The sequence below is a fragment of the Crossiella sp. NPDC003009 genome (genome assembly GCF_053591555.1).
This window is the reverse complement of the sequence record NZ_JBSFUA010000015.1, coordinates 112,777-154,647: the sequence shown is the minus strand read 5'-3', so window position 1 is coordinate 154,647 and position 41,871 is coordinate 112,777. Positions and strand designations below refer to the sequence as shown.

Genomic DNA, 41,871 nt, shown 5'->3' with positions numbered 1-41,871 from the left:
GGTTTTTTTTTTTTTTTTGGGGGGTTTTTTTTATCACAACCCACAACAGAGTGTGGGGGGGGGGGGGGGGGCCCCCCCCCCCCCCCCCCACGACTCAGGAGCGAAAAAATCCCGCGCGCGGAGCGCGCCAATGTGACAGCCCAAAGCAACAGAGCCCGGCGTCACATGCCGGACGCCGGGCTCTGTTGTGCGGGACGGTCCGCGCCCGGGGCAAATCGTGACATCCGCCCGCTCGGGTCGCGCCGTCCCACCCTGTGGTTGTCAGCGACGGAAACGCCTGTGCCGGCCCTGCACCGGCGGTGGCGTCCCGCTGACGACCTGTGGCTCATCCCCCATGAAGAACTACGAACGATCACACCCTGCCTGAACTGTGAACTGGCTCACACCCCCACGGGCGGCGCGGGGGTAGACACAGTAGCGACATACTCACAGACGGTAACAACCTTGATCAGTGGGGCCGCCATGAGCACCACGTCACCGAACATCCTGTCCTTCTCCGCCCATGACTGGGGGCAGTGCGCGCTGCTGCGTCCCGAACTGGTCCGCCTTGCCGCCCGCCGCGGCGCGGGGGACGACGCCGAGGATCTCGTGCACGAGGCCTTCATCCGCACCGCCAGGCACCCCGACCTGGATCGCAGCCGGTTGCGGCAGTTCCTGATGACCGTGGTCAAACGCCTGTGCGTGGACCACCTCCGCAAGCAGTCGGTGGCCAACCGGGTGTTCGACCACCCGATGCTGGCCCCGGTGCAGACCAGCGGTCCCGCCGAGGTGGTGGTGGACCGGCTGCACGCGGTCTGGGTGCTCGACCAGCAGGACCTGGTGGACGAGGCGGACCGCGTCCTGCTCCTGCTGCTGGCCGAGGGCCGCTCCTTCCGCGAGGTCGGGCAGCGACTGCGGCTCAGCGAAGCCGCGGTGGAGGCGGCGGCCAAGGCGGGCAGGCGGCGGATCCGGCGCAGGCTCGGCCGGCGGGGCTCGGCGCAGGCATGACCGGGCCCAGCCCGCTCCGGCTGATCACCTGGAGCCGTCGCCACCTGGCGGTGGTGCAGCCGATGGGCCGGCTCGACCTGTCCACCCACCACAGGCTGCTCGACGGGCTGCTCAAGGTGGCCGCGGAGGAACCGGGTGCGCTGGTGGTCAACCTGGCCCGTCTTGAGGTTGGTCCGGCGCACGGCGTCGGCGTGTTCTACCGGGTCTGGCAGCGGGTCAACGAGTGGCCGGGCATCCCGATGGCCCTGGTCGCCCCGGAGCCGGAGCTGCGGGAGGTGCTGCTCCGCGGCGTGCTGCCCAAGGTGATGCCGGTGTGCGCGACGCTGGCCGAGGCGGTGCGGGTCTGCCGGTCGCCCCCAGCGGTCCGGCAGCGGGAGGTGCACCTGCCGGGCGGGGACATCAGCGCGCTGCGCGCCCGGCTGTTCGTCACCGACGCCTGCCTGGACTGGGGCGCGCACCAGGTGCTCGGCGACGCGCTGCTGGTCATCGACGAGCTGGTGGCGGGCGCGGTGGCCGCGGGCAGTCCGGAGCTGTGGGTGCGGGTGCGGCTGCGCGGGGCCCGGCTCAGCCTGTCCGTGCGGGACCGGGTGCCGGGCACGACTCCCCCGCCGCCGCCCGCGGTCGGCCAGCTCGCGCTCTCCCACGGCGGCACCCCCAGCGTCGGCGGCAAGATCTGCTGGGCCGTGCTCGGCTTGCGGTGACCTAGAATCGGCAGGTGGTCGCCACGCCTGCCCAGCACCTCGTCCTGGACGAGGCGGACTGGCACGCACAGCGCGCCACCTACCTGGAGCGCATCCGCCCGTGGACCGAGGGGCACCGCGCCCGCAAGGCCAGCGGCGAGAAGCACCCGGTGCTGGACTTCATGTTCACCTACTACAGCTTCAAGCCCGCGCAGCTGGAGCGGTGGCACCCGGGGCCGGGGGTGACCCTGGCCGGGGACTCGGCGCTGGAGTATTTGCGCTGGCCCGCCTACACGCGCACGGCCGAGGGCGTCACGCTGGACCCGGCGGCGTTCCCGCCGGCGCGGCGGCGCACCGCGGAGTTCGTGGTGGCCCTGCTCAGCGCGACCGCGAGCAGGCCGCCGCGGCTGGGCTGCTTCGGACTACACGAATGGGCGATGGTCTACCGGACCTCGCCGGAGCAGGTCCGGCACGTGGGCTGGCCGCTGCGGCTGGGGCACGAGGGCACCGACCGGCTGGTGGAGAACAGCCAGGTGCGCTGCTCGCACTTCGACGCCTTCCGGTTCTTCACCGAGCCCGCGCGGCCGCTGAACACTCTGCAACCTACCCGCGAGGGCCAGCTGGAGCTGGAGCAGCCGGGCTGCCTGCACGCCACCATGGACCTGTTCCGGTGGGGCTACAAACTCGCGCCGCACACGCCGTCGGCACTGATCGCGGACTGTTTCGAGTTGGCCTTGGCGGTGCGCGAACTCGACATGCGGGCCAGCCCCTACGATCTCGCGGCGCTGGGTTATCCGCCGGTCCGGATCGAAACAGGGGAAGGCCGGGCGGAGTACGTCAAAATGCAAAGTGCATTTTCGCGCCAGGCCGAGCCGCTGCGCGCGGCGCTGGTCGAGTTGTGCCGCACGCTGCTCGGATGGCCGGCGCCCCCGGCCGAGGGCGAGCCGGACTACGATCACAACAAGTTTCCGCAAACCTCAGCCGCTATCCACTCTCCGTGACATATCTTGACGCTCTTCTGTCACCTGTTAGCGTGACACGCTGACGGTTCATGGCTGTTGATTACCAACGGTTTGATGGTGATCCCGGTACGGAAATGCCGGGCGATCACGCAGGGCTGAAGGGGATGTCGGATGGCTCGACACCGCGCGGCTGGGGAAGGCACCCGGCGCGGGATGGCTCGATGGCCCTTCGTGGTCGTCGGCGTGGTCGCGTTGGTCGTCCTCGGCTACCTCAGCTGGACCTGGCTGGGCGGCATCCTGGACCGCAGGGCGGCCGCGCAGGCCGGGGAGTGCAGGCAGGGCGAGCTGACCATGCGGGTGGTGGTCACCCCCAGCGTGTTCGAACCGCTGAACAGCGCGGCGATCGCCTGGAACGGCCAGCGCCCGGTGATCGACGACTACTGCCTGCGCGCCGACGTGCAGGCGCTGGACTCCGCCAGCGTGCTCACCGCGCTCACCCAGGGCTGGGACACCAGCAAGCTGGGCCAGCCGCCCTCGGCCTGGCTGCCGGAGTCCTCGCTGTGGGTGAACCAGCTGCGCGCGCAGAACAAGTCGCTGCTGGGCGCGGCCGCGGAGTCCATCGGCAACTCCCCCGTGGTGCTCGCGGTGCCCGAGGCCGCGGCGCAGCCACTGCGCTCCGGCCGGGGCTTCCGCTGGAGCGAGATCCCCGAGCTGCTCTCCGCCCCCGACGGCTGGAAACGCTTCGGCGTCAGCGACTGGGGCCGGTTCACCATGGGCGTGCCGGACCTGGTGCGCAACCCGGCCAGCGCGCTGGCCCTGCAGTGCGCGCTGGCCTGGGCGGGCAAGAAGGAACGCGGCCCGGTCACCATGGACATGCTCAACCAGCCCGCGGTGCGCGCCACGCTGAACCAGGTGGCCAAGGCCAAGGTCGCCAACGTGCCGCCGACCACCCAGGACGCGCTGGTCGAGCTGAGCAAGACACCCGACCTGGCCACCTCGCCCTACGACGCGGTGCCGGTGCTGGAGATCGACCTGTTCCGCCGCAACCTGGGCAAGGACGGCGGCCCCAAACCGGAACGCCCGCTCTACGGCATCCCGGCCGCGGGCCCCGCGCCCGCCGCGGACTTCCCGCTGCTGCCGCTGTCCGGGGAGTGGATCAACGACGCGCAGGTGCGCGCGGCGCAGAAGTTCAGCGACTACCTGCGCGAGCCCAACCAGGAGAAGGTGCTCGCCCAGGAGTCCGGGGTGCGGGTGCGCAGCACCAACGACCGCCCGCGCACCTCCCCCGGCATCACCTGGCTGGCCAACGACGAGCTGCTGGCCCCCGCGGATGAGAACACCACCCAGCAGCTGGCCGCGTCCTGGGCGAGCTCGGTGGACAACGGCCAGACGGTGACCGTGCTGGTGGACGTCTCCGGCTCGATGAACGCCGACGGCGGTGGTGGCAAGTCGCGGATGGACTGGCTGAAAGCCGCGCTGCGCGGGCAGGTCGACCGCTCCGTCTCCGGTTCTATGGGTATGTGGGAGTTCTCCCGGTCGCTGGACGGGAAGAAGCCCTACCGGCAACTGGTGCCCACCAAGGGGATTGAGCAGCAGCGGAACGCCTTGCGCAACGCTGTTGACGGCTTGAAGCCGGTCAGTGCCACGCAGCTGTACTCAAGCCTGGCTGTGGTTTACCGCTCCGCTGTGGAGAATTACGAGCAAGGGCGGACGAACCGGATCGTGGTGCTCACCGACGGCCCCAACGACGGCGGTCTGAACCTGCAGCAGTTGCAGGCCGAGCTGGACAAGGTGCGGAACCCGAACAAGAAGGTCGCGATCAGCTTCATCACGATCGGCCCCGACCCGGAACGCGCCCCACTCACCAAGATCGCCCAGTCCACGGGCGGCTCGGTGTCCGTCGCCGAGGACGGCGCGGCCATCGACCCGGCACTGGGGCAACTGCTGTCCGCAGGCTGACTCCGCCGAGGAACTGTCGAAGTGACGGTGGCCGCGCGGGCTTCAGGCACCTCCGGCCACGAATGGAGTGGGTATGACACCTGACCGCCCTGCGTCTCCGTGGCGCAAGAGCAGCTACAGCAGCGGCAACGGGGAGAACTGCGTTGAGGTCGCCTTCGCCCCGGACGCGGTGGCGGTACGCGACTCCAAGAATCCGGACGGGCCTCGGTTGTTGTTCACCGCTGGGGCGTTCGCGGAGTTTCTGCGCGGGCTGGGCGACTAGCTTTCACGTCCACTGTGGACGGTGCCGCGCGGGGCTGGAATTGATGCAGGGCCACGCAATTGGGGTTTGTCGCGGCTTGCGTCGGGGGTTGGTTGCGGGCGGCGGGGGTGCGTTGCTGAGGTGCACGAGCTACAGGCGTCCTCGCCGGACGGGCAGAGATCAAAGCATGGGGGGAAGGTCAAAGGCAGAGACGCAGGCAGGTCTTGAGGTTCCCCATGCCCGTCAACCTTCCGAAATCGAACCACATGCCCGCGAGCAGCCGCCGTCACGTTGCGCTTTGTTGGCGGCGGTTGCTGTGAGCGTCTGCTCGCGGGGATGTGGTGCGATGTCTCCAGGTTGACGGGCATGGGGAACCTCAAGACTTCGGACAGGTTTTGAAAAGCCAGCCCCTCGCTAGTGCGCGGGCTTCGCCCTGCGGTCGCGGCGGTCAACACCCGGTACGACAACGGCCAACTCGCCGGGGGTTTCCCCTCCGCGCGCGTTGGCCGTTGTTGTACCGGGTGTCTTGCCGATCAGGACTCCGGCTTCGGGTCTTCCTTGCGGGTGACCGGGTCCGCGGGAGCCTTGTCCGGGGTGGCGTCGGCGGGGACGGTGGCTTCGGCCGGCTTGTCCTCGGGCCTGGGGCCGAGGCCTGCTGGGGGTTCCTCGCCGTCAGCGACCGGCTTGGTGGGGTCGTCTTCGGGTTCGGGGTCCTTGCGCCAGTCGGCTGGGTCCTCGCGCTTGCCCCGGACCAGCAGGAGGTAGGCGATGGCGCCCAGGAAGACGACGGCGCTGGTGATCACGTTGATGCGGACGCCGAACACCAGGGTGGCGGTGTCGGTGCGCATGATCTCGATCCAGAAGCGGCCCAGGGTGTAGCCCGCTACGTACAGGGCGAAGACCCGGCCGTGGCCCATGCGGAACTTGCGGTCGGCCAGGACCAGCAGGAGGGCGACGCCCAGGTTCCAGACGAGCTCGTAGAGGAACGTGGGGTGGACCACCGCGATGGGGACGTGGTTCTCCGCGACGCCGCCGAGGGCGTCGGGCAGGCCGGTCTCCGGGTCGATGCGGCGGTAGATTTCCAGGCCCCACGGGAGGTCGGTGGGGCCGCCGAAGAGTTCCTGGTTGAACCAGTTGCCGAGGCGGCCGACCGCCTGGGCGACCACGATGCCCGGGGCCACCGCGTCGGCGAAGACCCGCAGCGGGACGCCGCGTTTGCGGCAGCCGATCAGCGCGCCGACCGCGCCCAGGGCGATGGCGCCCCAGATGCCCAGGCCGCCGTTCCAGATGTAGAGGGCCTCGATCGGGTTGCCGTCGGGGCCGAAGTACTTGGGCCAGTCCGTGGCCACGTGGTACAGCCGGCCACCGATGAGCCCGAAGGGCACCGCGTACACCGCGACGTCGACCACGGTGCCGGACTCGCCGCCGCGAGCCATGAGGCGGCGTTCGCCCCACCAGATCGCGATGACGATGCCCGCGATGATGCACAGGGCGTAGGCGCGCAGCGGGAACGGCCCGAGCTGCCACACGCCGCGGTCAGGGCTGGGGATGGTCGCCAGGAAGGCCGTGGAATCGGCCATCAGTGCGGTCAGCGTGCCAGTCACAGGCCACACCGTAGCCCCCTCGCGTCAGCTCACGGTGTGGCGGGCGGGCAACTGGCGGTCACACGCCGGTCACAACCGACGATCGGACCCCCTTGGCCAGTTCCCCTGCCAGGTCACGCACGCCCTGCTCGCCGCGGGCGGTGGCCGAGACGAAGGCCGAACCCACGATGACCGCGTCCGCGAAGGCCGCCACCTCGGCCGCCTGCGCGCCGGAGCGGACACCCAGGCCGACGCCCACCGGGATGTCGGTGTGCTGCCGGACCCGTGCGACCAGCTCCGGGGCCATGCTGCTGACCGTGTCGCGGGCGCCGGTGACGCCCATGGTGGAGGCGGCGTACAGGAAGCCCTTGCTGGCCTTGGCGGCCAGCGCCAGGCGTTCGTCGGTGGAGGCGGGGGCGACCAGGAAGATCCGGTCCAGGTCATGCGCCTCGGCCGCGGCCAGCCAGTCGTCGGCCTCGTCCGGGATCAGGTCCGGGGTGATCACGCCGAGGCCACCGGCGGCGGCCAGGTCGCGGGCGAAGGCGTCCACGCCATAGCGGTGCACCGGGTTCCAGTAGGTCATTACCACCGCGCGACCGCCCTTGGCGGCCAGCGCCTCGACCGTGGGGAACAGGTCGCGCACCCGGAAGCCGTTGCGCAGCGCCTGGTGCGCGGCGGCCTCGACGGTGGGGCCGTCCATCACCGGGTCGGAGTGCGGCAGGCCGACCTCGACCAGGTCGCAGCCGCCGTCCAGCATCGCCGAGAGCAGCGCGGTGCCCTCGGCGACCGTGGGGTAGCCCGCGGGCAGGTAGCCGACCAGGGCCGCGCGCTGCTCGGCGCGGCAGGTCTCGAACAGCGGGGCGAGCCGCGACATCAGGCGTCCTCTCCGACCAGGCCGAACCACTTCGACGCCGTGTGCACGTCCTTGTCCCCGCGCCCGGACAGGCACACCAGGATGCTGCCGTCGGGGCCGAGCTCCTGGCCGAGCTTGAGCGCCCCGGCCAGCGCGTGCGCGGACTCGATCGCCGGGATGATGCCCTCGGTCCGGCACAGCAGCTGGAAGGCCGCCATCGCCTCCGCGTCGGTGACCGGCCGGTACTCCGCCCGCCCGATGTCCTTGAGCCAGGAGTGCTCCGGCCCGACCCCCGGGTAGTCCAGCCCGGCCGAGATCGAGTGCGCCTCGGTGATCTGCCCGTCCTCGTCCTGCAGCAGGTAGGAGCGGGTGCCGTGCAGCACGCCGGGAGTACCCGCAGACAGCGTCGCGCCGTGCCGGCCGCTGTCCAGGCCCTCGCCGCCGGGCTCCAGCCCGAGCAGCCGGACGCCGGGGTCGTCGATGAAGCCGTGGAAGATGCCGATCGCGTTCGAGCCGCCGCCCACGCAGGCCGCCACCACGTCCGGCAGCTTCCCGGTGCGCTCCAGCACCTGGGCGCGGGCCTCCTCGCCGATGACCTTGTGCAGGTTGCGCACCAGCACCGGGAACGGGTGCGGACCGGCCGCGGTGCCCAGCAGGTAGTGCGTGCGGTCGACGTTGGCCACCCAGTCCCGCAGCGCCTCGTTGATCGCGTCCTTGAGCGTGCGCGAACCGGTCTTCACCGGGATGACCTCGGCGCCCAGCAGCCGCATCCTGGCCACGTTGAGCGCCTGCCGCTCGGTGTCCACCTCGCCCATGTAGACCACGCACTCGAGCCCGAGCAGCGCGCAGGCGGTGGCCGTGGCCACCCCGTGCTGCCCGGCCCCGGTCTCCGCGATCACCCGGGTCTTGCCCATCCGCTTGGTCAGCAACGCCTGACCCAGCACGTTGTTGATCTTGTGCGAGCCGGTGTGGTTGAGGTCCTCGCGCTTGAGCATGATCCGCGCCCCGCCCGCGTGCTCGGCGAAACGCGGCGCGTCGGTCAGCGGCGACGGGCGGCCCGCGTAGTCCTTGAGCAGCCGGTCCAGCTCGCCGGTGAACTCCGGGTCCACTCTGGCCGACTCGTAGGCCGCGGACAGCTCGTCCAGCGCGGCGACCAGCGCCTCCGGCATGTACCGCCCGCCGTAGGGGCCGAAGTGGCCCCTGGCGTCCGGGCCGTGCTGGGCGAGCGGTTCGGACTGGTCAACACTCATGAAAGCGCAGTTCTCCTTGCCAGGTTCAGCGACTCGGTCGCGGGCACGCGGGGTGTGAGCCCGCGGTCACCAGCTGGGTCACCGCGGCTCGCGGGTCACCGCTGGTCACCAGGCCCTCGCCGACCAGCACCGCGTCCGCGCCGACCCCGGCGTAGGCCATCAGGTCGCCCGGCCCGCGCACCCCGGACTCGGCGATCTTGAGCACCTCCCAGGGCAGGCCGGGCGCGATCCGCCCGAACACGTCCCGGTCGACCTCCAGGTTGTGCAGGTTGCGCGCGTTGATGCCGATCACCTTGGCCCCGGCCTCCAGCGCGCGGTCGGCCTCCTCCGCGGTGTGCACCTCGACCAGCGCGGTCATGCCGAGGGACTCGACCCGGTCCAGCAGCGACTCCAGCGCGAACTGCTCCAGCGCCGCCACGATCAGCAGCACCATGTCCGCGCCGTAGGCCCGCGCCTCGTGCACCTGGTACGGGGTGACGATGAAGTCCTTGCGCAGCAACGGAACATCGACCACCGCCCGCACCGCGGCCAGGTCGGCCAGCGAGCCGCCGAAGCGACGGCCCTCGGTCAGCACGCTGATCACCCGGGCGCCACCGGCCGCGTAGTCCTTGGCCAGCTCCGCCGGTTCCGGGATATCGGCCAGGTCGCCCTTGGACGGACTGCGCCGCTTCACCTCCGCGATCACGCCGACGCCGGGCGCGCGCAACGCGGCCAGCACGTCCTTGGCCGCTGGGGCCAACTGGGCGCGTTCCTTGATCAGCTCGAAGGGAACCTCCGCCTCGCGGAGGGCCAGATCCGCACGCGCACCCTCGACGATCTGCTCCAGGACGCTCACGTGCACTCCCCGTTTTGCCTCAGCCCGCTCGCAAGCTTCCGCACTTGAAACCCCTTCCCGCCGCGCCGAAGCGCCGAAAGGATGCTAACCCCGCCGCCGGTCGGCTTCTGGCATCGGGTCGGCAGATCCGCCCTGGGTAGCAAGGTCGTTCGTCGATTCGGCGGTGTCGCCGAGGGTGGGGTCGGCCCCCGAGTCGAGGCTGTCCCACAGGCGACGATCAGCGTCAACCGATCGGCGGACCTCGCTGGAGGCGGCATATTTTCCCCCCATCCGCGGCATCCGGTGGCCCCTTGCCAAGACCAGGATCCCACCACAGGCCAGTGCCAGCAGGCCGAACACCGCGAGTGCCGAACCAGCCACGGAGTGCAAGGAAATTCCGTCCCACAACAACACTCCGCCGCCGATGGCGACCAGCAGCACCAGCCCGCCGAGCACCCGCCGGAACCAGCCGCCCGCGGCCAGCACACCCGCGATCGCGGCCAGCGCGAAGGCGGCCAGCCCGGTGGCCGTGCCGAGCGCGACGGTGACCTCGGCCGCGCCCCACAGCGCGCCCGCCGCGGCAAGCGAGAGCAGCACGACAGTCCACAGTGGACCGCTACCGGACCGCCGCGCGCGCTCCGGCTCAGCCGCGCGCTCCGGCTCCGGCGCGCGGTCGGGCTCCGGCACGCGCTCCGGCTCCGGTGCTCGCTGCGACTCAGGCGCGCGCTGGGGCTCAGTCGGCCCCTGGGGCTTCCGGCCTTGCTCCGGCTCAGCGCTCACTGGCCAGCTCCAGCGTCTCCGCGGTGGCGATCGCGGCCAGCACCGCGCGCGCCTTGTTCAGGCACTCGGTGTCCTCGGCCGCCGGATCCGAGTCGGCCACCACGCCGGCCCCGGCCTGCACGTAGGCCCGTCCCTGCTTCATCAGCGCGGTGCGGATGGCGATCGCGGTGTCGGCGTCCCCGGCGAAGTCCAGGTAGCCGACCACGCCGCCGTAGAGCGCGCGGCGGCTGGGCTCCAGCTCCTCGATCAGCTCCATCGCCCTCGGCTTGGGCGCGCCGGAGAGGGTGCCGGCCGGGAAGCACGCGGTGACCGCGTCAAAAGCGGTGCGGCCGGGGGCCAGCTCGCCGGTGACCGCGGAGACGATGTGCATGACGTGGCTGTAGCGCTCCACGCTGAAGAAGTCGACCACGTGCACCGAGCCCGGCGTGCACACCCGGCCCAGGTCGTTGCGAGCCAGGTCGACCAGCATCAGGTGCTCGGCGCGTTCCTTCTCGTCGGCGAGCAGGTCCTTGGCGAGCAGCGCGTCCTCCTCGTCATCGGCCCCTCGCCACCGGGTGCCCGCGATCGGGTGCGTGGTCACCTTGCCGTCCCGGACTGTGACCAATGCCTCCGGGCTGGATCCCACGATGTCGAACCCGTCCAGCCGCAGCAGGTACATGTACGGGCTCGGGTTGGTGGTGCGCAGCACCCGGTAGACGTCCAGCGCGTCGGCCTCGGTGTCCACTTCGAACCGTTGCGAGACGACGATCTGGAAGGCCTCCCCGGCCCGGATCGCCTCCTTCGCGGTCTCCACCGCGGCCCGGTAGTCCGCGCTGGTGCGCTGCCGGTCGAAACGCGGCTGCGGGCGCTGGAACACCGCGGCGGTGGGCGCGGCCGCGGTGCACAGGTTCGCGGTCATCTCCTCCAGCCGGGCCACCGCGTCGTCGTAGGCGGCGTCCACCCGCTCGTCGGTGTCGTCCCAGTTCACCGCGTTGGCGATGAGGGTGATGACGCCCTCGTGGTGGTCCAGCGCGGCCAGGTCGGTGGCCAGCAGCATGACCAGCTCGGGGATGTCCAGGTCGGCGGCGGCCAGCGAGGGCAGCCGCTCCAGGCGGCGCACCGTGTCGTAGCCGAGGTAGCCGACCATGCCGCCGGTCAGCGGCGGCAGGCCGGGCAGCGGGTCGGTGTGCAGCGCCTGCACGGTCTCCCGCAGCGCGACCAGGGGGTCGCCGCCGCTGGGCATGCCGACCGGCGGGGTGCCGGTCCACACCGCCTCGCCGTCGGCCACGGTGAGCGCGGCCGGGCTGCGCACGCCCACGAAGGACCAGCGGGACCAGGAGCGCCCGTTCTCCGCGGACTCGAACAGGAAGGTGCCGGGGCGGCTGGCGGCCAGCTTGCGGTAGACGCCCAGCGGGGTCTCGCCGTCGGCCAGCAGCCTGCGCACCACCGGGATCACCCTGCGGTCGCGGGCGAGCTCGCGGAACTCCTCGCGGGTGGGGCTGAGCTCGCCCATCGGCGTGCCGCCGGGGCGGGAGCTGGTGACTGTGGGGCTGACCGCGCTGACCATGGACGACATTGTGCCGGGTCGATGGGAGATGATGTGCCGGTGGCCGAGAGCACCGCACCCAGACGGCGTGGGCGCCGACCCGCCGGTGAGGACACCAAGGGCGCGCTGCTCAGCGCTGCCCGCGCGGTGTTCACCGAGCAGGGCTACGACGGCGCGACCGTGCGGATGATCGCGGCCAGGGCGCAGGTGGACCCGGCGATGGTCAACCACTGGTTCGGCGGCAAGGAGAGCCTGTTCGCCGCGGCCGTGCAGTTGCCGATCACCCCGCAGCAGATCCTGGAGACGGTGCTGGCCGGACCGGTGGAGGGACTGGGCGAGCGGATCGTGCGCCGGTTCCTCTCGGTGTGGGACGAGACCGGCGGCGGCCCGTTCGTGGCGCTGATGCGCAGCGCCTCCAGCCACGACGACGCCGCGGGGATGCTGCGCGAGTTCGTCACGCACGCGCTCTTCGGCAAGATCGCGCGGGCGATCGAGGCCGACCAGCCGGACCTGCGTGCCTCGCTGGTGGGCGCGCAGGTGGCCGGGCTGGGCATGATGCGGTACGTGATCAAGCTGGAGCCGCTGGCCTCAGCCGACCACGACACCCTGGCGGCCTCGGTGGCGCCCACCCTGCAGCGGTACCTGACCGGAGACCTGGCGTGACACCTCGGCCACAAACCGGGGAATTCGTACAAATCCGCACGGCGGGATCTCCAGAAATATGGTAATGCCCCGTTAACCACTCCAGGTAACCCAGTGCGGTTGACGCCGCTCGCACCCTCCTTTAGCGTGGAAATGATTCTCGCTAATCAGCGATCACTTTCCATGGCTATCGCACGGGAGGAGCTACTGTGATAGTCGAGAAAGACGATCCGCCGGACCCGCTGGAATGGTGGCGACGGCAACCGGGCAACCGAATCGAAACAGTGGCGATCGGCTCATTGCTACCCGCCGACTCGCCCAGGCTGGCCGGGGAGGTCGGCGAGCACGCGCACGTGCTGGCCGAGACCGGCGCGACCTTGCCGCCGATCATCGTGCACAGGCCGACCATGCGGGTCATCGATGGGATGCACCGGCTGCAGGCGGCCCGGCTGCGCGGCGAACGGCGGATCAGGGTGCGCTTCTACGACGGGGACGCGGAGAACGCGTTCATCCTGGCCGTGCACGCCAACATCGCGCACGGCATGCCGCTGTCGCTGGCCGATCGCACCGCCGCCGCGGAGCGCATCCTGGTGTCCCGGCCGCAGTGGTCGGACCGGATGATCGCCGCGGCGACCGGGCTGGCGCCGCGCACCGTCGGCGCGGTCCGGCGGCGTTCGAGTGCGCAGGCTGGCTGGTCGAACACCCGGCTGGGCCGGGACGGGCGGGTGCGGCCGGTGAGCAGCGCGGCCGGGCGGCGGCTGGCCGGGACGCTGCTCGCGGACAACCCCAGCGCCTCGCTGCGGGAGATCGCCAAAGCGGCCGGACTGGCGCCCTCGACAGTCCGGGACGTGCGGCGACGCCTGCACTCCGGCCTGGACCCGGTGCCCAGCGGCCAACGCGAGCCGCCCTCGCCCGACCAGCCGCCCATCCCACCTGACCAGGGCGCGGACCTGCGCGCCGCCCTGCGCACGCTCCAGCGCGACCCCGCGCTGCGGTTCACCGAGTCCGGCCGGAAGCTGCTGCGCTGGCTGGACACCCACCTCATCGACACCGACGACTGGCCCCGGCTGGTCGACTGTGTCCCCGCGCACTGCACCGGAATGGTAGTTGCGCTCGCACGCACCAATGCGGCGGCCTGGCAGGACTTCGCCGAACGCCTCGACGGACGCAGGCGCACCACCGCATAGCTGATGGTTACCGCCACCGGTCGGCCTATTCGCCGGCCGGTGGCGCCTATTCCGTTTCCGTTTCAGTTCACTTGCCATCGGTAGGGTCATGAATGCGACAAAGCAGGCTGACGCGCCGCGCGCGCGTACACTTTCACAGTATTTCGAGCGAACCGCTCTTCGAATTCCGGACACCCCGGCGGTGGTGTGCGGCCCGGTCACGCTGACCTACCGGGAGCTGGACCGCGCGGCCAACCGGCTGGCGCACCGGCTGCGCGGACGGGGCATCGGCCGGGGTGACCCGGTGGGCATCCGGCTGCCCGATCGGGTGGCCGAGTACGTGGCGCTGCTGGGCGTGCTCAAGGCCGGCGCGGCCTACCTGCCGCTGCCGCAGGACTGCCCGGCCACCGGTCTCCGGCTGTCCGCCCTGGTCAGTGAGCCGGGCGCGGCGGCGGACGCGCCGCTGGTCGAGCTGCCCGCGACCGGCCCGGCGCACAGCCCCTCGGCGGATCTGGACCCCGCCGCGCCCTGCTACCTGTGCCGCCCGCGCGGCCTGGCCGGGATCCCGGCCACACACGCCTTCACCCACCAGGACGTGCTCACCTTCGTCCGGGTGGCCGCGCCGGGGCTGGGCGTGCTGGCCGGGGACCGGGTCTTCCAGGGCACCCCGATCAGCCAGGAGTTCCACCTGCACGAGCTGTGGCCGTGCTTCGTGGCCGGAGCCACCGTGGTGGCGCCCGCCGAGGGCGACCTGCCCGGACTGCTCGCCTCGGCGCGGGTGACCGTGTTCTGCGGCACCGGCGCGCAGCTGAGCGCGCTGCGCCCGGCCCCGGCCTCGGTGCGCGGCGTGCTGCTGCACGGCAGGCCGCTGCCCGCCGAGCTGGTCCTCGACCTGCCGGGCAGCCGGGTTTTCAGCTGTTCCGGCCCCATCCGCGCCGCCAGTTGGGGGCGCGCCCGCAGTGGACCCAAGGAGACATCGTGACCAGCACCGGCCTGACCGACCTCCACCTCGCCACCGGACCACTGGTGCGCGGTGAGCTGCCCGGCCCGCGCTCGGCCGACCTGCTGGCCCGCCAGCGCCAGCGGGAGTCCAACGCGCGGACCTACCCGCGCAGGCTGCCGATCGCCCCGGTCGAGGGGCACGGCAGCTTCGTGCGCGACGCCGACGGCAACGTCTTCCTGGACTTCCTGGCCGGGGCCGGGGTGCTCTCCCTCGGGCACAACCACCCCGAGCTGGTGGCCGCGATGACCGAGCAGGCCGGGCGGCTCACCCACGGGCTGGACTTCCCCACCCCGGCCAAGGACGAGTTCCTCACCGCCCAGCTGTCCATGCTGCCGCCTGACCTGCGCGAGCGGATGAAGACGCACTTCTGCGGCCCGACCGGGGCCAACGCGGTGGAGGCCGCGATCAAGCTGTGCAAGACCGCGACCGGCCGCGCCCAGGTGGTCTCCTTCCAGGGCGGCTACCACGGGTGCAGCCACGCGGCGATGGCGCTCTCCGGCGACGTGGCGCAGAAGGCCCCGGTGCCCGGCGGCATGCCCGAGGTGCACTTCTTCCCCTACTCCTACTGCTCGCGCTGCCCGCTGGGCCTGTCCCCGGTCACCTGCGAGACCAACTGCGCCGGATACCTGGAACGCGCGCTGCTGGACCACAACGGCGGCATCCCGCGACCGGCCGCGGTGCTGCTGGAGCTGGTGCAGGGCGAGGGCGGGGTGGTGCCGGCCACGCCGGAGTTCGTGCACCGGGTGCGCGCGCTGACCCGCGAGCTGGACGTGCCGCTGGTGGTGGACGAGGTGCAGACCGGCTGCGGGCGCACCGGGACCTGGTTCGCCTTCGAGCAGTACGGCATCGAGCCGGATGTGATCATCGCGTCCAAGGCGCTCAGCGGGGTGGGCGCGCCGGTGTCGCTGATCATCTACGACCGGCGGCTGGACGTCTGGCAGCCGGGCGCGCACACCGGCACCTTCCGCGGCAACCAGCTGGCCTTCGCCGCGGGCACGGCGGCGGTGCGGATCGTGCGCAGGGACGACGTACTCGGCAACGTGCGGGCGCGCGGGCGGCAGCTGGCGGCCCGGCTGTCCGAACTGGACGGTCATCCGTGGGTGCGCGAGGTGCGCGGCCGGGGCCTGATGTGGGGCGTCGAGCTGGCCGATCCGGTCACCGGGCGCCCGGCCAGTGCGGAGGCCGCGGCGGCACAGGCGGACGCGCTGCGCGAGGGGCTGATCATCGAGCTGGGCGGCCGGGCGGACGCGGTGCTGCGGCTGCTGCCGCCGCTGAACGTGACCGCCGAGGTCATCGACATCGCCGCGGACATCCTGCTCGGGGCGATCCTGCGTGCTTTACCCAGCCGGGGCCCGGCATGCTGACCGAACCGGCGCTGATCGGCTCCGCGCACCCGGGGGAACCGCGCTGGCAGCCGGGGGAACGGCTGGAGCTGCTGTTCGAGCAGCAGTGCGACCGGCTGCGCCAGTCCGGCCGGGCCGGGCAGCTCGCGGTGGACACCGGCGAGACCACGCTGACCTACGACGAGCTGGACACCCAGGCCAACCGGCTGGCCCGCCGCCTGCGCGCGCTGGGCGCGGGACCGGGCGAGCGGATCGCGCTGCTGGTGGACCGGCCGCTACCCGCCTACGCCGGGATGCTCGCGGTGCTCAAGCTCGGGGCCGCCTACGTGCCGCTGGACGTGGCCTTCCCGGCCGACCGGCTGGCCTTCATCCTGGCCGACGCCGGGGCGACCTGGGCGCTCACGCTGTCCACCACCCACGACCTACTGTCCGATGTGGACGGTGTCGAGGTGGTCTGCGTCGATGAGCTGGACCTGGCCGGGGAGGACGGCGCGCGGCTGAGCCCGGCCGAGCGCGGCGACCCGGTGGACGACCTCTGCTACCTGATCTACACCTCGGGCACCACCGGGTGGCCCAAGGGAGTGGCCATCGAGCACGCCAGCATCTGCAACTTCGTCCGGGTGGCCGCCGGGCTGTACGGGCTGACCCCGGCGGACCGGGTGTACCAGGGCATGACGCTGGCCTTCGACTTCTCGGTGGAGGAGATCTGGGTGCCCTGGCTGGCCGGCGCGACCCTGGTGCCCAAACCGGCAGGTGGCAGCCTGCTCGGCGCGGAGCTGTGGCGGTTCCTGCACGGCCGCTCGGTGACCGCGCTGTGCTGCGTGCCCACCCTGCTGTCCACAGTGGACGAAGACCTGCCGGGGCTGCGGTTCCTGCTGGTCTCCGGCGAGGCCTGCCCGTCGGAGCTGATCGAGCGCTGGCACCGGCCGGGCCGCCGGTTCCTCAACGTGTATGGACCCACCGAGGCGACGGTCACCGCGACCTGGTCGGTGGTGCACCCGGAGCGCCCGGTGACCCTGGGCGTGCCGCTGCCGACCTACTCGGTGGTGATCCTGGACCCGGAGCAGCCGCGCGCGCTGCCGCAGGGCGAGGCGGGTGAGATCGGCATCGCCGGGATCGGCCTCGCCCGCTGCTACCTGAACCGGCCGGAGCTGACCGCGCGGGCGTTCATCCCGGACTTCCTCGGCCTGCCGGGCAACCCGTCCGGCCGGATCTACCGGACCGGGGACCTGGGCCGGATCAACGCCAACGGCGAGATCGAGTACCACGGGCGGATCGACACCCAGGTCAAGATCCGCGGCTACCGGATCGAGCTGGCCGAGATCGAGTCGGTGCTGGCACGGGCGCCCGGGGTGGCCCAGGCGGTGGTGGACACCTACCGGCCGGAACCCGGCGTGGTGGAGCTGGTGGGCTACTACCGCCCGCGCGCCGACGCGGAAACCGTGGACCAGCAAGCGGTCCGGGCGCACCTGCGCGACCGCCTGCCCGCCTACATGGTCCCGGCCTACCTGGAACAGCTGGACACCATCCCGATGACCGCCAGCGACAAGGCCGACCGCCGCAACCTGCCGCCGCCCAGCGGCCCGCGCGCACTGGCCGCCACCGGCGAGCACGTGGCTCCGGCCACGCCCACCGAAGAGCTGCTCGCCGACACCCTCGCCGAGGTGCTGCGAGTGGAGAAGGTCTCGACGACACACCACTTCTTCGACGACCTGGGCGCGGACTCGCTGCTGCTGGCCCGCTTCCGCGGCCGCCTGCCCGAACTGGCCGCGGTGTCCATGCGCGAGGTCTACCTGCACCCCACCGTGTCCGCGCTGGCCGCACTCCTGGACGCCGCCGGCCCCACCCCGGCCGCCGCACCGGAGCCGGTGACCGCGCCCAAGGGCAGCTCGCTGCGGCACGCGCTGTGCGGCTTCGCCCAGCTGCTGTTCTTCCTGGCCTACACCTACCTGAACGCGCTGGTGCTGAGCACCGGCCTGGACGTGGTCGCCGAGGGCGGGACCCTGGCCGAGACCTACCTGCGCGCGGTGGCGGTCACCGGCGGCGGTTTCCTGGCCCTGAGCCTGCTGCCGATCGTGGCGAAGTGGGTGCTGGCCGGACGCTACCGGCCGGGTGAGTTCCCGTTGTGGGGCCTGGGTTATCTGCGGTTCTGGGTGGTGAAGACGTTGCTGCGGGCCAACCCGCTGGTGCTCTTCGCCGGTTCGCCGGTGTACTCGCTGTACCTGCGGCTGCTCGGCGCCCGGATCGGCAGGCGGGTGGCGGTCTTCTCCCGCAACGTGCCGGCCTGCCCCGACCTGCTCACCGTCGGCGAGGGCACGGTGATCCGCAAGGACTCCTTCTTCACCTGCCACCGGGCCCGCGCGGGCATGATCGAGACCGGCCCGGTGACCATCGGCGCGGACGCGGTGGTCAGCGAGGGCACCGTGCTGGACATCGGCTCCACCATGGGCGACCGCGCCCAGCTCGGCCACGCTTCCTCCCTGCACACCGGCCAGTCGATCCCCGACGACGAGCACTGGCACGGCTCCCCGGCCGAACCGTCCACAGTGGACTACCTCGCGGTCGCGCCTGCCCGCTGCGGCCGCGTCCGCCGCACGCTCTACGGCCTGGCCCAGCTGCTGAGCATGCTGGCGCTGACCCTCCCGCTGACCCTGCTGGTGCTGGACCTGTGGCTGCCCGCGCTGCTGCCCTCCACCGACGCGCCGCTGGGCAGCACCGCGTTCCTGCTCGGTCACCTGGGCACCGCCTCCGCGGTGTTCTTCGGCGGCGCGCTGGCCGGGCTGCTGCTGGTGACCACCCTCCCCCGCCTGCTGCACCGCATGATCAAGCCCGGCACGGTCTACCCGCTGTACGGACTCCGCTATTCCTTGCAGCGCACCGTGTCCCGCCTGACCAACCTGCGCTTCTACCACACCCTCTTCGGCGACAGCTCCTACATCACGACCTACCTGCGCGCCCTGGGCTACGACCTGGGCCGGGTGATCCAGTCCGGCTCGAACTTCGGCGTCATGCAGAAACACGAGTCGCCGTACCTGACCACGATCGGCCGCGGCACCATGGTCTCCGACGGCCTGTCCACCATGAACGCCGAGTTCTCCAGCAGCTCGTTCACCACGGCCCGCGCCACCCTCGGCGAACACAACTTCCTGGGCAACGTGATCTTCTACCCTTGGCGCAGCCGCACCGGCGACAACTGCCTGCTGGCCACCAAGGTCCTGGTCCCGGTGGACGGCCCGGTCCGCGAGAACACCGGCCTGCTCGGCTCCCCGCCGTTCGAGATCCCGCGTTCGGTCGACCGCGACCGCCAGTTCGACCACCTGCGCACCGAGGAGGAACTGAACCGCCGCCTCCCCCGCAAGAACCGCCACAACCTGCTCACCATGGCCCTGTACCTGCTGACAGTGTGGTGCCACTTCGTCCTGGTCAGCCTGCTCGGTGTGCTCGGCGTCGAACTCCGCCCGGTCTTCGGCGAACTGGCACTGGCCATCGCCTCGGTGACCGCCGTGGCCTTCAGCGTCACCTACTTCATCCTCATCGAACGAGCCAGCCTGGGCTTCCGCCGGTTACGCCCCCGCCTGTGCTCGATCTACCAACCCCAGTTCTGGCAACACGAACGCTTCTGGAAACTCTCCCCCGGCACCTATTACCGCCTCATCAACGGCACCGCCTTCAAGGGCCTCATCTGGCGACTGCTGGGCGCCAAGGTGGGCAAACGCCTCTACGACGACGGCTGCGCGGCACCGGAGAAAAGCCTGGTGACCCTCGGCGACGACACGGTCCTCAACCTGGGCAGCACCATCCAGGGCCACTCCCTGGAGGACGGCACCTTCAAGTCCGACCACATCGTGCTGGGTTCGGGCTGCACGGTCAGCACCGGCGGATTCGTCCACTATGGAGTGTCCATTGGGGACAGTGCGGTGGTGGAGGCGGACGCCTTCGTGATGAAGGGCGAACAGCTCCCGGCGGGCGCCCGGTGGTGGGGCAACCCAGCCGGTCCGAAGCCCGCCAGGGCAAGGGAACTGGCGGCGTGAACCGGGCGGCGGGCGGGGCCACGGTCCCGCCCGCCGCGCTCAGTCCTCCATGTGCAGGAGCACGTCCGCGTCGAAACAGGTTCGCTCCCCCGTGTGGCAGGCCGCGCCGACCTGGTCGACCACCAGCAGTAGCGTGTCCCCGTCGCAGTCCAGGCGGACCTCGTGCACGTGCTGGGTGTGGCCGGAGGTCTCGCCCTTGACCCAGTAGGACTGCCTGCTGCGGGAGTAGTAGGTGGCCTTGCGGGTGGTGAGCGTGCGGTGCAGGGCCTCGTCGTCCATCCAGGCGACCATCAACACCTCGCCGGTGCCGCGCTGCTGGGCGACCGCGCACACCAGGCCGTCGGCGTTGCGCTTGAGCCGGGCGGCCAGCGCCGGGTCGAGCGGGCTCATCGGACCGTCACCCCCGCCGCCCGCAGCGCGTCCTTGACCTCGCTGATCCGCAACTGTCCGAAGTGGAACACGCTGGCCGCCAGCACCGCGTCCGCCCCGGCCTGCACCGCGGGCGGGAAGTGTTCCACCGCACCGGCCCCACCGCTGGCGATCAGCGGCACGTCGATCACCTTGCGCACCGCCTTGATCAGCTCCAGGTCGAACCCGGCCTTGGTGCCGTCGGCGTCCATCGAGTTGAGCAGCACCTCGCCAACGCCGAGCTCTTGCCCGCGTGCGGACCACTCGATCGCGTCGATCCCGGTGCCGGTGCGCCCACCGTGCGTGGTCACCTCGAACCCCGACGGCGTGGGCTGACCGCCCTCGGGCACCCGGCGGGCGTCCACCGACAGCACCACGCACTGCGCGCCGAACCGCTCGGCGGCCTCGCGCAGCAGCTCCGGCCGGGCGATGGCGGCGGTGTTGAAGCTGACCTTGTCCGCGCCCGCGCGCAGCAGCTTGTCCACGTCCTCCACACTGCGCACCCCGCCGCCGACGGTGAGCGGGATGAACACCTGCTCCGCGGTGCGGCGGACCACGTCGTAGGTGGTCTCCCGGTTGCTGGAGGAGGCGGTCACGTCCAGAAAGGTGAGCTCGTCGGCATGCTCGGCGTCGTAGGCGGTGGCCAGCGCCACGGGGTCGCCGGCGTCGACGAGGTTGGTGAAGTTGACACCCTTGACCACCCGGCCCCGATCCACGTCGAGGCAGGGGATCACACGAACAGCGACGGACATGCTGACAGCCTAGGCTGAGGCCCGTGACCAGCGATCTGAGGTCGGCCAAGTACCTGTTGCTCACCACCTTCCGCCGCGACGGCACCCCGGTGGACACCCCGGTCTGGGTGGTCGCCGACGGCGAGGTGCTCTACGCCTGGTCGAACGCGGAGGCGGGCAAGGTCAAGCGGTTGCGGCGGGACGGCACGGTGCGGGTGGCGCCGTGCACGGTGCGCGGCAAGCAGACCGGACCGGCGGTGCCCGCGACCGCGACGCTGACCGACGCCGAGGGCACCGCCGAGGTGGTCCGGATGATCAACAAGAAGTACGGCCTGCTCGGCCGCCTGACCACGCTGCGGGCCAAGCCGGATGCCGGTCGCACGATCGGCATCCGGATCAAGCTCGACTAGCGGACCGCGGCCAGCGCCTCGGGCAGGGTGAACGCGCCCGCGTAGAGCGCCTTGCCCACGATCGAGCCCTCCACGCCCAGCGGCCCGAGCTCGGCCAGCGCGACCAGGTCGGCGACGCTGGACACGCCGCCGGAGGCGATCACCGGGGCGTCGGTGCGGGCGCAGACCTCGCGCAGCAGGTCCAGGTTGGGGCCCTTGAGGGTGCCGTCCTTGCTCACATCGGTGACCACGTAGCGCGGGCAGCCGTCCCGGTCCAGCCTGGCCAGCACCTCCCACAGGTCGCCGCCGTCGGTGGTCCAGCCGCGGGCGGCCACCCGGTGCCCGGCCTCGGTGATCCGCACGTCCAGGCCGACCGCGATCTTCTCGCCGTGCTCGGCGATCGCGCGGGCGCACCAGGCCGGGTCCTCCAGCGCGGCGGTGCCCAGGTTGACCCTGGCGCAGCCGGTGGCCAGCGCCGCCTTGAGCGAGTCGTCGTCGCGGATGCCGCCGGAGAGCTCCACCTTGACGTCCAGGCGCCCGACCACCCCGGCCAGCAGCTCGCGGTTGCTGCCCCGGCCGAAGGCCGCGTCCAGGTCGACCAGATGGATCCACTCGGCGCCGCCGTCCTGCCAGGCCAGCGCGGCCTCCCACGGGTCACCGTAGGAGGTCTCGGTGCCGGCCTCACCCTGAACCAGGCGGACAGCCTTGCCTTCGGCCACATCAACGGCCGGGAGCAGCGTAAACGTCACCCGCCAAGCCTAAACGACGGACTTCAGCCAGTTCTCCAGCAGGTGCGCCCCCGCGTCCCCGGACTTCTCCGGGTGGAACTGGGTGGCCGACAAAGGCCCGTTCTCCACCGCCGCCACGAAGTCCTCGCCGTGGTGCGCCCAGGTCACCAGCGGCGCGGGCAGCGGCGGCTCGGGGGCCAGGGTCCACTCGCGCACACCGTAGGAGTGCACGAAGTAGAACCGGTCCTCCGCCGCCAGCCCGGCGAACAGGGTGCTGGCCTCGGGGGCGCGGACGGTGTTCCAGCCCATGTGCGGCAGCACCGGCGCGTTGAGCCGCTCCACCGTGCCCGGCCACTCCCCGCAGCCCTGCGCCTCGATGCCGTGCTCGACGCCCTTCTCGAACAGGATCTGCAGGCCGACGCAGATGCCCAGCACCGGCCGCCCGCCGGCCAGCCGCTGGCCGATGACCTTCTCGCCATGGACCTTCCGCAGCCCGTCCATGCAGGCCGCGAACGCGCCGACGCCGGGCACCACGAGCCCGTCGGCGGCCTCGGCCGCCTTCGGGTCCGCGGTCACCTCGACCTGGGCGCCGACCCGGCGCAGGGCGCGTTCGGCGGAGCGGATGTTGCCGAATCCGTAGTCCAGTACAACGACGCTGGTCACCGGCACAGCCTAGCCAAGGAACTCACGGACGGCCTTCGCGATACCGCCGGCGTCCAGCCCGTGCAGCACGTCGTGCTCCTCCGCAGTGCCGTACGACCTGACCTCGGTGTCCCGGCTCACGCCCAGCGGCAGCAGCCGGTGCGGCTGGCGGCGCAGCGCGTCGGTGACCGGCAACGCCGAGGTGCCGCGCAGGTACGGCTCGACCAGGATCACGTCCGGCCGGTCGACCCGCTCGATCGCGGCGCGCAGGCCCTCGCCGTCGAAGGGGCGGACGGTGGCCGCGTACAGCACGGTCACGTCCTGGCCCTCGGTGGCGGCGAGCACCGCGTCGGCGGTGGTGCCGACGGCGATGACCACGCCCCGGCGGCCCTGGCGCAACGTGGTGAAGCCGGGCCCGTTCGCGTACGGCTCGGCGTTGGTCCTGGTGGACAGCCGCAGGTAGACCCGGTCGTCCCCGGCCAGCGCGGGGGTGAGCAGCGCGGGCACCTCGGCCGGGTGGCCCGGGCTGTGCACGGTCCAGCCGGGCAGGGTGTCGAACAGCGCGACGTCGCCGGGCACCTGGTGGGTGCGGCCCCACACCGGGTCGTCGTAGGAGCCGCCGATGCTGACCAGCACCGCGCCCACGTCCTGGTGGCCGAGGTCCAGCTTGATCTGCTCGAACGGCCGCTCCACCAGGAACGGGCCGTAGGTGTGCACCACCGGCCGCAGCCCGGCCAGGGCCAGCCCGCCGCCGACGCTGACCATCAGCTGCTCCCGGATGCCCACGTTGATCACCCGGTCCGGGTGCCGCGCGGCCGCGGGTGCGAAGGCGTCCTTGGAGATCTCGGCCAGCACGACCGCGATGCGCGGATCGGCGTCCATGGCCGCGGTCACGGTGCCGGCGAACACTTCCCGCATGGTGGTGGCGGTAGTGATGGTGCTGGTCATTCCGAACCCTCCAGTCCGATCAGGGCCTCGACCACCAAGGGGCGGCCGGGGTGCGGGGTGGTGAACGCCTCGTACAGGTCCTCGTGGTTGCGGCCGTCGACCCGACGACCAGCCCAGCCCTCCACGGTGAACCGGTCCGCGATGCCGCCCGGCCAGCCGTGCGTGCCGGAGAAGTTGTTGACCGCGACCACGGTCAGCGAGTCCAGGCCGAGCCGTCCGGCCAGCGCGACGGCCTCGTGGTTGCTGCCCTCGTCCAGCTCGGCGTCGCCGACCAGCACCACCACCCGCGCGTCGGTGCGGCCCTGGGCGCGCAGGCCGAGCGCGGTGCCCACGGCCAGCGGCAGGCCGTGGCCGAGGGAGCCGCTGCTGATCTCGGCGCCGGGCACCAGCGCCCGGTCCGGGTGCTGGCCCAGCGGCGAGTCGAACCGGGTCCAGGTGTCCAGGAGGGACTCGTCGAGGAAGCCCTTGGCGGCCAGCACCGCGTAGAAGGCCATCGGTCCGTGCCCCTTGGACAGGTAGAACCGGTCCCGGTCAGGGTCGTCGAGGCGGTCGGGGGAGACGTTGAGGACGCGGTCGTAGAGCACCCACAGCACGTCCATGGTCGAGTTCGCGGCGGCGCTGTGCTTCTCGTCGCCGGTCATCCTGGCGATCAGCGCGGGCAGGTCGGCGAAGGCCCGCGGTGTGGTCAATTCCTTCGCTGTCATGGCTCAGAGCATGTAACCTCGACCAAACTGGAGGTCAAGCGTTCATGGAAGCCCTGTCGCAATGGCTGTCGATCGGCGAGGTCGCCGACCGCAGCGGAGTACCCCACACCGCCCTGCGCTTCTACGAGGAGAAAAAGCTGGTCTTCTCCGAGCGGAGCGCGGGCAACCAGCGGCGATACCACCGTTCGGTGCTACGGCGGCTGGCGTTCATCCGGGCCGCGCAGCGCGTCGGCCTGTCCCTGGAGGAGATCCAGTCCGCGCTGGCCACCCTGCCGGAGGGGCGGAACCCGACCAAGGCCGACTGGGCCAGGCTGTCCAGCTCCTGGCGGGAGGAGCTCAACGCCCGGATCGAGGCGCTGCAGCTGCTGCGGGACCGGCTGACCGGCTGCATCGGCTGCGGCTGCCTGTCCCTGCGCTCCTGTTTCCTGCACAACGCCGACGACGCGATGGCCGCCTACGGCCCCGGCTCGCCGCGGTTGAAGCCGAAGGTGGAGGGCGGGCGTTGACCCTGACACGGTGTCAGGTCCTACAACGGTGCTCGCCATGTTGAGTATCGGAGACTTCGCCAGACACGGCCGCGTGTCGGTCCGCATGCTGCGCCACTACGACCGGATCGGGCTGCTGCGGCCCGACCGGGTGGACGCCGCCACCGGTTACCGCTACTACCGAGCCGCCCAGCTCGCCCGGCTGAACCGGGTGATCGCGTTGAAGGAGCTCGGCTTCACCCTCGACCAAGTTCAGTCCATTGTGGACGAACGGGTGAACGCCGAGGAGCTGCGCGGCATGCTGCGGCTGCGGCAGGCGGAACTGGCGGCGAGCATCAGCGCGGAACGGCAGCGGCTGAACTTCGTCGAGGCGAGGCTCCGCATCATCGAAAGCGAGGGTCACATGCCCAGCACCGACATCGTCGTCAAGAGCCTGCCCGCGGTCCGGATCGCCGAGCTGACCGGCACCGCGGCCGACTTCGCCCCCGGCAGCATCAGCCCGGTGATCGGCCCCCTGTACGACCGCCTGTTCGAGAACCTCGGCCGCGCCGGGGTGACCCCGGTCGGCCCGACCATCGCCTACTACGAGCTGCCCGAAGGCGAGGACGGCCCGATCACCATCCACGCCGGGGTGCCGGTGAACGCCGAACCCGCCGCGGGCCAGGACTTCGCCATCGTCGACCTGCCCGAGGTGCCGCAGGCGGCGACCCTGGTGCACCACGGCCCGATGATGGAGGTCGGCGGCTCGTTCCAGACCCTGGCCACCTGGGTCGAGGCCAACGGCTACCGCACGGCGGGGCCGCACCGCGAGTACTACCTGGTGGCCGGCCCGGACCAGGACCAGCAGGACTGGGTCACCGAGCTCCAGGAGCCCATCGTCCCGGCCTGACCAGCGCGGGCGCGGTCACCACTACATCATCCAGGTGACCGCGCCGATCCCGGCCAGCACCGCGCCCGCGAGCAGTACGAACGCGAACATGCGGGAGGTCTTCCAGGTCACGTACACCCCGCCCAGCAGGAAACCCGCCAGGGCGAGCAGGATCAGCCACACCCAGTCCTTGAAGACCACGACACACCTTCCAGTCCAGCCCCACCGGGCAAACGACCAGCAGGGTACCGAAGCGCGTTACAGCACGCCCTTCGTGGAGGGAATACCGGAGATCCGCGGGTCGGGCTCGACCGCGGCGCGCAGCGCCCTGGCGATGGCCTTGTACTGGGCTTCGGTGATGTGGTGCGGGTCGCGGCCGTGGATCACCCGGACGTGCAAGGCGATCCGGGCGTGGAAGGCCAGCGACTCGAACACATGCCGGTTCAGCACGGTCGGGTAGTTGTTGCCCACGGTGAAACCGGCCAGCAGCTCCGGTTCGCCGGTGTGCACGCAGTACGGCCGCCCGGACAGGTCGATGGCGGCGTGCGCCAGGGTCTCGTCCATCGGGATCCAGGCGTCGCCGAAGCGGCGGACCCCGGCGGCGTCGCCGATGGCCTGGCGCAGGGCCTGGCCGAGCACGATCGCGGTGTCCTCGACGGTGTGGTGGGCGTCGATGTGGGTGTCACCGGTGGCGCGCACGGTCAGGTCGAAGGCGGCGTGCGAGCCGAGCGCGTGCAGCATGTGGTCGTAGAAGGGCACACCGGTGTCGATGTCGACCTTGCCCGCTCCGTCGAGGTCCAGCTCGACGACGATCGAGGACTCCTTGGTGGTCCGCTCGACCCTGGCGATCCGGTTCACTGGCTGGCCTCCACACTGATCTCCTTGCTCGCGGCGAGGAAAGCGTCGTTCTCCGCCGGCGTGCCGATGGTCACCCGCAGGTGCCCGGCGATGCCGACGTCCCTGACCAGCACGCCACGGTCCAAATAGGACTTCCACACCGCGGGCGCGTCGGCGAACTGTCCGAACAGGACGAAGTTGGCGTCGCTGGGCACCACCCGGAACCCCATGCCGGACAACGCCTCCACCACCCGCTCGCGTTCGGCGATGAGCTTGTGCACCGAGGCCAGGGTGCCCTCGGCGTGCCGCAGCGCGGCGGTGGCGGCGGCCTGGGTGAGCGCGGAGAGGTGGTAGGGCAGGCGGACCAGCAGCAGCGCGTCCACCACGGCGGGCGCGGCGGCCAGGTAGCCGAGGCGGCCACCGGCGAAGGCGAAGGCCTTGCTCATGGTGCGGGAGACGATGAGCTTGCCGCCGAACTCGCCGAGCAGCCCGATCGCGCTCTCCCGCGCGGAGAACTCGGCGTAGGCCTCGTCCACCACCACGATCCCCGGCGCGGCCTCGATCAGCCGCCGCAGGTCGTCAGCGGGGATGGAGCCGCCGGTGGGATTGTTGGGGCTGGTCAGGAACACCACGTCCGGCTGCCGCTGCGCGAGGGTGGCGGCCGCGGCTTCGGCGTCCAGGGTGAAGTCGGCGCGGCGCGGGGTGGCCAGCCACTCGGTGCGGGTGCCGGCGGCGATGATCGGGTGCATCGAGTACGAGGGCTCGAAGCCCACCGCGGTGCGCCCCGGGCCGCCGAAGGCCTGCAGGATCTGCTGCAGGATCTCGTTGGAACCGTTGGCGGCCCACAGGTTCGCGGTGCCCAGCGCAACCCCGGTGGCCCGGCTCAGGTACGCCGCGAGCGCGGTGCGCAGCTCGACGGCGTCCCGGTCCGGGTAGCGGTGCAGCGACTCGGCCGCGGCCCTGGTCGCCCTGGCCACGTCCTCGATCAGCTCGGGCGGCGGCGGGTACGGGCTCTCGTTGGTGTTGAGCCGGACCGGCACGTCCAGCTGCGGCGCGCCGTAGGGCGAGCGGCCGCGCAGGTCCTCCCGCAGCGGCAGCTCGTCCAGGCGCACCCCGGCGCCGATCAGCTCGCTCATGAGGCACCGCCGAAGCGGGCGGTGACGGCCTGGCCGTGCGCGGGCAGGTCCTCGGCGTTGGCCAGCGCGACCACCTGGCCGGCCACCTCGCGCAGGGCCTGCTCGCTGTAGTCGATGACGTGGATGCCGCGCAGGAAGGTCTGCACGCTCAGCCCGGAGGAGTGCCGCGCGCAGCCGCCGGTGGGCAGCACGTGGTTGGACCCGGCGCAGTAGTCGCCGAGGGAGACCGGCGAGTGCGCGCCGACGAAGATCGCCCCGGCGTTGCGCACCCGCGCCGCCACCGCCGCCGCGTCCGCGGTCTGGATCTCCAGGTGCTCGGCCGCGTAGGCGTCCACCACGCGCAGGCCGTCGTCCACAGTGGACACCAGCACGCAGCCGGACTGCGGCCCGTGCAGCGCGGTGCGGATCCGCTCGGTGTGCTTGGTCGCCCCGACCTGCCTGACCAGCTCGGCGTCCACCGCGTCGGCCAGCTCGGCCGAGGTGGTGACCAGCACGCTGGCGGCCAGGGTGTCGTGCTCGGCCTGGCTGATCAGGTCCGCGGCCACGTGCACCGCGTCCGCGGTCTCGTCGGCCAGCACCGCGATCTCGGTCGGCCCCGCCTCGGAGTCGATGCCGACCAGCCCGCGCAGCAGCCGCTTGGCCGCGGTCACGTACACGTTGCCCGGTCCGGTGATCAGGTCCACCGGGGCCAGCTCGGACCCGTCGGTGTCGGTGCCCCCGTAGGCGGCCAGCGCGATCGCCTGGGCGCCGCCGACGGCCCACACCTCGGTGACGCCGAGCAGCTCGCAGGCGGCCAGGATCGCCGGGTGCGGCAGCCCGCCGAACTCCGCCTGCGGCGGCGAGCACACCACCAGCGACTCCACCCCGGCCTGCTGGGCGGGCACCACGTTCATCACCACGCTGGAGGGGTAGACGGCCAGCCCGCCGGGCACGTACAGCCCGACCCTGGCCACCGGCACCCAGCGCTCGGTGACGGTGCCGCCGGGCACCACCTGGGTGGTCTTGTCCACCCGCCGCTGGTCGGCGTGCACCAGGGTGGCCCGCCGGATCGACTCCTCCAGCGCGTCCCGCACCGCCGGGTCCAGCCCGGTCAGGGCCTCGCCGAGCTTGGCCACCGGCACCCGGACCGCCGAGGGCCGGACCCCGTCGAAGCGCTCGGTGTACTCCAGCGCGGCGGCCACGCCCTGGGCACGCACCGCCTCCACCACCGGGCGGACCTGATGCAGCACCGCGTCCACGTCGACCTCGGCGCGCGGCAGCGTGGCGCGCAGCTCGGCGGCGGAGGGGACTCGACCACGCAGGTCGGTGCGGCGCAGCATTCGGGTTCCTCGCGTTCTAGAGGGTTTACGCAGGTACCCAGCCTAATCGGTCCGCGCGCGAGCCCGCCGCGGTGGTGCGCGTTATCACGGGCGCGGCGGCCCTCCGCAAGCTCGTCAACGGGGAAAACTGGCGAACAATCCCGCCGAGGGGCGGGTTGTCCGCACCACCCGGCTACCCGACGCTGAAGTCTCATCACGCTCCGTCAAAGATCGGAGGCACGATGTTGACCAGACGTCGCACCCTGCTGGCGACGGCACTTGGCGCCTGCGCCGCGCTCGTGTTGGCGACCCCGATGACGACCAGCGCGACCACTCCCAGTCCCGCCGAGATCACCAAGGCCGCCGAGGCCGCGCACGAGGCCAGGTCGGTGTACCTGGTGCACAAGGTCGGCACCTCGGAGCTCCGCAGCGCGGTGGCCCGGACCGGCATCGACGTCCTCGGCGCCGACGGGGACGTGATGAGCGTCCGCGCCACCGAGGCCGAGGTCGCCGCGCTGCGCGCCAAGGGCTTCGAGGTGGAGTTCCGGGCCGCCGGCGGCCACGGGGACCACGGGCACGCCCACGGCGATGTGGGTATCGCCGACTTCCCACCGGCCGACGCGGCCTACCACAACTTCGCCGAGGTCACCGCGAACCTGCGCAAGGCCGAGGCCGACCACGGCTCGATCGCCAAGCTGAGCAGCATCGGCAAGTCGCACGAGGGCCGCGACCTGTGGATGATCAAGATTAGCGACAACGTGGCCACGGACGAGAACGAGCCGGAGGTGCTGTTCAACTGCAACCAGCACGCCCGCGAGCACCTCACCGTGGAGATGTGCCTGCGGATCGTGAACCGGTTCACCGACGGCTACACCACCGACCCGGCGCTGAAGTCCTTTGTGGACTCACGGGAGATCTGGGTGATCCCCAGCGTCAACCCCGACGGCTCCGAGTACGACGTGGCCACCGGCCGCTACCGCTCCTGGCGGAAGAACCGGCAGGGCCCCGGCACCGACCTCAACCGCAACTGGGACTACAACTGGGGCTGCTGCGGCGGTTCCAGCGGCAGCACCAGCAGCGAGACCTACCGCGGCCCCTCGGCGTTCTCCGCGCCGGAGAGCTCGCGGCTGCGGGACTTCGTGAACTCGCGGGTGGTCGGCGGCAAGCAGCAGATCACCGCCAACATCGACTTTCACACCTACTCCGAGCTGGTGCTCTGGCCCTACGGCTACACCACCGCGGACACCGGTCCCGGCCTGACCGCCGACGACGCCAGGACCTTCCAGACCCTGGGCCGTCAGATGGCCGCGACGAACAACTACAAGCCGCAGCAGTCCAGCGACCTCTACATCACCGACGGCAGCATCATCGACTGGATGTGGGGCAGGCACAAGATCTGGTCCTACACCTTCGAGCTGTACCCGAGCTCGATGGCGGGTGGCGGTTTCTACCCACCCGATGAGGTGATCACCAGGGAGACCAGCCGCAACGACAGGGCGGTCGACCTCATGCTGAGCTACGCCGACTGCGTGCCGCGCGTGATCGGCAAGACCTGCTGACCCAGTAGTGCCCGCGCCGATCCGGCCGCCCTGCGACGAGGCAGGCGGCCGGATTCGGCGTACCCCAACCCTGTTCCCCACCCCTGCGACAGAAGAGGCCACATGTCACACCGACGTCTCAGCAGAGGACTCGCCGCCGCCCTCGGCGCCGCGCTCGCCCTCGGCGGGCTGATCCCGTTGTCCGCCAGCGCCCAGCCCGGTGCCACCGCCGGGATCATGGACTTCCCGCCCGCGGACTCCGGCTACCACAACTACGCCGAGCAGGGCGCCGAGCTGACCAAGGCGCGGGCCGACCACCCGAACCTGGTGGCGCTGAGCGTGATCGGCAAGTCCCACGAGAACCGGGACCTGCGACTGGTGAAGATCAGCGACAACGTGGGCACGGACGAGAACGAGCCCGAGGTGCTGTTCACCTGTAGCCAGCACGCCCGCGAGCACCTGACCGTGGAGATGTGCCTGCGCATCATCAACCGGCTCACCGACGACTACGCCACCAACCCCGCGGTGAAGAACTTCGTGGACACCAGGGAGATCTGGGTCGCCACCAACGTCAACCCGGACGGCTCGGAGTACGACATCGCCACCGGCTCCTACCGCAGCTGGCGCAAGAACCGTCAGCCCAACGCCGGCGGCAGCTTCGGCACCGACCTCAACCGCAACTGGGGCTACAAGTGGGGCTGCTGCGGCGGTTCCAGCGGGTCGGGCAGCAGCGACACCTACCGCGGCACGGCCGCCTTCTCCGCCCCGGAGACCAAGGCCCTCTCCGCCTTCGTCAACTCCAGGGTCATCGGCGGCAAGCAGCAGATCACCACGCACATCGACTGGCACACCTACGGCGAGCTGATCATGTGGCCGTTCGGCTACACCAAGGACGACACCGCGCCCGGCCTCAACGCCGCCGAGCTCAAGGCGTTCAAGGAGCTCGGCACCCAGATGGCGGCCAGCAACGGCTACAAGCCGCAGCAGGCCAGCGACCTCTACATCACCGACGGCGGCATCAGGGACTGGATGTGGGGCCAGCACAAGATCTGGAGCTTCACCTTCGAGATGTTCGGCGGCCAGTACGGCTTCTACCCGCCGGATGAGCTGATCGGCCGGGAGACGACCCGCAACGACAAGGCGGTCGACCTCATCCTCAGCTACGCCGACTGCGTGCCGCGCATCGTCGGCGGCACCTGCTGAGCCCCTACTTCCGAGGGGTTGCCGACCCGTTTTCCCCCACCCACTCTCGACTCACCCCTGCGTAGTTGTCAGAAACGGAGCCACCATGTTGCGGATCCGCCGCAGAGTCGCGACCGCGGTCGCGGCCGCCGGTCTCGCCCTGCTCCTCCCCCTCGGCTCGGTCAGCGCGCCGGCCGCCGAGGCCGCCGCCCCCGGTGACGTGGTCTACGAGATCGGCGGCGCGAACACCAGCGACGCGCGCACCGAGGTCGCGGCCACCGGGGTGGACGTGCTCTCCGCCCAGCACGGCAAGATGACCGTGGCTGCCAGCGCCGAACAGGCCAAGCTGTTGCGCGCCAAGGGCTTCACCCTCACCGCACAGGGCACCGTCGAGGAGCAGCTGCGCGCGCTGACCCCCGGCGGCAGCGGTGATCTCGGCGTCACCGACTTCCCGTCGGGCTACACCGGCTACCACAACTTCGCGGAGATGACCGCGAACATCCGCAAGGCGCAGACCGACCACCCTGCGCTGGCCAGGGTGAGCAGCATCGGCAAGTCGCACGAGGGCCGCGACCTGTGGATGGTGAAGATCAGCGACAACGTGGCCACCGACGAGAACGAGCCCGAGGTCCTGTTCAACTGCAACCAGCATGCCCGCGAGCACCTCACCGTGGAGCAGTGCCTGCAGATCATCAACCGGCTCACCGACAACTACGCGAGCAACCCGGCGGTCAAGAACCTCGTGGACACGCGGGAGATCTGGGTGATCCCCAGCGTCAACCCCGACGGCGCGGAGTACGACATCGCCTCCGGCAGCTTCCGCAGCTGGCGGAAGAACCGGCAGGGCCAGGGCACCGACCCCAACCGCAACTGGTCCTACAAGTGGGGCTGCTGCGGCGGTTCCAGCGGTTCACCCAGCAGTGAGACCTACCGCGGCCCCTCGGCCTTCTCCGCGCCGGAGACCCGCGCGCTGAGCAACTTCGTCAACTCCAGGGTGGTCGGCGGCAAGCAGCAGATCACCGCGAACATCGACTTCCACACCTACGGCGAGCTGGTGCTGTGGCCCTTCGGCTACACCAAGGCCGACACCGCGCCCGGCCTCAACGCCGAGGAGGCCCGGATCTTCCAGACCCTGGGCCGTCAGATGGCCCAGACCAACAACTACAAGCCGGAGCAGGGCAGCGACCTCTACGTCACCGACGGCGACATCACCGACTGGATGTGGGGCCAGCACAAGATCTGGTCCTACACCTTCGAGATGTACGGCGGCGGCCCCGGCATCGGTGGCTTCTACCCGAACGACACCGTGATCAATCGTGAGACTGCTCGCAACGACCGCGCGGTGGATCTCATGCTGTCCTATGCGGACTGTGTGCCACGGGTGATCGGCAAGACCTGCTAACCGGGTCCGCCCAGCTGAACCCCTGGTCGCCACCGTCCTCCGGCGACCGGGGGTTCTTTCCCTTTCACGGCTTTCGCCCGAAAGTTCTCCTTTAAACTGAATGCCAGCCTTCAATACTGCTGTGGCACCAATACCATCGGAGGTGCCAACGTTTGTGGTGCGGTCCATAACGTTCATCTCACGGACAACAGAGAGCTTTTCTCCGCCGGTTGTCCAGCGTGGTCCCCCTGTAACCACTGCACTGGAGAAACCCTGATGATGAACGCACGCACAAAAATCGTGACCTCCGCACTCGCGCTCGCGGTCGGTGCGACCGTGGCGGCCACCCTGCCGGCCGCCGCCGAGTCCACTCCCTTGATGAACCAGGGGATGCTGGAGGCCATGCAGCGCGACCTGGGCCTGACCGCCGACCAGGCGATGCAGCGGGCCGCCGCCGAAACCAAGGCGAGCACGGTCGAGCAGAGCCTGCGCACCGCGCTGGGCGAGTCCTTCGGTGGCGCGCACTTCGTGGCCGGCCAGGCGAAGCTGGTCGTCGGTGTGACCGACACGGCCAAGGCCGCCGAGGTCCGCGCGGCCGGCGCCGAGCCGAAGTTCGTGGCGCACAGCGCGTCCAAGCTCAACTCGGTGGTCTCGCGGCTCAACCAGGACAAGGCGCCCTCGGACGTCTCCGGCTGGTACGTCGACGTGGAGAACAACCGCGTCGTGGTCAACGTGCAGCCGGGCCAGGCCGCCAAGGCCGATGAGTTCGTGGCCAAGACCGGGGTGGACCGCGGCGCGGTCTCCGTGGTCGAGGCCGCGGGCAAGGACGAGCCGCTCTACGACGTGCGCGGTGGCGACGCCTATTACATGGGCGGCCGTTGCTCGGTCGGCTTCTCGGTGCAGGGCGGGTTCGTCACCGCCGGGCACTGCGGCCGGACCGGCACCGCGACCCAGGGCTTCAACCAGGTCGCGCAGGGCACCTTCCGCGGTTCCTCCTTCCCCGGCAACGACTACGCCTGGGTCGCGGTGAACTCGAACTGGACCCCGCAGGGCGTGGTGAACAACTACAGCGGCGGCACCGTCCGGGTCGCGGGCTCCTCGGAGGCCGCGGTGGGCGCCTCGATCTGCAAGTCGGGCTCCACCACCCGCTGGACCTGCGGCTCGGTGCAGGCCAAGAACCAGACGGTGAACTACGCCGAAGGCGCGGTCACCGGCCTGACCCGCACCAACGCCCGCGCCGACCGCGGTGACTCCGGTGGGTCGTTCATCTCCGGCAACCAGGCCCAGGGCGTCACCTCCGGTGGCAACCTCTCCGCGGGCATCATCTACTTCCAGCCGGTCAACGAGATCCTGGGCGCGTACGGCCTGCGCCTGGTCACCAGCTGAGGTAACCCGCTCCAACCGAAGGGCCACCGTCCACTTCGGACGGTGGCCCTTCGGCGTGCTCAGGCGACGATCTCGGCGACCGCGGCCACGAACCGGACCAGCTGCTCCTGGCTGACGAAGTAGTGCGGCGAGGCCCGGACCACCTGGGCGAGCCCGCGCGCGGTCATGTCCAGCAGCGCGCCGGTGGTGCCGCCGACGGACAGGGTGATGTCCTTGGCCACCAACGCCTTCTTCACCTCCTCGCCGTCCACGCCCGCGACGGTGAAGGTGACGATCCCGCCGCGTTCGGTGCCCAGGTCGTGCACGGTGACCCCGGGCAGCGCGGACAGCTCGGCGCGCAGGAAGGCCGCGCGTTGCACCACCGCGGCCTGGATGTCGTCGATGCCCAGCTCGTCGGCGTAGCGCAGCGCGGCGATCAGGCCGAGCCGGTCGGCGATGGAGGACTCCCACAGCTCGTGCACCCGCGCGTCCTGGCGCAGCGTCCACTCCCCGAGCGCGCTCCAGTCCGCCGAGTGCTGGTCCACCAGCGGCGGCCGGAGCCGGGGCGCGGCAGCGGGGTTGACCACCAGCAGGCCGGTGCCGCGCGGCCCGCGCAGCCATTTGCGGCCGGTGACCGAGATCAGGTCCGCGCCGAGCTCATCCAGCCGCACCCGCCGCTGGCCCGCGGTCTGGCAGGCGTCCAGCAGGGCGATCGCGCCGACCTGGTGCGCGGCGTCGATGATCTCCTTGGCCGGGTTGACCAGTCCGCCGTTGGTGGGCATGTGCACCACCGAGACCAGCTTGACCCGCTCGTCCAGCATCGCGGTCAGCGCGGGCACCGAGATCGAGCCGTCCTCGGCGCTGGGCACCAGCTCGACGGTGGCGCCGAACTCCTGCGCCCGCTGCATCAGCGCGATCGCGTTGCTGCCGTACTCCACCTGGCTCACCAGGATCCGGTCCCCGGCGGCCAGCGGCACCGCGGACATGCCCAGCAGCCAGGACCGGGTGGCGCTGTCGGTGAAGGCGACATCCGTTGGCGCGCAACCGAAGAAGTCCGCGGCCACCTGGTACCCGGCAGCCAGGTCCTCGGCGCGTTCGGCCTCGGCCCGGTAGCCGCCGACCTCCGCCTCCCGCCTGAGGTGGCCGATCACCTCGGCCAGCACGGGCTCCGGCGGCAGCGAGGATCCAGCGCTGTCCAGGAAGACCTGCTCCTGGCAGCCCGGTGTGTCCGCGCGGACGCGGTCGAGATCGATCACTGTTCCTCCCCGTCGTTTCGCCACCGCACGACCCGGTCCGCCCATACCGAGAGCAGCGGTTCGTCGTGGCTGATGGCCAGCACCCCGGTGCCGGTGGAGTTGCTGTGCTCGGCCACCACGCCGACCAGCGCGGCGGTGGTGGAGGCGTCCAGCATCGCGGTCATCTCATCGCAGACCAGGTAGCGCGGTTCCAGCGCGAGCGCCCTGGCCAGGCAGGCCCGTTGCAGCTGCCCGTCGCTGACCTCGTGCGGCCGCCGCCGCAGCAGCTCGCCGGTGAGCCCGACCTGCTCGACCAGCTCGGCCACCCGGTGCTCCACCGCCCGTTTCCGGTTGGCCAGCAAGGGTTCGGCCACGACCTCCTGCAAGGTGAACCGGGGGTCCACGCTGAGCCGGGGCTGCTGGAACACCACCCCGATCGCGGTCCGCTGCGCGCGCGGCGCGGCGTGCCGGAACCCGCGCGCCGGTTCGCCGTCCACCCTGACCTCGCCCGCCCACGGCGCCATCAGCAGCGTCAGCACCCTGGCCAGCGTGGATTTCCCGCACCCGCTCGGCCCGGCCAGCCCGACCACCTCGCCGCGCGCCACCTCAATGTCCACATCGGACAGCACGGGCACCCCGCTGCGGTATCCGGCGACCAGGCCGGTCCCGCTCAACATGGCTGCCTGCACGCGACGTAGCGGTCCCCGTGCCGCACCAGCGCCGGATCGCCGCCGCAGTCCTCGGCGACCGGGCAGCGCGGCCGGAACGCGCAACCCTCGGGCAGCGCGGTCAGCTCCGGCGGATGTCCGGGAATGGCCCGGAAACCGCCGGTGGGCAGCGCGCCGAGCAGGCCTTCGGTGTAGGGATGCCACGGCGTGTCGAAGAGCTTCGCCGCCGGACCGCGCTCCACCAGCCTGCTCGCGTACATCACCGCGAGGTCGGTGGCCACCCGGCTGGCCGCGGCCAGGTCGTGCGTGATCAGCAGCACCGCCCTGCCCTCCCGCGCCAGGTCGGCCAACAGGTCCACGGTCCGCTCCACCAGCGGCCGGTCCAGCCCCGCGGTCGGCTCGTCGGCCAGCACCACCGGCGGGTCCCCGGCCAGCGCCAGCGCCACCGCCACCCGCTGCGCCGTGCCGCCGGAGAGCTCGTGCGGATACCGCTTGAGGAACACCGGATCCAGCCCAACCCGCTCGGCCAGCCCCTCCGCGACCCCCGCCGGATCCCGTTCCGCCGGCCGCAGCACCCGCACCGCCTCCACCAGCTGCGCCCCCGCGGTCCGCACCGGCGTCAGGTGCGCCGCGGCCGACTGCGGCACCAGCCCGACCAGTCGACCCCGGACCCGTTGGGAGAGCACGCTTTCCGGCGCACCCAGCAACTCGACCGGCTCGGCCTCCGGCGCGTTCAGCACCGCCTCGCCGCACAGCCGCGCGTTGGCGGGCAACAGTCCCAGCAGCGCGGCCGCCAGCACCGACTTGCCACACCCGCTCTCCCCCACCAACCCGAGCAGCTCGCCGGGAGCCAGGCTGAAGGAGACGTCGGTGACCGCGTGCACCTCCGGCCGTCCCCGGCCCAGCCGGAACCGCACGGACAGCTCACGCACATCCAGCAGGGGACGCACCGGGTCGCTTTCGATCATCACAGCGCCAGCTCCGATCGCCGCCGCGGCACCAGCCGGTCCCGCCACACCGCCGCCACCCCGGACACCGCCAATGTGGCCACCACCAGCACCACCGAGGGCAGCGCCACGATCCACCACGCGCCCAGCAACACGGCCTGCCTGCCCTCGGTGAGGATGTTCCCGATGCTCGCCAGGTGCGGCGGCAGCCCGAGGCCGAGGAAGCTCAGCGCGGTCTCGTGCCACACCGCGTGCGGCAGCAGCAGCACCGCGGACACCGCGGCCTGCGGCACCACCGCGGGCAGCAGGTGCCGCCGCAGCACCCGCCACCGCGAGGACCCGCCGGAGATCGCCGCGTCCACGAACGGCCGCTGCCGCAACGACAACACCTCGGCCCGCACGATCCGCGCCACCGTGGTCCAGTGCGTCAGCGCGATCGAGGCCACCACCGCGGTCAGGCTGCCCCGGTACAGCGCGACGATCACGATGCCCAGCAACAGGTGCGGCACCGCGTTCACCGTGTCCACCAGCCGCATCAGCAGCCGGTCGGTCCAGCCGCCGACCAGCCCGGACAGCCCGCCGACCAGCACGCCGAGCACCGTGGACAGCACCGCGCACAGCGCGGCCACCAGCAGCGAGACCCGCAGCCCCGCGAAGGTCCGCAGCAACAGATCCCGCCCGCCGCCGTCGGTGCCGAAGGGATGGTCCAGGCTCGGTGCCAGCCGGATCGCCCGATAGTCCACAAGGGACTCGTCCAGCCCGCCCAGCCAGGGCAGCAGGATCGCGCCCAGCACCAGTGCGACCAGCGTGCCGATGCCCAGCCACAACCGCAGCCGGGCCCGCCCCGCCGCGCCCTTGCCGCGCGGTGTGCCGGCCCGTTTCCTGGCCGCGGACCGCCAGGTGCGCGCCGGCGCCGCTGTCTCAACCATCGGTGGCCACCCTCGGATCCAGCAGCGCCGCGGCCACATCGGCCAGCAGCGAACCCGCCAGCACGGCCGCGGTCGCCAGCAGCGACAGCGCCACCAGCAGCGGGAAGTCCACCGCCAGCGCCGACTTCACCACCGCACCGGCCACGCCGGGCCAGGAGAACACTTCCTCCACCAGCACCGCCCCGGTCACCAGCTCCGGCACCCGCGCGCCGAGCAGGGTCACGAACGGCAGCAGCGCGGTGGGCAACGCGTGCCGCAGCACCACCATGGGCTCACCGAGCCCGCGGGCCCGCGCGCCGGTCACGTGGTCCTCGGCCAGCACGGTCAGCAGGGACTGCCGGATGTGCAGGATCAGCCACGGCGACTGCGACACCCCGAGCACCACCGCCGGCAGCACCAGATGCGTGGCCACCTGCCCGAAACCCGCCGTCTCGCCGGCGTCGGTCAGCCCGCCGCCGGGCAGCCAGCCCAGGCCGAGGGTGAACACCGCCACCGCGACCAGGCCGAGCACGAACGGCGGAATCCCTTCCAGCGCATGGCCGGTCGCGGTGACCACCCGGTCCAGCCAGCCGCCCTGCCGCCAGGCCGCGAGCACGCCGAGCACCAGCGCGATCAGCACCGCGAGCAGCAGGCCGACGGTGACCAGCAGCAGGGTCCAGGGCAGCCGTTCGGCGATCACCTGCGCGACCGGCTGCCGGAACGACCGGCTGTCACCAAGGTCCCCGGTCAGCAGCGTGCCCGCCCACCGTCCGAACTGGACGAACACCGAGTCGTCCAGGCCGAGCTCGGTGCGGGCCCGCGCCACGTCCTCGGCGCTGGCGCTGAAGATCTGCACTCCGTAGTACTGGTACACCGGGTCGAACGGGGAGGCGGCGCCCAGCAGGAACACCGCGACCGCCACCACCACCAGCACCGGGACCGCGAACGCCAAGCGGCGCAAGGCGAGCAGCCCGATGGCCCGGGCCCGGCTGGGCGCGCCGGCGCTCACCCCTGCGGGGTCCAGTCCTGGAGGTTCCACCACGGGCCCCAGGTGAGGCCGTGCGTGTGCGGGTCGACGACCTCCTGGTAGCCGCTCCAGCCGTCGCGCACCACGTAGGTGTGGTCCAGGAAGGCCAGGAACACCATGCCGGGGTCGGCGGCGTAGGCGCGCTGGAACTCCCGGTACTGCGCCACCCGCTGCGCCGGGTCGGCCTCCCGGCGTCCGGCCTCCAGGGCGCGGTCCACCGCCGGGTTGGCGTAGCGGCCGGGGTTGTTGAAGCCGTCGCCGCCGAAGCTGGAGTGCAGCAGCGGGTAGGACTTCAGGTCGGGGTCGAACGGGTTGCCGCCGCCGAGCACCAGCGCGTCCTTGCCCATCCGCGGTTCGATCGCCTCCCAGCCCAGGCCCTCCAGCTTCACCTCCACGCCGACCGCCTTGGCGTCGGAGGCGAATGCCTGCGCGAGGTCCTTGCGCACCGCGTCACCGACCGGGTACATCAGCGTGAAGCTGGCCGCCAGGTCGCCGCGGGCGCGGATCCCGTTGTCCCGCTTGGCCCAGCCGGTCTGGTCCAGGATGCGCTCGGCCTCGGCCCGGTCGAACCGGAACTGCGCGGCAGGCTCCACGAACTCCGGCAGCGCCTGCGGGATCGGGGTGGAGGCGGGCGCGCCCTTGCCTGCCAGGAAGGCGTTGATCATGCCCTGGCGGTCCACCGCGTGGTTGAGCGCCAGCCGCAGGCCCTTGTCCGCGGTGACCGGGTTGGCCATCGGCATGGTGACCGTGCGGTAGTCCGCGCTGCGGTGGGTGATCTGCCGGTAGCCGTTGCCCTCGAAGGTCTTGGCCAGCGCGGGCGGCAGCGAGGTGCCGTCGAACTCACCGGCCTTCATCCGCTGGGCGCGCGCGTTGTCGTCGGTGGCGAAGACCACGGTGACCTTGCGGACCTTCGGCACCTTCTCGAAGTAGCCGTCGTTGGCCGCCAGCACCATCTTCTCGCCCTTGCGCCACTCCTCCAGCTTGTACGGGCCGGTGCCGACCGGCTTGGCGCCGAAGGGGTTCTTCTCCAGCGGACCGGGCTGGGCCAGCGCCTCGTTCGGCAGGATGCCCAGCACCAGCTTGTGCGCGAACGGCGTGTACGGGTAGGCGAGGTCGAAGCGCACCGTCTCCGGATCGACCTGGGTGACGCCGGTGAGCATGCCGAAGGAGGACTTCACCGTGGCGGCGTAGGCCGGGTCGAGCAGCGCGCGGTAGGTGGCCACCACGTCCTCGGCGTTGAACGGGCTGCCGTCGTGGAACTTGACCCCGGTGCGCAGCTTCACCGTCCAGGACCGGCCGTCCGGCGCCGGCTTGGGCAGGTCGGCGGCCAGCAGCGGGCGCACCGACCGGTCGGCCTGGTGCTCGACCAGTCCGTCGAAGAGCTTGGACACGCCCTCCTCGCCGTAGCCGAGCAGCGGGTTGAGGCTCTCCGGCTCGTAGCCGTCGGCGAGGGTCATCGCGGTGCGGTCCGTGCCCGCCTTGCGGTCGGGCGCCGCCGTCGGCGTGGTGCAGGCGGCGGCGACCGCGACGGATGCGATCATGGCGGGCAGCAGGAGGGCAACCTGTCGGCGCTTCACGCCGCAGACCCTAGCTGCCAATCTCTGGCAACAGCACCCCTGGTTCAGCCGACCGGCGCCGGCAGCCGGCGAACCGTGTACCCGCAGGAAACCCTCGCCCCGGTGTCCGGGTCGCCCAGCTCCACCCGCCAGGCGGCGGCGAACTGGTCCACCCCCGGCTTCATCGGGATGGTGCCGGAGAGCAGCACGGTGCCCGGCTCGGCCAGCCCGTCCGCCCGCAGCCGCTCCAGCCAGTACCGCGGCGAGAGCAGGTCACCGAGGCTGCCCTGCTGGATGAGCTGCTCCCGGCCGTCCGCGCCGGTCACCCAGGCGGTGAGGGTGAGCCGGTCGATCCGCTCGTCCACCTCGGCCAAGCGCCAGGCCTGCCGGGCGAGCACGTCCGGGCCCGCCTGCTTGCTCCAGCCCACGCCGTGCACCTCCAGCGCGCGGTCGGTGTGGTCGCAGGCCGCGGTCAGCAGCACCCCGGCCTCGGTGATCACCAGCGCCCACTCGGCCTCGCCCGAGGTGCGCCCGTGCTGCACCGGCACCTCCTCGGTCTGCATGGCCAGGTAGGGCGCGACCGGGTAGAGGCTGGGGGTGACGCTGGGCGCGGGCACCCCCAACTCGGCCAGCTCGGCCACGTGCGCGGCCACCTCCTCCTGGCTCCGCCCGGCGTACCCGGCGTTGAGCAGCGTGCGCACGCTGACCTGGACGGTCTCGCCGCCGGGCAGCTCGAAGCTCAGTGGGGTCATCGGGACTCTCCGCTCTTGCGCATACGTCTTGTATACAGCAAGTATGGGGCATGCATAACCAGCGCTCCCTGATCCGGGCCTTCACCGCGAGCCTGAGCGGCACCGCACTCGAGTGGTACGACTTCGCCATCTACTCCTCCAGCGCCGCCCTGGTCTTCGGCACGCTGTTCTTCCCCAGCCACGACCCCCTCGCCGGCACCCTGCTGGCGTTCTCCACCTACGCCGTCGGCTACCTGTCCCGGCCGCTGGGCGGGTTCGTCTTCGGCCGCCTCGGCGACGTGATCGGCCGAAAGAAGGTGCTGGTCACCACGCTGTTGAT

General features: G+C 71.6%; 41 protein-coding genes (1 of these 41 only partly in view). 18 read left to right on the top strand and 23 right to left on the bottom strand.

Annotated features, from left to right (window positions below; all coding sequences use genetic code 11):
• Positions 1-462 precede the first annotated feature (462 nt).
• The 5 genes from ACWDY5_RS18945 (at position 463) to ACWDY5_RS18925 (ending at position 4,850) form a co-directional block, all read left to right on the top strand.
• Entirely contained in the window at positions 463-987 is a 525-nt protein-coding gene (locus tag ACWDY5_RS18945) for an RNA polymerase sigma factor (RefSeq protein ID WP_449723477.1), read from the top strand.
• The gene (locus ACWDY5_RS18940; RefSeq protein ID WP_449723476.1) at positions 984-1,688 is read left to right on the top strand and encodes an STAS domain-containing protein; all 705 of its coding nucleotides are present in this window, start codon (positions 984-986) and stop codon (positions 1,686-1,688) included. The genes ACWDY5_RS18945 and ACWDY5_RS18940 overlap by 4 nt, the downstream gene beginning before the upstream one ends.
• A 14-nt stretch (positions 1,689-1,702) precedes the next feature.
• Positions 1,703-2,668 carry a 3-methyladenine DNA glycosylase gene (locus tag ACWDY5_RS18935; RefSeq protein ID WP_449723475.1) on the top strand — a complete coding sequence of 322 codons (966 nt, stop codon included), beginning with the start codon at positions 1,703-1,705 and terminating at the stop codon, positions 2,666-2,668.
• Positions 2,669-2,842: 174 nt separating this feature from the next.
• The gene (locus tag ACWDY5_RS18930; RefSeq protein ID WP_449723474.1) at positions 2,843-4,588 is read left to right on the top strand and encodes a substrate-binding domain-containing protein; all 1,746 of its coding nucleotides are present in this window, start codon (positions 2,843-2,845) and stop codon (positions 4,586-4,588) included.
• A gap of 73 nt (positions 4,589-4,661) precedes the next feature.
• Positions 4,662-4,850, top strand: a complete 189-nt coding sequence (locus ACWDY5_RS18925; protein ID WP_449723473.1) for a DUF397 domain-containing protein — start codon at positions 4,662-4,664, stop codon at positions 4,848-4,850.
• 512 nt (positions 4,851-5,362) lie between these two features.
• Here ACWDY5_RS18925 and lgt read toward each other — a convergent pair.
• The 6 genes from lgt to ACWDY5_RS18895 form a co-directional block, all read right to left on the bottom strand.
• Positions 5,363-6,409, bottom strand: coding sequence for a prolipoprotein diacylglyceryl transferase (gene lgt / locus ACWDY5_RS18920; RefSeq protein ID WP_449723484.1), 1,047 nt, complete (start codon positions 6,407-6,409; stop codon positions 5,363-5,365).
• Positions 6,410-6,491: 82 nt separating this feature from the next.
• Positions 6,492-7,286 (bottom strand): tryptophan synthase subunit alpha, encoded by a 795-nt coding sequence (trpA, locus tag ACWDY5_RS18915; protein ID WP_449723472.1) that lies wholly within the window; start codon positions 7,284-7,286, stop codon positions 6,492-6,494.
• On the bottom strand, positions 7,286-8,515 hold the full coding sequence (gene trpB / locus ACWDY5_RS18910) for a tryptophan synthase subunit beta (protein ID WP_449723471.1): 1,230 nt from the start codon (positions 8,513-8,515) through the stop codon (positions 7,286-7,288). The genes trpA and trpB overlap by 1 nt, the downstream gene beginning before the upstream one ends.
• A gap of 25 nt (positions 8,516-8,540) precedes the next feature.
• Positions 8,541-9,350, bottom strand: a complete 810-nt coding sequence (gene trpC / locus ACWDY5_RS18905; protein WP_252480870.1) for an indole-3-glycerol phosphate synthase TrpC — start codon at positions 9,348-9,350, stop codon at positions 8,541-8,543.
• Between the two features lie 84 nt (positions 9,351-9,434).
• Complete coding sequence (locus tag ACWDY5_RS18900; RefSeq protein ID WP_449723470.1) at positions 9,435-9,926, bottom strand: Trp biosynthesis-associated membrane protein; 492 nt, start codon at positions 9,924-9,926, stop codon at positions 9,435-9,437.
• A gap of 172 nt (positions 9,927-10,098) precedes the next feature.
• The gene (locus ACWDY5_RS18895; protein WP_449723469.1) at positions 10,099-11,655 is read right to left on the bottom strand and encodes an anthranilate synthase component I; all 1,557 of its coding nucleotides are present in this window, start codon (positions 11,653-11,655) and stop codon (positions 10,099-10,101) included.
• Positions 11,656-11,688: 33 nt separating this feature from the next.
• Between ACWDY5_RS18895 and ACWDY5_RS18890 the strand changes: the two genes are divergently transcribed.
• The 5 genes from ACWDY5_RS18890 to ACWDY5_RS18870 all read left to right on the top strand — a co-directional run bounded on the left by ACWDY5_RS18890 (position 11,689) and on the right by ACWDY5_RS18870 (position 19,819).
• Positions 11,689-12,297, top strand: a complete 609-nt coding sequence (locus ACWDY5_RS18890) for a TetR/AcrR family transcriptional regulator (protein ID WP_449723483.1) — start codon at positions 11,689-11,691, stop codon at positions 12,295-12,297.
• Between the two features lie 263 nt (positions 12,298-12,560).
• Complete coding sequence (locus ACWDY5_RS18885; RefSeq protein WP_449723468.1) at positions 12,561-13,463, top strand: ParB/RepB/Spo0J family partition protein; 903 nt, start codon at positions 12,561-12,563, stop codon at positions 13,461-13,463.
• 88 nt (positions 13,464-13,551) lie between these two features.
• Positions 13,552-14,424 (top strand): AMP-binding protein, encoded by an 873-nt coding sequence (locus ACWDY5_RS18880; RefSeq protein WP_449723467.1) that lies wholly within the window; start codon positions 13,552-13,554, stop codon positions 14,422-14,424.
• Positions 14,421-15,809: an aspartate aminotransferase family protein gene (locus ACWDY5_RS18875; protein ID WP_449723466.1), complete on the top strand. Its 1,389-nt coding sequence runs from the start codon at positions 14,421-14,423 to the stop codon at positions 15,807-15,809. Before ACWDY5_RS18880 ends, ACWDY5_RS18875 begins: the two co-directional genes overlap by 4 nt.
• On the top strand, positions 15,803-19,819 hold the full coding sequence (locus ACWDY5_RS18870; protein ID WP_449723465.1) for a Pls/PosA family non-ribosomal peptide synthetase: 4,017 nt from the start codon (positions 15,803-15,805) through the stop codon (positions 19,817-19,819). The genes ACWDY5_RS18875 and ACWDY5_RS18870 overlap by 7 nt, the downstream gene beginning before the upstream one ends.
• A gap of 39 nt (positions 19,820-19,858) precedes the next feature.
• Here ACWDY5_RS18870 and hisI read toward each other — a convergent pair whose 3' ends face one another.
• The gene (hisI, locus tag ACWDY5_RS18865; protein ID WP_449723464.1) at positions 19,859-20,209 is read right to left on the bottom strand and encodes a phosphoribosyl-AMP cyclohydrolase; all 351 of its coding nucleotides are present in this window, start codon (positions 20,207-20,209) and stop codon (positions 19,859-19,861) included.
• Positions 20,206-20,979, bottom strand: a complete 774-nt coding sequence (hisF, locus tag ACWDY5_RS18860) for an imidazole glycerol phosphate synthase subunit HisF (protein ID WP_449723463.1) — start codon at positions 20,977-20,979, stop codon at positions 20,206-20,208. Before hisF ends, hisI begins: the two co-directional genes overlap by 4 nt.
• 23 nt (positions 20,980-21,002) lie before the next feature.
• Between hisF and ACWDY5_RS18855 the strand changes: the two genes are divergently transcribed.
• The gene (locus ACWDY5_RS18855; RefSeq protein ID WP_449723462.1) at positions 21,003-21,368 is read left to right on the top strand and encodes a PPOX class F420-dependent oxidoreductase; all 366 of its coding nucleotides are present in this window, start codon (positions 21,003-21,005) and stop codon (positions 21,366-21,368) included.
• Here the strand turns inward: ACWDY5_RS18855 and priA are convergent.
• Genes priA through ACWDY5_RS18835 form a run of 4 tightly spaced genes read right to left on the bottom strand, consistent with a single transcriptional unit; the run spans position 21,365 to position 24,369 of the window.
• On the bottom strand, positions 21,365-22,096 hold the full coding sequence (priA, locus tag ACWDY5_RS18850; protein ID WP_449723461.1) for a bifunctional 1-(5-phosphoribosyl)-5-((5-phosphoribosylamino)methylideneamino)imidazole-4-carboxamide isomerase/phosphoribosylanthranilate isomerase PriA: 732 nt from the start codon (positions 22,094-22,096) through the stop codon (positions 21,365-21,367). The two genes, ACWDY5_RS18855 and priA, sit on opposite strands and share 4 nt — an antisense overlap.
• Positions 22,097-22,105: 9 nt before the next feature.
• Positions 22,106-22,738 carry an imidazole glycerol phosphate synthase subunit HisH gene (gene hisH, locus ACWDY5_RS18845; RefSeq protein ID WP_449723460.1) on the bottom strand — a complete coding sequence of 211 codons (633 nt, stop codon included), beginning with the start codon at positions 22,736-22,738 and terminating at the stop codon, positions 22,106-22,108.
• A 9-nt stretch (positions 22,739-22,747) separates the two neighbouring features.
• Positions 22,748-23,665 carry a transketolase family protein gene (locus ACWDY5_RS18840; RefSeq protein WP_449723459.1) on the bottom strand — a complete coding sequence of 306 codons (918 nt, stop codon included), beginning with the start codon at positions 23,663-23,665 and terminating at the stop codon, positions 22,748-22,750.
• Positions 23,662-24,369 (bottom strand): thiamine pyrophosphate-dependent enzyme, encoded by a 708-nt coding sequence (locus ACWDY5_RS18835; protein ID WP_449723458.1) that lies wholly within the window; start codon positions 24,367-24,369, stop codon positions 23,662-23,664. Before ACWDY5_RS18835 ends, ACWDY5_RS18840 begins: the two co-directional genes overlap by 4 nt.
• 44 nt (positions 24,370-24,413) lie before the next feature.
• Here ACWDY5_RS18835 and soxR point away from each other — a divergent pair, with 44 nt between their 5' ends.
• Positions 24,414-24,875, top strand: coding sequence for a redox-sensitive transcriptional activator SoxR (soxR, locus tag ACWDY5_RS18830; RefSeq protein ID WP_252480854.1), 462 nt, complete (start codon positions 24,414-24,416; stop codon positions 24,873-24,875).
• Between the two features lie 37 nt (positions 24,876-24,912).
• Positions 24,913-25,743: a MerR family transcriptional regulator gene (locus tag ACWDY5_RS18825; protein WP_449723457.1), complete on the top strand. Its 831-nt coding sequence runs from the start codon at positions 24,913-24,915 to the stop codon at positions 25,741-25,743.
• Positions 25,744-25,764: 21 nt separating this feature from the next.
• On the opposite strand, the gene ACWDY5_RS18820 is transcribed toward ACWDY5_RS18825, so the two are convergent.
• Genes ACWDY5_RS18820 through hisD form a run of 4 tightly spaced genes read right to left on the bottom strand, consistent with a single transcriptional unit; the run spans position 25,765 to position 29,014 of the window.
• On the bottom strand, positions 25,765-25,923 hold the full coding sequence (locus ACWDY5_RS18820) for a hypothetical protein (RefSeq protein WP_449723456.1): 159 nt from the start codon (positions 25,921-25,923) through the stop codon (positions 25,765-25,767).
• Positions 25,924-25,980: 57 nt separating this feature from the next.
• The gene (gene hisB / locus ACWDY5_RS18815) at positions 25,981-26,580 is read right to left on the bottom strand and encodes an imidazoleglycerol-phosphate dehydratase HisB (protein WP_449723455.1); all 600 of its coding nucleotides are present in this window, start codon (positions 26,578-26,580) and stop codon (positions 25,981-25,983) included.
• Positions 26,577-27,695 carry a histidinol-phosphate transaminase gene (locus tag ACWDY5_RS18810; RefSeq protein WP_449723454.1) on the bottom strand — a complete coding sequence of 373 codons (1,119 nt, stop codon included), beginning with the start codon at positions 27,693-27,695 and terminating at the stop codon, positions 26,577-26,579. Before ACWDY5_RS18810 ends, hisB begins: the two co-directional genes overlap by 4 nt.
• Entirely contained in the window at positions 27,692-29,014 is a 1,323-nt protein-coding gene (hisD, locus tag ACWDY5_RS18805) for a histidinol dehydrogenase (RefSeq protein WP_449723453.1), read from the bottom strand. The genes ACWDY5_RS18810 and hisD overlap by 4 nt, the downstream gene beginning before the upstream one ends.
• Before the next feature lie 221 nt (positions 29,015-29,235).
• On the opposite strand from hisD, the gene ACWDY5_RS18800 reads away from it, so the two are divergent.
• The 4 genes from ACWDY5_RS18800 (at position 29,236) to ACWDY5_RS18785 (ending at position 34,480) form a co-directional block, all read left to right on the top strand.
• Positions 29,236-30,552 carry a M14 family metallopeptidase gene (locus ACWDY5_RS18800; RefSeq protein ID WP_449723452.1) on the top strand — a complete coding sequence of 439 codons (1,317 nt, stop codon included), beginning with the start codon at positions 29,236-29,238 and terminating at the stop codon, positions 30,550-30,552.
• Positions 30,553-30,654: 102 nt separating this feature from the next.
• Positions 30,655-31,734, top strand: coding sequence for a M14 family metallopeptidase (locus ACWDY5_RS18795; RefSeq protein WP_449723451.1), 1,080 nt, complete (start codon positions 30,655-30,657; stop codon positions 31,732-31,734).
• Between the two features lie 85 nt (positions 31,735-31,819).
• Complete coding sequence (locus ACWDY5_RS18790) at positions 31,820-33,115, top strand: M14 family metallopeptidase (RefSeq protein WP_449723450.1); 1,296 nt, start codon at positions 31,820-31,822, stop codon at positions 33,113-33,115.
• A gap of 279 nt (positions 33,116-33,394) precedes the next feature.
• Entirely contained in the window at positions 33,395-34,480 is a 1,086-nt protein-coding gene (locus ACWDY5_RS18785; RefSeq protein ID WP_449723449.1) for a S1 family peptidase, read from the top strand.
• Positions 34,481-34,539: 59 nt separating this feature from the next.
• Here ACWDY5_RS18785 and ACWDY5_RS18780 read toward each other — a convergent pair whose 3' ends face one another.
• From ACWDY5_RS18780 to ACWDY5_RS18750, 7 genes are read right to left on the bottom strand one after another with little or no spacing between them, the layout of a single operon-like run.
• Positions 34,540-35,715, bottom strand: a complete 1,176-nt coding sequence (locus tag ACWDY5_RS18780; protein ID WP_449723448.1) for an aminotransferase class V-fold PLP-dependent enzyme — start codon at positions 35,713-35,715, stop codon at positions 34,540-34,542.
• Positions 35,712-36,371 carry an ABC transporter ATP-binding protein gene (locus tag ACWDY5_RS18775; protein ID WP_449723447.1) on the bottom strand — a complete coding sequence of 220 codons (660 nt, stop codon included), beginning with the start codon at positions 36,369-36,371 and terminating at the stop codon, positions 35,712-35,714. The genes ACWDY5_RS18780 and ACWDY5_RS18775 overlap by 4 nt, the downstream gene beginning before the upstream one ends.
• Complete coding sequence (locus ACWDY5_RS18770; protein WP_449723446.1) at positions 36,365-37,330, bottom strand: ABC transporter ATP-binding protein; 966 nt, start codon at positions 37,328-37,330, stop codon at positions 36,365-36,367. The genes ACWDY5_RS18775 and ACWDY5_RS18770 overlap by 7 nt, the downstream gene beginning before the upstream one ends.
• A complete protein-coding gene (locus ACWDY5_RS18765; protein WP_449723445.1) occupies positions 37,330-38,238 on the bottom strand; it encodes an ABC transporter permease in 909 nt (302 codons plus the stop codon). The genes ACWDY5_RS18770 and ACWDY5_RS18765 overlap by 1 nt, the downstream gene beginning before the upstream one ends.
• The gene (locus tag ACWDY5_RS18760) at positions 38,231-39,226 is read right to left on the bottom strand and encodes an ABC transporter permease (protein ID WP_449723444.1); all 996 of its coding nucleotides are present in this window, start codon (positions 39,224-39,226) and stop codon (positions 38,231-38,233) included. The genes ACWDY5_RS18765 and ACWDY5_RS18760 overlap by 8 nt, the downstream gene beginning before the upstream one ends.
• A complete protein-coding gene (locus tag ACWDY5_RS18755) occupies positions 39,223-40,821 on the bottom strand; it encodes an ABC transporter substrate-binding protein (protein WP_449723443.1) in 1,599 nt (532 codons plus the stop codon). The genes ACWDY5_RS18760 and ACWDY5_RS18755 overlap by 4 nt, the downstream gene beginning before the upstream one ends.
• A gap of 44 nt (positions 40,822-40,865) precedes the next feature.
• Positions 40,866-41,552 carry a DUF2848 domain-containing protein gene (locus tag ACWDY5_RS18750; protein ID WP_449723442.1) on the bottom strand — a complete coding sequence of 229 codons (687 nt, stop codon included), beginning with the start codon at positions 41,550-41,552 and terminating at the stop codon, positions 40,866-40,868.
• Between the two features lie 50 nt (positions 41,553-41,602).
• Between ACWDY5_RS18750 and ACWDY5_RS18745 the strand changes: the two genes are divergently transcribed.
• Positions 41,603-41,871, top strand: partial view of an MFS transporter gene (locus ACWDY5_RS18745; protein ID WP_449723441.1) — the 5' portion only. The gene runs 1,051 nt beyond the window's last position; only the first 269 of its 1,320 coding nucleotides appear in the window; it begins with the start codon at positions 41,603-41,605; the stop codon falls past the right edge of the window.

Coding starts and splice junctions, on each gene's coding strand:
- ACWDY5_RS18945 (WP_449723477.1), top strand. CDS start 463: ATGAGCACCACGTCACCGAACATCCTGTCCTTCTCCGCCCATGACTGG.
- ACWDY5_RS18940 (WP_449723476.1), top strand. CDS start 984: ATGACCGGGCCCAGCCCGCTCCGGCTGATCACCTGGAGCCGTCGCCAC.
- ACWDY5_RS18930 (WP_449723474.1), top strand. CDS start 2,843: ATGGCTCGATGGCCCTTCGTGGTCGTCGGCGTGGTCGCGTTGGTCGTC.
- ACWDY5_RS18925 (WP_449723473.1), top strand. CDS start 4,662: ATGACACCTGACCGCCCTGCGTCTCCGTGGCGCAAGAGCAGCTACAGC.
- lgt (WP_449723484.1), bottom strand. CDS start 6,409: ATGGCCGATTCCACGGCCTTCCTGGCGACCATCCCCAGCCCTGACCGC.
- trpA (WP_449723472.1), bottom strand. CDS start 7,286: ATGTCGCGGCTCGCCCCGCTGTTCGAGACCTGCCGCGCCGAGCAGCGC.
- trpB (WP_449723471.1), bottom strand. CDS start 8,515: ATGAGTGTTGACCAGTCCGAACCGCTCGCCCAGCACGGCCCGGACGCC.
- ACWDY5_RS18895 (WP_449723469.1), bottom strand. CDS start 11,655: ATGGTCAGCGCGGTCAGCCCCACAGTCACCAGCTCCCGCCCCGGCGGC.
- ACWDY5_RS18880 (WP_449723467.1), top strand. CDS start 13,552: ATGAATGCGACAAAGCAGGCTGACGCGCCGCGCGCGCGTACACTTTCA.
- ACWDY5_RS18870 (WP_449723465.1), top strand. CDS start 15,803: ATGCTGACCGAACCGGCGCTGATCGGCTCCGCGCACCCGGGGGAACCG.
- hisI (WP_449723464.1), bottom strand. CDS start 20,209: ATGAGCCCGCTCGACCCGGCGCTGGCCGCCCGGCTCAAGCGCAACGCC.
- hisF (WP_449723463.1), bottom strand. CDS start 20,979: ATGTCCGTCGCTGTTCGTGTGATCCCCTGCCTCGACGTGGATCGGGGC.
- ACWDY5_RS18840 (WP_449723459.1), bottom strand. CDS start 23,665: ATGACCAGCACCATCACTACCGCCACCACCATGCGGGAAGTGTTCGCC.
- ACWDY5_RS18835 (WP_449723458.1), bottom strand. CDS start 24,369: ATGACAGCGAAGGAATTGACCACACCGCGGGCCTTCGCCGACCTGCCC.
- soxR (WP_252480854.1), top strand. CDS start 24,414: ATGGAAGCCCTGTCGCAATGGCTGTCGATCGGCGAGGTCGCCGACCGC.
- ACWDY5_RS18825 (WP_449723457.1), top strand. CDS start 24,913: ATGTTGAGTATCGGAGACTTCGCCAGACACGGCCGCGTGTCGGTCCGC.
- ACWDY5_RS18810 (WP_449723454.1), bottom strand. CDS start 27,695: ATGAGCGAGCTGATCGGCGCCGGGGTGCGCCTGGACGAGCTGCCGCTG.
- hisD (WP_449723453.1), bottom strand. CDS start 29,014: ATGCTGCGCCGCACCGACCTGCGTGGTCGAGTCCCCTCCGCCGCCGAG.
- ACWDY5_RS18800 (WP_449723452.1), top strand. CDS start 29,236: ATGTTGACCAGACGTCGCACCCTGCTGGCGACGGCACTTGGCGCCTGC.
- ACWDY5_RS18795 (WP_449723451.1), top strand. CDS start 30,655: ATGTCACACCGACGTCTCAGCAGAGGACTCGCCGCCGCCCTCGGCGCC.
- ACWDY5_RS18790 (WP_449723450.1), top strand. CDS start 31,820: ATGTTGCGGATCCGCCGCAGAGTCGCGACCGCGGTCGCGGCCGCCGGT.
- ACWDY5_RS18775 (WP_449723447.1), bottom strand. CDS start 36,371: ATGTTGAGCGGGACCGGCCTGGTCGCCGGATACCGCAGCGGGGTGCCC.
- ACWDY5_RS18770 (WP_449723446.1), bottom strand. CDS start 37,330: ATGATCGAAAGCGACCCGGTGCGTCCCCTGCTGGATGTGCGTGAGCTG.
- ACWDY5_RS18765 (WP_449723445.1), bottom strand. CDS start 38,238: ATGGTTGAGACAGCGGCGCCGGCGCGCACCTGGCGGTCCGCGGCCAGG.
- ACWDY5_RS18750 (WP_449723442.1), bottom strand. CDS start 41,552: ATGACCCCACTGAGCTTCGAGCTGCCCGGCGGCGAGACCGTCCAGGTC.